This window comes from Paraburkholderia sp. SG-MS1 (assembly GCF_012275575.1).
Taxonomy (GTDB): Bacteria; Pseudomonadota; Gammaproteobacteria; order Burkholderiales; family Burkholderiaceae; genus Paraburkholderia.
In genome coordinates this window covers 50,106-103,658 of sequence record NZ_NPIH01000212.1, presented here as the reverse complement: position 1 = coordinate 103,658, position 53,553 = coordinate 50,106, and the positions used below count along the sequence as shown (strand labels likewise).

Sequence of the window (53,553 nt, the reverse complement as noted above, 5' to 3'; positions counted from 1 at the left end):
CGCCACTCCAGCGCGCTGCTCGGCAATTACTGGAAGCCGCGCGCCGTGCATTTCACTCACCGGGGGCCGCCTGATCTGACGTTTCATCGACGTTTTTTCGGCTGTCCGCTCGAATTCGGCAGCGATTTCAACGGGCTCGTGTGCGCGGCCGCTGAACTCGACTACCCGAATCCGGCCGCCGACCTGGAACTGGTTCGATACGCCGAGAGCCTCGCGACGCCACTGAACGCGGCGGCTGCGGATTCGATCGAGCAGGAAGTGCGCAAGGCCATCTACCTGCTGCTGCCCGTCGCGCAGGCCACGGTTGAGCTGGTGGCTCGGCATTTGCATCTGAGCGTGCGCACCATGCAGCGGCAACTGGGATCGGCCGATACCTGCTTTTCGACGCTCGTCGAGGAAGTTCGGCGGGAACTGGCAATACGCTATATGAGCAACGCGCGTTATCCGATCGGGCGGGTCGCGGCGCTGCTCGGCTACACCCAGCAGGGTTCTTTTACGAACTGGTTCACTTCGCAATTCGGTATGACGCCGCGTGATTGGCGTAGTGCCCAGGCGAAATGAACCGACGCAGCATGGCGTGCCTGAGCGCGCGCGCGATGTCTGCTGGCATGCGGCGCAGACCGGCGAATGCACTGACGTTTACCCATCCGCGTTGCGCGGAAGGGTCCTCCACTCGTCCGCTCCGACCTGGGATCGGAAAAGCTCCTGGCTATCGCACCTCGGCCTGATCGACCATCACGGGCTGGCGCGGTCCGAGGAGACCGCCCCACTCGCTCCATGACCTTTTCGCGGGCGTGCAACACGCCCGCCCGGCTCACGTCTTCAAACGACCTTGCGCAGGAAGCCCTGTGTGCCACCGTTGCGGTTGGGCGCGAAACCGTTGGCAAGCAGGGTCTCTTCCACCGTGTCGTAGAACACGCCGATCTTGCTGATCTCGCGCGCCTCCTGAGCAGTGGCCACCTTGCGGCCAAACTCGCGTGAGATGCGCACCAGCTGCTCGATCTGCTCGACCGTGCTCATCTTCCTCGTGCGCGCCTGGTTCCAGAGGTTGTCCTCGATGCCGCAGCGCACATGCAGGCCCATGGCAATGCCCATCATGTTGACCGGCAGCACGTTGCGCATCGAGCTCTCCACCGTCAGCACCGCGCCATCCGGCGTGGCCCGCACGAAGTTGGCCAGGTTGTAGATGTTCGGTGCATCCATGCCGCCGCCGATCGCCACCCAGTTCATCACTAGCGGGCCCTTGTAGATGCCGCGCCGGATCAGACGCTCGACCGACTCGAAGCTGTTGATGTTGTAGCACTGGAACGCGCTCTGAATGCCCGCCGCGTTCAGGCGACGGATATGTTCTTCCGCCCAGCCCGGCTGCGCCGGTACGGTCATTTCCTTGTACGCGTTGTAGACCTCGGGGTCCGCCATGGAGGTGCCCTTGACGTCGGCATCTTCCCAGTGCTCGACGACGTTCATCTGCGAGGTATTGATCGTCACCGTCACCTGGTCGGGCTTAGGGTCGAGTTCGGCCAGCATGTGACGCGTGTCGTCGCTCAACCATCTGGCTGCGGCGCCTTCGCTCTCGGGTGCGAAGCTGATCGAGCCGCCCACCTGGATGATCATCTCGGGCACGGCATTGCGCACGCCGGCGATCAGCTCGTTGAACTTCGACAGGCGCTTGCTGCCCTTGCCGTCGAGTTCGCGCACGTGCAGGTGCAGCACCGTGGCGCCGGCGTTGTAGCAATCCACCGCCTTCTGGATCTGCTGGTCCATCGTGACGGGGATGTCCTCGGGAAAGTCGGCGGGCACCCACGACGGCGCGTAAGGCGCGGCGGTGATGATCAAAGGTTGCTGGTTTTCGGTGTAGAGGGCACCGTCGAGAAAGTTCATGGCATGGTCTCCAGGCGTGGATTGAGGGGAAGGAAACACTCAGGGAGTGCTAATAAAGTGCTGTCGTCAACGGACCGTCGAGCGACAGAAACCTTCGCACTCTTCCCCTGTAGATGACGGATGTATCGACTCCGCATCGCGCACGTGCAGGCGCGATAGAAGACCGATCAGTTCGGCGAAGATACGGCAATCCGCCGAAACGATTTACGTTTTGGCTGCCATATTTTTATGATTTAACGCCACTACGTGTTAACACCCACTCCGACGTCGAGAGAGCTTTTGAGACCCTATTGAACCGAAGGCCGAATGCCGGGCTGTGCTGCCCGGTTTTCTGAAGCGCCCCTCGGGCGAGGCGTGCGAATTCCCTACGCAGGAATGCGAACGGCCCGGGTCTATCCGCAGATAGACCCGGGCCGTGCGACGAGGAAAATCCGCTACCGCCGTCGGTGATATCGACCTTCCCATTTGGCACTGCCTGGACCACAACGTACCTGACCGCACAATAACCGATGTGCTTTTAACGGAAGAGCATCGCCAATCAGCTCTCTCCGAAACGACATAAGCGCCGTTCGGATCACTCCCACCCGGATTGTCAATTTCAGAGCGGGAGCCCAGTCGGGACAGCGCGCAATTGATCTTCTACATAGATAGATTCAAATACCACCGCGGACGCGACTTAGCTCGACGCCCGGCAATTCATTCCGCCGGTCGGCCGGCAATCAACTACCAGCGCCCTAGCCTATACGCGTTCGCAACTGGAGCGGGAATGTGGTTTTCGGGTGCCTTCATCGACCCAACGTCGCTGCTTCGCGCCACTGCCGTGATCAGAATTGCCGCCCTTCGACGCGTGCTCACGAAGACGCAACGGCGTGCTTGCGTTGCAAAGCGTTTCGCCTATCGACGCCCAGACGGATTAGTTTGAGCCTGATATCAGGCCGGCGCGGCAGATTCAGCTCTCGCGACGCCCATCTTCAGGTCTCAATACCTCCTCCCCGCTTCGGCACCAGCACGGTCCGCTCGAAGTTCATAAACTGCTTGCCGTCAGCCTTCAGGCCGACAGTTTTGACGGTAACGATGCCCTGTGTCGGACGCGATTTCGACTCGCGTTTCGCTAGTACCTCAGACTCGGCATAAATCGTGTCGCCGACAAAGACCGGCGCGGTCAACGCGACCTTGTCCCAGCCGAGATTGCCAATTGCGTGCTGGCTGACATCGCGCACGCTCATGCCTACCACCATCGACAATGTGAGGCAACTGTTGACGAGCGCCTGCCCAAACTCCGACTTCGCCGCATAGGCGTTATCGAAATGCAGCGGGTGCGTATTCATGGTCAACAATGTGAACCAGATATTGTCGGTTTCGGTGATCGTACGGCCTGGACGGTGCTCATAGATGTGCCCCGGCTCGAAATCTTCATAGAAACGGCCCGCGTTCTCGCGAATGCGGACGCTTTTCAGCAGGTTGTCATTCATCGGCATGCTCCGTTAATGGTAGGACAGTCAATCACGCTTGCCGGCAGCGGGCCACTGATGACCGCGGTACATAAGCGGCGCTATGTTCGCCTAGTGCGGCCACACGAAAATCAGGCTTGGCGGGCTCATTTGCAAAACGGATGGGCGGACCGACGTGCGTGTGTCCTTCGGCGTCCTTCAGCACCATGCCGCGGGCGAGCGCATTCTCGTCCTCGAGTGCTTCGGGCAACGTCTTGAGCACCGCATAGCAGACATCCAGTTTTGCGAGGCACGCGTCCCATTGATCCGCTGTCATCGCCGCGAAGGTGTCGGTGAGAAACTCAATCACGGGTTGTTGCTGCGGACCCGGGCCACGCAAGCACAGTTCGCAAAGATCGGGGCGCCCGAGGTAATCAAGCAGCGCTTCGACAAACTTCGGCTCCTGCCCCGCGAGGCAGATGTGCCGATCGTCGGCGGTGCGATAAATACGGTAGAGCGCGCCCCCGCCCGTCGTACGCTGATGTTTCGCCACAGGCTGCACTCCCTGCGCGATAGCCGGTCCGAGAATGTTCAGACAACCGGCGAGCATCGCGTCATGCATGCCGATATCGATAAAATCTCCGTTGCCCGTTTTTTCGCGAGCAAGCAGCGCCATCAACACCCCCGACAGTCCCTGCAAGCCCGCGAGCAGATCCGCGACCGGAACACCCGGCATGGCCGGCTGGTTATCATCGCCCAGGGTCATGCCAAGCACGCCGCTCAACGCTTCGACCGCAATATCGTGAGCAGGACGTCCCGCATAGGGGCCGGTCTGGCCGAATGCGCTGATCGAACAGTAGACAATGCGTGGATTACGCTCCCGCACGCTCTCGTAGTCGATCCCGAGACGTTTCATTACACCGGGACGAAACGACTCGACGAACACATCGGCGGACTCGCACAATGCGAGCAACGACTCCCTGCCTTCTTTGCCCTTCAGATCGAGCACAACGCTTTTTTTGCCCCGATTGAGATTGCGAAAGAACACGGTCGTGTCGCCCGCTTGCGGACCAATATGACGGCCTGGATCGCCGGCGCCTGGCGCCTCCACCTTGATCACCTCGGCCCCGTGATCGGCAAGCGCCAACGTGAGATACGGACCGGGCAGAAACGAAGTCAGGTCGAGTACGCGAATACCTTTCAGCTTCATGTCGAACCAATCTCCTGTCGGCTAGCCTCGCCGAGAATTGCTTCGGTATTCTCGCCAAGCGCTGCACACACGCGTTGGCTGAGCCGCTTTCCATCGATCTTCAACGGATTGGACAGCATCCGGAAGTCCAGCCGCAGCGGATGCGGCACCTGGCTGATCATGCCGTTTCCAACGACAAACGGACTATTGAGCGCCTGGTCGACAGTCAACACCGGTCCGATCGGCAACTTGCCCTGCAGCACCGACAGCCAGTGCGCCGAGCTTTGCGTGCGAAACACGGCATCGAGTCTCGCATTGAGTTCCTCCCGATGTTGATTGCGCGCCGCTACATCGATAAACCGCGGATCGTCCGCAATTTCCGTGGCGTCGATACCTTGCAATAGCGCCTGCCAGAACTTTTCCGTCATACACATGATGAAAATCCAGCCGTCCGCGGTCGGGAAAGTTTGCACTGGTGTCAGCGAGAAATGCGAACTGCGTGGCTGACGGCTAACGGTGTGCGCCTCGTTCAAACTCCAGATTGCCGCATAACCGAGCTGATGCAGAGCGACGTCGAACAGGCAAGTGTCCACGTCGCAACCAACGCCCGAGGACCGCGCGCCGAGCAACGCCGCCAGCAGACCCACCGCACCGGTGATACCTGTCATGTGATCGATGATGGACGGCGCGCCAAGGCGCGAAGGCGGACCTCCCGGCTCGCCGGTAAGGTCCATCAATCCAGACTCGGCCTGCATCAGATAATCGTAGCCAGGCCACGAGGCCCGTTCATTGTCGCGGCCATATGCCGAGATATGCAAACACACGATTGCGGGATTGGTTACACAAAGCGTGGCGTAGTCCAGCCCCATCTTTGAAGGTAGATCACCGCGAAGATTATTGACCAGTGCATCGGCGTTTTCCACCAGCCGGAGCAATGCCTGCCTGCCTTCGTCAGAGCGCAAATCCAGCGCGATGCTCTGCTTGTTTGCGTTCCACGTCTGGAAGTACTGGCTATCGGCTTCGCCTAATTTGTGCGGTCCGGTATAGCGAGCCGGATCGCCGCCAATCGCAACGTTCTCGACCTTGATGACCTGCGCCCCCAGATCCGCAAGAAACATCGACCCGTACGGAGCAGCGCCAAACTGCTCCACTGAAATGATTCGGACTCCATTAAGCGGTTTCATGCGATCGAATTCCTCTTGATCCATTGCTTCGCAATAATGATGCGCTGCATCTCGTTGGTGCCTTCGCCGATGCAGGTGAGCGGCGCATCCCGATACAGCCGTTCGATGTGATATTCCTTCGAATATCCATACGCGCCATGAATGCGCAACGACTCCGTGCTGTTTTCGAGTGCAGCTTCCGAAGCGAAATACTTCGCCATGCCTGCCTGCATGTCGCAGCGTTCGCCGCGATCGAAAGCGTCGGCGGCATCCATGACGAGCAGGCGCGCGGCTCTTGCGCGAGTCGCCATTTCGCCAAGCTTCAGTTGAATCGCCTGATGCTCGCAAATCGGCTTGCCAAAGGTCTTGCGATTTTGCGAGTACTCGGTGGCGAGCGCGAGCGCGCCCTCTGCAATCCCCACGCCACGCGCGGCCACGTTGATCCGCCCCAATTCGAGGCCACCCGTGGCCTGATAGAAACCTTGCCCCTCGACCTCGCCAATCAGATGATCGGCAGGAATCCGGTAGTTGTCGAACACCAGTTCCGCCGAATCGATCGACTTGTACCCGAGTTTCTCCAGCTTTCGGCCCACGGTGAAGCCTGCCAGCTTCGGCGCGATGAAAAGACTCATGCCTTTATGGCGCGGATCCGCGTCGGGATCGGTCTTGACGAGCAACGCAAAGCACGAGCCTTCAATGCCATTCGTGATCCACGTCTTCGTCCCGTTGATCACGTAATGGTCGCCGTCCTTGCGAGCCGTCATGCGGATGCCCTGCAGATCGGTCCCCGCGTCGGGTTCGGTCAGCGCCAGGCCACCGCGCACTTCGCCGCTTGCCAGCTTCGGCAGCCATGTTTCCTTCTGGGCTTCCGTGCCGAACTTTTCGATTGCGAGGGCCAGCATCAGATGCGAATTGACGATGCCTGTGATCGCCATCCAGGTCGCAGAGATTCGCATGATGATCTGCGCATAGGTGGAGGCAGGCAAACCCAGGCCACCGTAACGCTGACTGATCGTTGCGCCGAATAGTCCGAGCTCCGCCATCTGATCGACGATCTTCGCCGGCCATTTGTCCTCGTGGTCGTACTGCATCACGACCGGCTCGACCTCGCGTTTCAACCAGCGGTCAATCGCATCGAGCAATTGCGCTTCCTCCGCGGACTCGATCGCCTGTTTGTTCATCTGTTTGTCCTCCTCCATGAAATGGCCGCATCCATCAATGATTTTCGTCAACATGTACGGACAACTATATTCATTAAATTTCGGAGTGTCAACGTGGCAATCCGGACCCTTACTGCACTTTACACCGCGATTGCTTCTTACTAGGTATAAATCACTAGGTGCCGTTCGTTGACATGTACGTACATCCAATCCTATCGTGCAGCATCGATGACCGGCTCACCGACAGCGGTCGCGAACATAAGAAGGAGACAGGATGAACAGCACCGTTCCAAACGCGGGTGCGCGCCTCGACAGGCTGCCCATTTCCCGCTTTCACTGGCGTACCGTGGGTCTGGTAGCGGGCGGCATGTTTCTCGACGCGTTCGAGATCTACCTGGGCGCAGCCGTGCTCGGTGCGCTGATCAAGAGCGGCTGGTCGGACCTCGCGCATAACGCGCAGTTCGTGTCGTCGACGTTTGCAGGCATGGTGCTGGGTGCGTGGCTCGCTGGCGTGCTCGGTGACCGCTATGGACGGCGCTTTTCGTATCAGGCGAATCTGTTGATCTTCGGCGTCGCGTCGCTGGCAGGTGCCTGCGCGCCGACCATGACGTGGCTGGTAGTCGCCCGCTTCTTCATGGGCATCGGCCTCGGCGCGGAAATCGTGGTCGGCTATGTCACCGTCAGCGAGTTCATCCCACCGGCACAGCGCGGACGCTGGGGCTCGGCGCTCTCCGCACTGACGAATATGGCGCTCTTCATGTCCGCGCTGCTGAGTTATCTGATCATCCCGAACTACGGCTGGCGCTGGATGTTCGTGATTGTCGGCGTCGGCGCGCTGATCGTCTGGTATTTGCGCAAGAAGATGCCGGAGTCGCCGCGCTGGTACGAAGCGAAGGGCCGTTATGCGGACGCCAATCGCGTGTTGGGCGAGATCGAGCGCGAAGTGTCGCTGACCCATGTCCTGCCGCCGATCGCCACCGCGCTGCCGGTGCGGCCTGTCGAGCGGCCCTTCACCGCGCTGTTCTCGCGCGATCTGATCAGGCGAACATTGGTCGCCAGCGTGATTCTGGTAGTGCTGAACACGGTCATTTACGGCTTCATCGCGTGGATTCCGTCGTTCATGGCCAGGAGCGGCATGAGCATCGTCACCTCGCTGGGCTTCGCCACGCTGATGTCGTTTGGCGGCCCAGTGGGCGGATTGATCGGCATGTTCGCCGGAGACCGGCTGGGACGCAAGCTCGGCCTCATCGCGTTCTCGTGCGTCGCGGTCGTGCTCGGCGCGATCTACCCCAACATGACCGCGCCGGCTGCCATCGCGCTGGTCGGCTTCGGCCTCGTCGCAACGATCTACGCAATGGTCGCGTTCGCATGGGCGCTGTACGTGCCGGAACTTTTCCCTACCGACCTGCGCATGCGCGGCTCCGGCTTCTGCAACACGCTGGGGCGTCTCGCGACCGTCGTCACGCCCTATGTCGTCGTGTCGTTGCACGCGAGCTATCAGGTCAAGGGTGTGGTGCTCGCCATGCTGTCGCTGCTGGTCGTGCAGATCATCGTGGTCGCGGTCTTTGGCATCGAGACACGGGGGCGCTCGCTGGAGGCGCTGGCGCCGGTCGAATCCGAGCTCGCCGGCGTGTCGATACAGAGCAATACGTCGGCAAGACATTGAACGGTGGGCGTCGTCGGCCGACATCAGGCGCCGGACTTCGCGGTCCGGCATTAATCCGTTTACCTTCAGCTTATCCATATGCAAACCAGCAAAAAACCTGAACCGCGCTCGTATCTGTTCGTTCCGGGCAATCGTCCCGAACGCTTCTCAAAGGCACTCCTCGCAGGTGCGGATGCGGTCATCATCGACCTCGAGGACGCAGTGCCCCCTGACGAAAAGGAGCGCGCCCGAGATGCCGTGCTCGACGCGCTCAATGAACTGGCTGGTGTGTACGTCCGTATCAACGGTGCCGAGACGAAATGGTTCGCCGACGACATCGCCGCATGCGCGATGCACCAGGCAGTGAAAGGCATCGTCCTGCCGAAGGCCGCCGGCGTGGATACCTTGCGCGCCATCGCCTCCCGCTCGCATGAGGGCCTCACGATCCTCCCGCTACTCGAATCGGCTGAAGGTTTCAACGCGTTGGACACGATCTCAGCGGCGCCGCGAGTCGGGCGATTGATGTTTGGGACCATCGACTTCCAGCTCGACATGGGCATGATGGGAGACGGCGAAGAGTTGGCGTATTTCCGCTCACAGATGACACTCGCGTCGCGGCTTGCCGGCCTGGGCACGCCGGTCGATGGCGTCACCACTGCGCTCGACGACGCCGCACAGATCGAGCATGCAGCGAGGCGCGCAAGGCGGTTTGGTTTCGGCGGGAAGCTTTGCATCCACCCCAAACAGATCGCGCCCATCCACCTCGCCTTTACGCCGACCGACGATGAGCGCGCCTGGGCTAGCCGCGTGTTACAGGCAGCCGAGGCGAGCGCGGGATCGGCCACAGTCGTCGACGGCAAGATGATCGACGCGCCAGTGATTCAACGCGCCCAAGCCATCCTCGCCGCAGCGGGGTCAGCGCAGTGAACGCGTGCCGCGCCGCCATGCACAGTGCGCGCTGCAAGCCTAAAAGCGATGCGTGATACCCAAACGGACCGCCACCTGATGGTTGTTCGCCGAAGGCGTCTGCCCCGTGATCGACGCGACCGCAGGTTGACCCAGTGAATCCGTTCCGCTCGCATGCTGATAGACAACGATCGCGTACACATCCGTGCGCTTGGACAGGAAGTAGTCGGTACCGGTCTGCGCCTGATGGTAGGTCGCGCTAGGCCGGCCGTCGGCACCCGTGCCGTGCGTGTACACGTAGGCCACGCCGGCGAGCCACGACGGCGTGATCTGATAGCGGAAGTTGGCCTCGGCGTTGTCGAACTTCGCCGTGCCCGAGTACCCGAACGGATTGGGGCCGGTCGACGACCCGAGGCCCCGGAACTGCACGTTCGAATAGACCAGCCCGAGCGTCGCGTTGCCGATCACATAGGAGCCTCCCGCACTCGCAATCTGTGTCGTCGATGCAGACGCATAGCCTGCATAGATCGGATTCGACTGCGCCGCGGTCGCGGTGCCGACACTACCGAGATTGTTGCTGGTGTCCGCTGTGCCTGCGCTGGGATTGGTCCCGTAGAACGAGAAATTTGGATTGCGCGCATTGAGATAGCCGGCGCCTAACACGATCGGTCCGGTGTGATATGCCGCACCGAGTGACCAGACCTGGTTAGCCCCGACACTGCCGGCCACGCCGCCGAAGCTATACAGACCGACCACGTGGAAGCCCGCGTAGTCGGCGCTTGTATATTTGATCGAGTTATTGATGCGGTGGGTGTTCAACGTGTTGTCGATATCGTCGGCATGGCCGCCGAGGTAGCCCGCCCAGATAGCGCCCGAGGTCAGTAGTTGTACCGTGTCGACGACAGGATCGTACTGCCGCCCTAGCGTCACCGTACCGTAGCCACTTTGCAGCCCGACATACGCCTGCCTGCCGAATTCCGCGCCCCCTTGCGCGAGCGTGCCGTTGCCGATCCCAAAACCATTCTCCAGAACGAACACCGCTTTGAGTCCACCGCCCAGGTCTTCTACGCCCTTCAGCCCCCAACGGCTGCCACGAATGCCGCCGGTGGCGCCGTCCTGAAACGAGTATTGATTCGAGCCTTTCAAGCCTGCGCCATTGCGCCCGGTCTGCACGTTGCTGGCGAAATTCAACCCGGTATCGATGATGCCGTACAGCGTCACACTACTCTGTGCAAATGCCGGCGTTGAACCGACTATCGTGCCTAACACCGCGGCAGTGGCAGCCAACTTTGTTTTCATCGTCGTTCCTTTGCGATCAGTTCCAATCGGATGGTTAATAATAAGTATGACTAACAGCATGAACTACGCATTGCCCCGAACAGGATCAAGCACGCCGGTTCAACGATAGATAGAACAGCCCGACCCGCGTTAAAGCGGCCTCATAGTCGCAGGACGAACGGATCCTGCACTTCGCTGCCGAGTTCGCACCAGACGCTTTTGGTCTGCAGATACTGCTCGATGGCTTCGGCACCGTTCACACGCCCGAGCCCGCTCGCCTTATAGCCCCCGAACGGCGAATTGAACGCAAGCGCGCGGTACATGTTGATCCACACGGTGCCGGCCTCGAGTCGCTTCGCGAACGAGTGCGCGCGCTGCAAGCTGCAGGTCCACATGCCGGCGGCAAGACCAAAGCGCGTTCCGTTGGCCAGAGCGAGCACCTCTTCATCGTCGTCAAACGGCGTGATGCAAAGCACCGGACCGAATACTTCTTCATTCATGATCCGGTCGCCAGGTTTCGTTTCATGAAAGATGGTCGGCTCGAAGAACAGACCGTCTTCCAAGCCCGCAACCTCTGCGCGTTTGCCGCCACACAGAATTTGCGCGCCGTCTTCGAGCGCCTGCGCGACCATCGTCAGGTCCTTGTCGAGTTGTGCCCGTGTGGCGACGGGACCCATCTGCGTAGCGGGTAACCGGGGGTCGCCTAATTTGATCTGCTTCGCACGCCTGACAATGCGGTCGACGAACTGGTCGTAGATTTTTCGGTGCACATAGGCGCGCGATCCCGCAATGCAGGTTTGACCGGCCGCCGCGAAAATACCAGCGAGTACACCGGCTTCGGCCTGATCGAGTCTTGCATCGTCGAATACGATGTTTGCGCTTTTGCCGCCGAGTTCCAGCGTGCATGCCGCGAGCCGACCGCCGGCCTTCGCTGCGATGCTGCGGCCCGCCTGCTCGCTGCCAGTGAAAACGATCTTCGCCACGCCCGGGTGGCTGACCAGCGCATCGCCGGTTTCGCGTGCGCCGGTCACGACGTTGATCACGCCCGCAGGAATGCCCACCGACTCGGCCAGTGCCGCAAGATCGAACGCAGACGCCGAGGTGATTTCCGATGGCTTGAGCACGACAGTGTTGCCTGCCGCGAGTGCCGGGGCCATGCTCATGATCGAGATCAGCGTGGGCGAATTCCACGGCACGATGACGCCGATCACGCCCAGCGGCTCGCGCAACGTGTAGTTCAATACGCTCGCGCGCTCGAGGGGAATCACCCTGCCCTCGACCTTGTCGGCGAGGCCGCCGAAATAGAACAGCCAGTCCTTGACGATCTTCGCCTGCGCCTGCATTTCCGTCAGGAGCTTGCCATTCTGTTCGGTTTCGTGCATCGCGATAGCTTGTGCATTCTCCGCAATCGCTTCGCCCCACGCGATCAGCAACCGTCCTTTTGCGCTCGGCGACAGTCGTCCCCACGGACCCTTAAGCGCGGCTTGCGCAGCGTTCACCGCGTGGTCCACATCGGTCGCGCCCGACTGCGAGAATGTGCCCCACGGTCTACCAGTGGTCGGGTTGATCGAGACGAACACCTCACCGCTTTGCGAGGCGGTTTCCTTTCCATCAATGTAATTACCGTAGCTGTGCCGTTGACCTGTTGATGCAGTCGTGCTCATACGCCCTCCATGGTTTTTTCGGCGGAATTGTCGTCGCGACGGATATCCGCAATGAGCCCCAGATCTGCGGGACTGGCAAAGCCACCCAGCTTCGCGAGCACACTGAGCGTGCCCGCAATGATGATGTTGAACGAAAGCGCCCAGATCGCGGAGTACAGCGGCACCGTGTATCCGCCGAAATGAAGCGGGTATACCGACGTCTTGAAGTGCAACTGCACGACCATCCACGTGCCGCAAGCGAGCCCGCTCAGCAGCCCGATCAACAGCCCACGAGGATCGAACGCGCGACCGAACAGACCGAATACCACGGTCGGCAGCGTCTGGATGATCCAGACCCCGCCGAGCAGTTGCAGATCGGTTGCATACGACACCGGCAGGCCGAGAATAATGGCGACCGCGCCTACCTTGACGAACACGGCGACGAGCTTCGACACCCGCGTCTCATCCAGCGCGGTCATACGCGGGTTGACGAGCGCGCGATGCACGTTGCGCGTGTAGAGATTGGCTGCGGCGATCGACATGATCGCGGCCGGCACGAGCGCCCCGATGCCGATTGCCGCGAATGCGAGGCCAGCCAGCCACGACGGGAAGAAATGAAGGAACAGCGCCGGAACCGCAAAGTTGTTACCGTAGGCGGAGAAGTACCGCGCGAATTCGGGCATCCCCTTCACGCCGGCCGCGACTGCCATATAGCCGAGTAACGTAATGAAGCCCAGCATCAGCGTATAGATGGGCAACAACGCCATATTGCGCCGCACGGTATTACCCGACTTCGATGACAGCAATGCGGTCGCGGCGTGCGGATACAGCACCGTTGACAAAGCGGAGCCGAGTGCAATCGACACATACACGCCGTAGTCGTTCAGACTCGTCGCGTTGGGAGAGCGCAGCAACAGTTTCGGCGCCGGGATCGCAGCGAAGATGTGCGCGAAGCCGCCCAGTTGTGCCGGGATGATAATCGCGGCGGCAATCACGGTCACGTAAATCAGAATGTCTTTCACGATCGCGATCATGGCCGGTGCGCGCAGGCCCGATTTCCACGTATAGGCGGCGAGAATCGCGAATGCCACGGCAAGCGGCACGTCGCCGCCCGCGCCCGTCGTATCGAACCCCAACGCGCCGATGGCCACTTCGAGTCCCACCAGCTGAAGCGCGATATACGGCATCAGCGCGAGGATTCCGGTGATAGCCACGACCAGCGTGAGCGCGTTGCTTCTGTATCGCGCCTGGACGAAATCGGCGACCGTGATGTAGTTATGGCGCTTCGCGATAGCCCACAGTCGCGGAAATACCATGAAGATGAATGGGAACGTCAGGATGCAGAACGGAATGGCGAACATGCCCATTGCGCCGGCGCCAAACGCGAGCGCAGGAATCGCCACCACCGTGAATGCCGTGAAAAGATCGCCGCCCAGCAGGAACCACGTAATCAGCGTGCCGAATTGACGGCCGCCCAGGCCCCACTCCTCGAGGTGATCAAGATTGCCCTGCTTCCATCGTGAGGCGAGAAAGCCCAACACCGTCACCAGCAGAAACAATGCGCCGAATACTACGGTCGCGGTCACGTTCATGACGCCTCCGTACCGGTTGACCGGGAATGCTCGCCTTTTGCCGGCGTGAGCCGGTAGATCGCGCCCGTCACCAGCGCGCCGACGATCACGAACAGCATCTGCACCCAGTAGAAGAACGGCAATCCCCACAGGGTGGGCTCGACCCGGTTGTAAAACGGCACGCACACCACTAAAGCGAGCGGTATCAGGAAGCCCCAATACCAAAGGCCGCGGCGGCCGTTGCGGCCTGATAGGCGATTCATAGCGTCTCCTTGATTCTTGTGGTTGCATTCGCAGGAGAGTCGCGCCGTAACGGACACGGCCTGCTCCTGTCTCGCCTTTCACTGCATTGCTCACTGCATTGCCTGCTGTCCCGTCGAGCCCTTTGCCGACTAACCGCGTAGCGCCTTCGATTGCGCCAGATAGCCCGACGGATCGACATGCACATCGATCAGACACGGGCCGTTCGTCGCGAACGCTTCCTCAAGCGCGTTCTCATAGGCTTGCGTCGTGACGACGGAAAAAGCGCTCATGCCGAAGCCGCGTGCGATTGCCGGAAAATCGATGCGCGGCCATTCGATCCCATCGCGTTCGAGGCCACGGCTTTGCTGCTTGATCTGAATCAGCGATAACGTCGAGTCGTTGAACACCACGATGCAAAGCTTCACGCCTTCGCGCACCGCCGTCGCCAGTTCGCCGATGCACATCAGCAAGCCGCCGTCGCCGGTGAATGCGATCACCTGGCGCGTCCGGTCCGACACGCCCATCGCGATGCCGGCAGGCAATGCAAATGCCATCGACGCAAGGCCGTTCGAGATCAGCACGTCACGCGGTCGCTTTGCCGGCCAGAAGGCCATCGCGGAGAACATGTGAGCGCCGGCATCCACGGTGACGCGGGCGTCGAGGTGTTGCGCGGCTCGCGCGGCGATCTGCACAACGGCCACCGGCGTCAGACCCGTTTCGCTGCCGGCGTATGCAAGGGCTTCGTGCATGCCGGTCTTCAGTCGGACGAACTCTTCGTTCGACCAGCCGCGCGACGGCGCGACCGACGACAATGCATCGAGCGAACGCGCCAGCGGCAGACGCAGGCGTGCCGCGGGTTCGACGTAGTGAGGAACGTGTTCGACCGGACTCAGGTCGATCACCGGTGCGGTATAAGGCCAGGGGCGACCGATCAATTCCACGGGATCGAGACCGCACAACACGATCAGATCTGCCGACTCGACGCTGCTTCGCTCCAGCGCGCCGCCGGTGAACAGTCCGAGAGCATGATCCGACTCGTCGGCGGTGACGCCTTTTGCTTTGTAGGTAGTGAGCACCGGGCATTGCCAGTGCATCGCGAGCGCGTCGATTCGGGACGCCACGTCTGACGAGCGCGCCTCCAATCCGGCAACGATCACTGGCCGCCGTGCTTTTTCGATCAACGCTATCGCCGTAGCGACGGCCTCGCTTTGTGATGCCGACGGCGCATCGGCGGCAACGGCGGGACTCGCGTCGTTATGCTGCTCAGCAATCGTCCTGCGTGCATTTTCACCGGTCAGTTCGAGATACACCGGTCCGCATGGCTCGGTTCCAGCGATGGCGATCAGGCGCTCCAACTCGACGGCGACCTGCTCGCCGTCGAGCCGGGTATGTGCCTTCACGACAGGCGCCAGCATCGCGCGCTGATCGAACACCTGATGCGAATCGTGCGTGAGCTGCTGCCTGGTCCAGCCATCGGTAATGACCAGCACCGGCACGCGGTCCAGGCTCGCGTGCGCGATGGCATTGGCGACACTGGCCGTGCCCGGTCCCTGGGTCGTGACCACCACGGCTAGACCGCCGTGCGCTTCCGCATCGGCGGCGGCCATCATGCCGGCGGCCGCCTCGGTATGAGCGAGCACGAAACGCACACCGAGCGCCGCGAACGCCTGCATCACATCGAGGCTGCTGCCACCGCCAGGCAGCCCATAAATCTGACGCACGCCGTGGCGTACGCATATCTCTGCCACGACTTGCGCGACCGTGGACTGCGCCAGCGCAATCTTGGGCATGTCGGTCGGAGGTGGGGTATCGGAGCGCGAAACCGGCTCGAGCATGGTGATCATCCTAGTGAGCGAAGCCGGCGACGGTCGGGTCGGCGCCCACTTCCGCGTGCGAAAACATGCGCATTCCGGCGACCGGCACATCGGCAACCAGAACCGAACAGCCTTGAGTAATGAACAACTGCCGATTACCCGGTCCGCCGAACGCGCAGTTCGTGGTCATGGTCCCGTGAACCGAATTGATACGCAGCATCGGCTCGCCGACCGGATTGAACAGCCAGACCGCGCCGAGCCCGACGTGACACACCGCGATCGAGCCGTCGCTCGCGAGTGCGACGCCATCGGGGCCGCCGCCACCCGACATCTGCACGTAAGTGCCGACCTTGGTGACCAGGCCGTCGCGAACCAGCGGTACCCGCCAGATTGCATTCGCCCGCGTCACGGCAAGCATCACCACATGCGCCTTTTCGTTCAGCACCAGTCCGTTCGGGCTGGGCACATTGCTGAGCAGACAGTCGAGCCGGCCGTCGTGACTCAGGCGATAGAGACGGCCGCTCGGATCGTGCAGCCCGGTTTGCCCCTGATCGGTGAAGTACAGATCGCCGTTCGAGGCGAACACCAGATCGTTCAATCCCTTGAATCTCTGCACCAGCGCACGTTCCAGAAACGGCTCGATGTTGCCGGTTTTCGGATCGAACACCATCAATCCGTTCTTGCAATCGGCGATAAACGCGCGGCCATCCTGGTGGAACTTCAGTCCGTTCGGTTCGCCGTCGTATTCGAGCTCGCAGGTCACTTTGGCGTCCGGCGTGATCTTGAACAGACGCCCCCACGGAATATCGACGACCCACAGGTTGCCCTCGCGATCGAATGACGGTCCTTCGAGAAAGGCAGGCGCGTCGGCGCCATGCAGTTGCACGTCGACCCACGTCGAGCGGCGGCCCTTCATGTGAAATTCAGATGGAATGCGGACAAACTCCCTGGCTTCGACGACGGGCGGCGGTGCGTACATGCTGTCTCCTGGGGTAGCGCGATAACGGACAATAATTAAAGCTGTACGTACATGTTATAGACTTCGTTATCGCAAAGTGCATAGGGATAAATACCGAGTTTATTGCTTAATAAAAGACACAAATCGAACGTGCCAGAACGAACATTTTTCTTTATCCTGACTACCTATACGTACATGTTATTCCACATGTGCTTGTGATCACCTTTTCTGGGAAGAGCGATGAAATTGACCCAAGCCCTGAGCATCGACGATCTGCGCAAGATCGCCAGAACGCGCCTGCCCCAAGTGATTTACGACTATCTGGAAGGCGGCGCGGAAGACGAAGGCTGCCTCGCCGCCAACCAGGCCGCGTTCGCGAAGCACCGCCTGCTGCCGCGCTATCTGGTCGATATCTCGCGTCGCGATCAGTCGGTCGAACTCTTCGGGCAAACTTTTGCTTCGCCGTTCGGCATTGCGCCGACCGGCATGATCGCGATGGTGCGGCCGGGCGCGGACCTCATGCTCGCGGAGGCGGCCGCGAAGGCAGACCTGCCGTTCGTGATTTCCGGCGCGAGCACGGCGTCGATCGAACAGGTTGCGCGGGTCGCGCCGAAGTCCTGGTATCAGCATTACCCGTGCAAGGATGCGGGCATGACGAGCGATCTGTTTCGCCGGGTCGCCGATGCGGGCTTGTCGACGCTGGTCGTCACCGTCGACGTGCCGCTTCATTCGAAGCGCGAGCGCAATATCCGCAGCGGCTGGGTCCGGCCCTACAAGCCAACCCTTGCCGTGATGCTCGAATCGGCACGGCATCCGGCGTGGGTGGCCGACTATCTGCGTAACGGCTTGCCGTTCATGGAGAACTACCGCAAGTACGCGCCCGCCGGCCTCAATGCGCGAGCGTTGACGAGCTTTTACGCGGACCAGGTGCCGGCGCCGCACTCGTGGGCGACCCTCGACAACATTCGCCGCCAATGGAGCGGCAAGCTGGTGGTCAAGGGCATCATGCATCCCGACGACGCGAGCCAGGCGCTGTGCCTCGGCGTGGACGGCATCATCGTGTCGAATCATGGCGGCCGGCAACTCGATCGCGCGGTCGCGCCGCTCGACGCGTTGCCGCGCATCGTCGAAGCCGTCGGCGACCGGATGACGGTCATGCTCGACAGCGGCATTCGCCGGGGCGCCGATATCGCGACCGCGCTGTGCCTCGGTGCGCGCTTCACCTTCGTCGGACGCGCCCCCGCCTACGGTGTTGCGGCAGGCGGAACCGAGGGCGCGTTGCGCGCGTTGAGCATTCTGCGCGCGGAACTCGATCTGGTATGCGGGCAAATCGGCTGCCCGTCGGCGCGGGACCTGAGCCCCGCGTTTCTCGACGGTGCCCCGACTCAGGCGAGCACACAGCAGGCCGCACCGTTGCTCCAATACGTTGCCGCCAGCTGACTTCCCAGCGAACCCGGGCGGTCCGGCGTCGCGGCTGACCGCCCTGGGCCGTTTGGGACACATGGTAAAGTTTTGCTCCATACGTTCGGGCGGGGAGATCATCGTTGGGTCAGCGCAATACACCACTGGAAAAGTCAGGCAAAACCCAGACAGGCTCCGGCAAGGCGCGAGCGCCAAAGGCGAGCACCCGGCTTCCGGCCGCCGATCGCACCGAGCCGCTCTATGTGCAGGTCGTCGCGACACTGAAGGCCGAAATTCTCAAAGGGGTCTATCCGGTCGGCACGCAGTTGCCCTCCGAAGATCTACTCGGCCAACGTTTTTCCGTCAGCCGTCACACGATTCGCGAAGCTTTGCGGCGTTTGCGCGACGATGGCCTGATCTCGTCGCGTCGCGGTGCGCCGACCACCGTGGTGCGTCCTGGCAGCAGCGGCGCTTATGTACACGAAATCGAATCGATCAACGATCTTTTCTCCTTCGTCACTGCCCTGCGCTTTCGTATCGACTCGGTCGAGATGCTGAGCGCAGACTCCGCTCTCGCCGCACGACTTGGCTCGGCCGAAGGAGAAAAGTGGCTTCGTATAGACGGCTTCCGCTTTCCGGATTCGAGCGAAGAGCCGGTTTGCTGGATGGAAGTCTATGTTCACGAAAGCTACGCCGGAGTCGCACGACTGCTGGAACACAACAACGGCCCCATCTTCGAACTGATCGAAACGCTGTACGGCGAGCGCATCGTCGAGGTCGAGCAGGAATTGCGCACTGCCCCGATGCCCGCGCCGGTCGCATCGATGCTGCGCGCTGAGCCCGGCGAAACGTCGATCGAAGTGATCCGCACGTTCAGGATCGCGTCGGGCCAAATCGCCGAAGTGTCGATCGCTCACTATCCCGCCGAGAACTTCGCGTTCTCGATGAAACTGCGCCGGACCCGTTAATCTTCCAACGCCCAGTTCTTCCTGCTGGCTGCAGTTCCGGTTACGAGAACCACTGCTCGCTCAGCACGAGCGGCACTTCCTTGTTCGCTTCTGAAAATCCGTCGAGTGGCAGATGGTCGATCCCGACTCGCGCAAGCGGATCGGTAGACGGATCGACAGTTGCGCCGACGCGCAGCATCACGAGCGGCTCTCCTTCGTCGGCGCAGAACGAGTAAAACGAGCCGCGCGGCAGCAGAATGCCCTGATTCTTCGATACGATCCGCGTCTCGCCATTCGGGCCGTGAAACGTCGCGCTGCCCTGCAGGATGTAGAACATGTGGTCTTCGTTCGTATGCGCATGCAGTTCATTTTCGCCGCCGCTCGCGTAGGTTTTCAGCACCACGCTCAACGCGGGGGTCGCGCCGAGCACGATGTTGGTGCGACCTTGATCGGGCAACTGCGCGCGAGCATGAAAGAAACTCGGCTTCGCACGTTTTTCGAATTGCGAGATCGCGTCGAGCCATTCCTTGGTGTTGCGGACTATCGTGGTGGATTGCGGGCTGATGTCGAAAGTGCTCACGGGTTGCTCCTCGGTAAGCTCAGTTGCAAAAAAGGCTGCAAGGCACGTAGCCGCGCGGTGGCGCGAATGCGCCTAGCCGGGTTGCACGCCCAGCGCAACGGTTTCGGTAAAGCCGTACAGCGAAGCCGGATTGCTGGCGAGAATAGAATCGCGCACGGCGGGATCCGGCGCCCATCGGGCTAGCATGCCGAGCAGGCCGGCATCATCCACCTGTTGTCGCGGGCTGATTTCGTCCAGCGATGCAGCGGGAGCATGTGACGGATTCGGATGAGGCCAGTTGCTGGCCCACAGCATTCGCGCCGGGTTCGCGTCGATCAGCGCATGGGCGACCGCGTCGATATCGGTGTAATACGGCGAGTCGTTCGAGCAGAGATAAGGCGCCGACAATTTCACGTACGCGCTGCCTGTCCTCACCAGATCCAGCACCGCCCGAAAGCCCTTCTGCTGCGGGCCGAATTCAGCGCGTGCGCGGGCGAAATGGTCGAATACAACAGGTAGGTCGAGGCCACCGAACACGTCAGCGATCGATGCAATCAGTTCGAGCTGGCTGTACACCTGAACATGCCAGCCACGGCCTGCGAGCTTCGCGGCGGTGTGTCGGACGATGGTTTTGCAGCGAGCCGGATCACTCTCGGCCAGCATCTCGAGATTCAGACGAACACCGCGCACGCCAGCATCGTGCAGGCTGTCGAGTTGCGTATCGGTTGCGTCCTCTTCGATCACGGCCACTGCACGGGCCCGCTCGCGACCGAGCTTGCGCACTGCGTCCAGCGTGGCGGCGTTGTCGCTACCGTAGACACTCGGCTGAACGACGATTATGCGTTGCACCTGCAGCGTATCGAGCATCGCCTGCAACTGCGGCACGCTTGCGAACGGCGGCGTGTATTTACGCATAGCGGAAAACGGGAAGCGCGGATCGTCGGGGAAAACATGGGTATGACAATCACATGCACCTGCTGGCATCGCAAAACCGGTCGCGGTCATTTCGTTCTCTCGTAACCATTCATAGCTTCACAAGCCGATGACTATTGGAGCGCCCGGCCCCTGGTTTCCGGCAACAGCATCGCCATGAGCACCGACGCGCCATACGCGCAACCCGCGAAGATGGCGATCGCACTACCGAGCGACGAGGTCTGGCTCAGATAACCGACCATCGCGGGAAACAGCGCGCCAATGCCGCGGCCGAAGTTGTAGCAGAAGCTCTGTCCCGAAGCGCGTACCGTCGACGGATACAGTTCGGTCAGGTAAGCGCCCATTCCGGCAAATACGCCACACGAGGCCATGCCGAGCGGGAAGCCCAGCACCATCATTTGTCCATCGGTGAGCGGCATCTTCAGATAGACGTACAGGCAGACGGCCGCGACGAACGAGAACACGACGAAACTGCGTCGACGTCCCCATAGGTCGGTCAAATATGCGCCGAGAATGTAGCCGCAGAACGAACCGAGGATCAGCACCAGCAGATAGCCGCCGGTATTCAGCACGGACAGATGCCGTTCGACCTTCAGGAAAGTGGGCAACCAGGTGGACATGGCGTAGTAGCCACCGGTGAGCGCCGTGCATAGCGCCGAGGCTTTGAGCGTCGTGCCGAGCAGCGGCGGCATGAAGATCGCAAGCAGATTGGTGCGCGTGCCGGCGGCTCGCTGCGCCGCTTGTGCCCGAACGAAGATCTCGGGTTCGCTGACGTTACGCCGCACGAACAGCACCATCAGCGCCGGCAAGACGCCGATCCAGAACAACGCGCGCCATGCGTACTGTTCCGGCAGAAACGAAAACGAAATGCTGTACGCGAGCGCCGCCGCACCCCATCCGATCGACCAGCCGCTTTGCACGAAGCCCACGGCCTTGCCGCGATCCTCGGCGCGAACGCTTTCGCCGATCAACACCGCGCCGATCGCCCACTCACCGCCAAAACCAAGCCCCTGCAGGATACGCAGCGCAAGCAGTTGCTCGAAGTTCTGCGCAAAGCCGATCAGAACCGTGCAGACGGAAAACCAGAGAATGGTTCCCTGCAGCATTTTCACGCGCCCGAAGCGGTCGGCGAGCATGCCGGCAGTCCAGCCACCCACCGCGGACGCCAGCAGCGTGGCGGTGCCGATCAGGCCGATCGCGCCACGTTCGACGCCCAACGAATGCGTGAGCGCCGTGATCACGAAGCTGAAGATCATGAAGTCGAACGCGTCGATCGCCCAGCCGCCGAATGACGCGACGAAGGTCTTCCTGCCTCTCGGGTCGAGTCGCGCGATCCATTCGGGCATCCATAGGCTGCCCTCCCTGGCGATTTCCTGCGTCTTCGCGATTTTCATTTTTCCTCCGGCGAGTGGCCTGGCAGAGCTTCGCTGCGACACGCGACGCGTGGCATTTCGAAGGTGACCGAAGCCGCCATGCGTTCAGTGACGTGAATTAATTGTCCACACACAGGGACAAACAGTCTCTAAGTGTGAACCCCAGGGAGTGCTGGAAAACGGGAAAACGTGCCTGAATGCCGGAGAATGTCGAACCTGGCGGCTGGCCGCGGGCGCCGATTCAATTTTTTTGCAGACGCGGTTTCGCCGCATTGGCCTTGATACACTGCGGCGAAAGCGAAGCCCTCATGTGTCAATCTTTTTGGTGAGTAGTCCATGGTCAGACAAGCCGCCCAGGTTCTCGAACTGCTCGAATTCTTTGCCCAGATCAAACGACCTGCGTCGCTAGCCGAGATTTCCGAAACGCTGGATTGGCCGCGCTCCAGCACACACAACCTGCTCACGACACTCAAGTCGCTCGGCTATCTCTACGAGCCCCGCCCGAAAGGCGGCGTGTATCCGTCGCCGCGCTGGTGGGAGCTTGTCGAAGCCATCCGCAGCGGCGAAACGCCTTCGGTCGAGATGGAAAATCTGCTCGAATTTCTCGCGAACGCGACGGGCGAAACGACTGCGCTTGCCGCCCCCAACGCCGGGCAGGTGATGTTCGTCGGCGTGCGCGAATCGGCCAATCCGATTCGATACACCACGCAGATCGGCAATTGCGTGCCGATGCACGCCACTGCCGCCGGACGCGCATTGCTGTCGCAACGCTCGGCTGCCGAACGTCTCGCCCTGCTAAGACGCGCCGACTATATTCGCTACACCCCGCACACGCTGATGAATCCCGATGACATCGAAGCGGAAATCGAGCGATCGATAAAAAAAGGCTGGTTCCTCGGCAACGAGGAATATTCACCGGGATTGATGGGCGTCGCCCTCGCGTTGCCCATGCCTGCGCGCCACTACGCGCTGCTCATTTCAGGCCCCGTCGAACGCCTGAAGTCGCGCACCAACGATATCGCCACGCTGATGATCACGGCCGTGCGCGATTTCCTCGGCGTCGACCTGAAACCGAAATAGCGCTACGCGGTCCATCGCGGCCCGGGCACCTTGCATGACTAATGCGGCACACAATACCTGGATGCCGGTAGGCGGAACGTGGTCCGCTTCATCAGGCGTGGCTGTTCGAGTGTCATGACGTCGCGCCGGTGCATCGTGCAACCGTTGTCCCACATCATCAGATCGCCGGACAGAACTTTGTGCCGATAGACGGCCGACGGGTCGCCGCCTGCCGCAAAGAGCAACGGAAGGATCACGGCATTCTCTGCTTCGGTGAGACCGTCGATTGAAACCAGCGTGGTCGGGTCGGCATAAAGCGCCTTTTTCCCGGTGAGCGGATGGTCCAGCACAACGGGGTGAAACACATCGGGCGTGCGGGACAATTCATCGAATTTGCCCTTCAGTTCAGTCGCATTCATGATGCCCAGGCGCTTCGCGTACCGATAAGTCCCGATGCGCCCGTCGATCTTGCGGCGCACGTCGGGGAGCAACAGTTCATAGGCCCGATACTGATCGGCCCAGTAAATGTCGCCGCCGTCGCGCGGCACTTCCACACCGTAAAGAATCGCGCCGGTGGACGGTGACGGCCGGAAGGTCTGATCCGAATGCCAGTCGACGTCCTCTCCTCCCGCAAAGCCACCGAGGTTGCGACCGTCCGCATATTTCAGCGTGCTGAAATAGATCACCTTGTCGGAATACGGTGACAGAATGTCTTTACGACTGACCGCTTCGCATTCGCCAAGCAGGGAAGAAAATCGCACCAGTTCTTCTTCGAGCAGCGACTGACGGCGAAACACCAGAAGCGGATACTGCCGCCACAGCGCTTCTATCTCATCGATGTCGAGACTGCCGTCCAGAAACTCCTCGACCTTTACGTCGATTTCGAATGCAAGCCCCTCTTTCAAGGGCTTGCCATAGATTAACTGTGTCGACTCCATCGCATGACTCCATCACATTGAATGCGGGAAAAAGCAGAGCAGCCCCTGAAGCGCGCCAGCATTTCGCGAGATTTAACCGATCATCCGGGTGGGCAACCAGAGCGCAATCTGCGGAAACATCATCAACAACGCAAGCAGGATGAACATGATCAGATGAAACGGAATCGTGCCTTGCACGACTTCGGTGATCGATCCCTTCGAGATGCTCTGGATCACGAACAGATTGATGCCGATAGGCGGCGTGATCTGTCCCATTTCAATGAACATCACCACGACGATGCCGAACCAGATCGGGTCGATGCCATATCCGCTCAACACGGGTGCGAGCAGCGGCACGGTAATGACGATCATCCCGAGACTTTCGATCAGCGCGCCGAGCGCCGTATAGAGAATCAGAAGCGCCAGAAAGAACTCCGGCTTCGTCAGATGAAGGCCGACGATAAAAGACGTGATCTCTTCGCCGACGCCGGCATAGCTCATTGCGTACGAGAAAATGAATGCCGAGTAAGTGATGAAAATAATGTTGCCCACAATCAGCGTCGAGCGCTTCAGCGATGCGAAAAAAGTATGCAGCGTGAAGGTCGCAAACAGGCGGCAGATCACCACTGCCGCTATGCAGCCGACTGCGGCAGCCTCGGTCGGGGTCGCGATTCCAGCGTAGATCGCACCCAGCACGCCGCCGATCAGAATGCCGAGAGGCAATACATCGCACAACGCGCGCACGACCCATGCAATACGTTGCGAACCCCTCTCCTGTTGCTCGACCAGATCGGGACGCACCATGGTCCTGATGCCGACATACAGCATGAACATCAACGTCAGCAGAACGCCCGGCGCCACGCCGGCCATGAACAGCTTCGCCACCGACGTCTCGGTGAACGTGCCATATACGATCAACGCGATGCTAGGAGGAAACAGGATGCCGAGCGTGCCGCCGGCAGCGAGCGAACCGGTGGACAGCTTGCGATCGTAATTGCGCGCGCCGAGCTGCGGCAGCGCCACGTTGCCTACGGCGGCGGCGGTTGCGATGCTTGACCCGCTCACCGCCGCAAACAGCGCACAGCCGATGATATTGGTCTGGATCAGACCACCCGGCATGCGCCGGAACAGGCGCGCAAGACCGCCATAGACCCGGAAGCCCAGGCCGCTCGCCTGGATACACTCCGCCATCAGAATGAAAAGCGGTATGGCGGTCAGCGTGTAGCTATCCATGCTGCCCCAGCTCGTCAGTCCAATGCCGCTGAACGCCGCGACGCCGCCCTGCATGAACAGATACACGAGCGCCGGCACGAGAATGGCAAACGGCACCGCCATGCCCGCGCCCAGCAGGCCGAGAAACAATACGAATGTGATTGCGATCTGAAGATGCGCCATCATCCCCTCCTGCCACGCGATGAAATCAACCCGGCAATCCGCTGCCAGTCATGAAAGATCGTGCGCAGCAGCGACACGCACAGGCAAGCCGTGCCGACGCACATCACAGCGCGCGGAATCCACAACGGCGTGAGCAACGTCGTGGCGGCGACGTCGCCCGAACGCCAGGACGTCAACGTGAACAGCGCGAATTGCCAGCACAGCACGGCGATCGCACCGAAACTGACGACGCTGAAGAAGCAGCGCAAGCAGGCCTGCGGCAACCGCCCGAGTCTCGCGTCGAGAAAGTGAACGTGATGAAATGCGCCCTGCGCCTGACAACTGGGCAGACTGACGAACGCGATGACGATCAACGCGTAGCCGCCCAGTTCGTCGGTGACCTGCAACGACCAGCCGAACACACTGCGCACGAATACTTCCGCCGCGATCATCACGATCAATCCGACCACCACGAGTTGCGATACGCATCGGCAGACCCGGTCGAGCCAGCTTTCCAGCGACGGCGCGGAGAGCGTATTGCTGGCGACTTCGGGAATTTCGGCGACCGTAGTCGGTGCAAGGCTGGCTTTCATGTGCTTACCTCCCAATCGCCGCGCGCACCTTCGTCAGCGCCTGTTCCGCGGAGTCGCCGCGCGCTTTGGCCCAGGTGTCCCAGTACGGCGAGATCAGCTGGGTAGCCTGCGCCACCTCTGCCGCGCTCGGCGTCGTGACGACGATGCCTTTGGCCGCGAGTTGACTGGTTAGCGAGTCCTCTTCCACGGCCATTGCGTCGGAAATATGGGTAGTTGCCGCGTCGATATCGCGTTGTACTGCGGCCTGCTGCTGCGCAGTCAACGCGAGCCACGCCTGACGGTTCGCGAGAATCAGCGAGTCGATGAAGCTCACGTTCAGGTTGTAGCGATACTTCAGCATGTCGCGCCAGATGTACCCATAGCCGGAACTGGCGGTGGTCACGCCGTCTATCACGCCGCGGTCGAGCGCCGCTGCAACCTCAGATGTGCCGAGGGTCACGGGAATCCCGCCAAGCCGTTTGATGAACTCCGCCTGCTCCGGCGAGATCACGCGGATCTTCTGCCCCGCGATGTCGGAGAGAGTCGTCAGCTTCTTGCGCGACCAGATCACGTTGAGCGGAAACGTGTAGTGCCCGAGCAGCACGATGCCCTTCTTTTCGTACGCGGCCTTCAGGAACGGTTCCTCGGCAGCCCAGGCGCGATCGAAGGCGGGCCGGTCCTTGATCAGCAGAGGCAGTCGCACCGTGCCGCCTACCGGCACACTGCCGACAAAGAACGCGTCGTCGCCCATCTGCACCACGTTGCCCGCGACGGCCTCGGTGATGTTCGTCGCGCTGATCGCAAGCGTGCCGCCCAGGTTGAGACGGATCGCCAATTCATTGCCGGTGCTGTTGCGAATCTGGTCGAATAGCGCGTTGAGCCCCTTCACGGCCGTGACCGTAGCGGCAGCGTTGTAGGTATAGGCACGCCACGTCGTGGCGGCGTAGGCCTGCAAGGCGATGCACGTCGATACCCCCACAATCGCCCAGCCAAGCCATCGCGCCGCCATGCCAAGCCGCGTTCGATGTTTCATTGCTGTGTCTCCTGTTTTTATTGGGTACATACGGGCTGTGAGCGCAGCCTTCTCTCTAGTCGAGGTCCGGCACCGTGTCGCGCACGAGCCGGGCGAGCGCATCGTCCGACGGATACTCGAGGGGTCGCTCGCGATACAGGTTGGCGACGCCCAGTTGACTCAAGCTGGTGCAGCCGATCTGCGCCATCACCGTGTCGACTTCACGCCGCATGATGTCGATCGCCTTCTTCACACCGGCCCGGCCACCGGCTGCCGCACCATACAGAGTCGGCCGGCCGAACGTCACGGCGCGCGCGCCGAGGCAGATTGCGGTGACGATGTCCGAGCCGCGCCGCACGCCGCTGTCGAGCATCAGTTCGACCCGCTCGCCGACTGCCGCACGGATCGACGGCAACATCTCGACAGGCGACGGTGCGCTATCGAGTTGCCGCCCACCATGATTCGACACGATGATCCCATCGACGCCGGCGTGCATCGCCATCACCGCGTCCTGGGGATGCAGGATGCCTTTCACCACGAGCTTGCCCGGCCACAGGCTGCGGATGCGATCGAGCGAGCGCCAGGTCATCGCCGGTGCTGGCGTCAGCGTGCCGTACAGGTCAGCGACATCGCCGGCGCGCGCACCGGGTGGCGCGTAATTCGCCCAGTTTTTCATCATCGGCATGCCGCCGCTTCGCAGGTAACGGATCACCCAGACCGGATGCCCCATTGCTTCGAACACGATCGCAGGGGTCATCTTGAGCGGCCGCGTAAAACCATTGCGGCGGTTGCGTTCACGGTTCGAATTGACCGGTATGTCGATCGACAGCACCAGGGTTTCCAGCGCCGCGTCGCGGGCGCGGCGCACCAGGTCGTCGTTGATCGTTTCGTTGCGCGTGCCGTAAATCTGGAACCACGTGTTATGCGGGGCGATCTGCGCGGCTTCCTCGATTGAGTCCGTGCTCGCGCTGGACATCAGATACGGAATGTTCGCAGCGGCCGCTTCGGCAGCCAGCATCAGATCGGCGTGCGGCCGAAACAGGCCGGCCAGGCCGGTTGGCGAAATGCCGAACGGGCTGCTATAGGTGCGGCCCAGCAACGTGCAGGATTGATCGCGTGTGGTCACATCGACCAGATAGCGCGGCAGGAGCCGGAAGCGGCGGAACGCATCGCGATTTCTGGCGAGGCAGAACTCGTCGTCCGCGCCGCCCTCGATGAAATCGAAAGCGATTCTCGGCAGCTTTCTTTTGGCCTGTGTCCGCAGGTCATCGAAGTTCACGGCCTTCTCGATGTTCATGCTCGTCCCTGTTGGATAGCGCTCCGATTTATTGTGTGGGCGCCCTAAGCGATCGGCAATCGATCAATGCCGCTGCGTTTTGCAGTGTGAAACTTTGTGCATTGCGGCACTGGCGCGCGCACGGGATCTCGCGCACCGGCAACGGCCAGAAGTGCAAATGATCGGGTTTGGAGGGAACATTCACGGAGACGATGGGGAACCGGACGGGCGAACGCATGCCGGGAAAGCCATTTGAAAAGGCAACCCGGCTGACGCGACGAGGGGCGGATAGCCCACGCGCTCAGGCGTGGCTCGCGTCCGCGCAGAAGACCACCGCCCGAGGCGCTTCGGCCATCAACGCTTCGCAAGCTTGGTCCACGCGCGATTCCGGCAGCGCTTCCGGCCAGCTCATCAGACAGACGGCCGCCATCGGCTTGCCGGGCCGCCCGAAAACCGGCACCGCGACCGCATGAATGCCCGGCACCACGTCGCCCAGGTTCACCCCGAAGCCGTAGGCTTGCGAGCGTCGATACATCTGCTCCAGCGCCTTCAGACGCACGTCGCCGCAGCGTGAGATTTCCTGCTGGATGTTGTTCGCGCGGATCGCAACTGCCTCCGGCTCTGGCAGTGCGAGCAGGATCGACACGCCCCCGGCCGACGTGATCAACGGACGGCGCGTGCCCACCTCCACCGAGACGGCGCGGAGATCCGAATCGCCGGCACGCATCGCGCAGACGTATTCCGAACCACTACGCACCATCAGGAACGCAAGGCCGCCGAAGCGGCGCGCCAGCGCGGCGAGACGTTCGCGGCAGGCGTCGTCGGAGTTGATATGGCCCGGCACCGAAAGGCCAAGCTCCCACAGAAGCGGGCCGGGCAGATAGCGGCGGTCTTCCGCCCTTTGCTGCACCAGCCGCTCACGGATCAGGCAGGCCAGCAGCCGGTGCGCCGAACCCTTGTCGATGCCGCAACGCGCGGCGAGATCGCCCAGTCGCCAGCCGGTGCGATGACGGGCGGCCAGTTCCCGCAGCAGGCTGATCGCGCGTTCGAGACTTTGGGTTCCCGAGCGCAGCGGCGGGTCCTGCGGTGAATACAGCGAGGGATGATTGGCGTCGAACTGCGTTTGAGCCTCGCGTAACGCGCCAGACGAATCGGCGAGCGGCGCGTAGCTGTGGGCCGCCATCGATGTCGAAGCGATCTCGCCGTCGGCTTCACAGGTATCGAGCCTCATTGCTATTCCTCGAACTTTTGGCAATGCCCCTCGCAGTTGCGACTGCACAGGCGTTGCGATGCACCGCTCGCGCGCAGCCGATACTAGCGCGCGGCCCGCGGCATCGCCGCCAGGGAATTCCCGCAAACGGTGCGTATCGCCCTGCGTCTGAACCGCGGCCAAACCGGGGCCGGACAACGGTTCACATTGCAAAACGGCGCTGCGCCGCGCGCTTGTCCGCTGCGTCGGGCCGCTTCAATATCGGAGCGCATATCGACGGAGAACGTAATGGCCATTTCCAGCGTATTCCTGCAGGTTGACCGGGTGGACCCCGCCATCTGTGACCGCGCGGCACGACTGAGTGTCGCCGATGTCCACGAGGCCATGGGACCGAATGCGCGCGCCGGTCTGATGACTTCGCGCATGCGCGCGCTGAACCGGGGCCTGACGATTGCCGGCCCCGCCATCACTGCGATGAGCGCGCCCGGCGACAATCTGATGATGCACCGCGCACTCTATCTCGCGCAGCGCGGCGACGTGCTGGTCGTGGTCACTCATGCAGAGAGCTCGGGTGCGCAATGGGGCGACGTCGCCGCGCATTACGCCGTCGAAAAAGGCCTGGCAGGGGTGATCGTGCAAGGCTGCATACGCGATACCAACACGCTGGAGAGGATGCGCTTTCCGGTCTGGTCGACGCTGATTTCGCCCGCACGTCCCGGCAAATCCGGACATGGCATGGTCAACACGCCGGTCAGTTGCGACGGCGTGCTGGTGCATCCCGGCGACCTGGTGCTCGCGGACGGCGACGGCGTCGTGGTCGTCCCGAAGGGCGATGCGGCCAGAGTGATCGATGCGGCCGTCCAGCGCATGGAGCGCGACGAAACCGCGATTCGCGCGATTGCCGCAGGCGGACATCCGTGGCAATTGAGCGGCGCGGCGGACTCGTACGCGCAACTGGACGTGGCGGAACACGACGCGCCGTATCCGCGTGGCAATGCTTAGGCCGGGCGGCATGAAGTCGTTCATCTCGCACCTGTCCGGGCTAGGCGGGACCGCCGAGCCAGGTTGTCAGCCCCGGGAAGATGCCGATGATCGCCAGCACCGCCGCCATGATGAACACATAAGGCAGCGTGCCGAGCACGATGCGACGCAACGGCACGTCGGGCGCCACGCTCTGCACGACGAAGAGATTCAATCCGACGGGCGGGTGAATCAGCGCCATTTCCATATTGATCACGACCACTACGCCGAACCAGATCAGGTTCCAGTGATAGGCCTGCACGACCGGCACCAGTACCGGCATGGTGACGACGATGATCGCGATCGTCTCCATGAAGCAGCCCAGAAAGATCAGCAGCAGATTGATGCTGATGAACAGCACCCACGGTTGCACATGCGCGCCAGCGACGGTTTGCGTCAACGACGCCGCCACCTGGCTCGTCGTCATCACATAGCCGAACACGATCGCCGCCGAAATCACTGCGAGGATCATCACGCTGCTCTGGGCCGCGTTGATCAATATCTCCTTCAGCTTGTGCCAGTTCAGTTCACGATAGACCACGCCCGCGAGGATCAGACTTGCGACGATGCCGAGCGAAGCCGCTTCTTGCGGCGTCGCCAGCCCGCGATACAGCGAACCGAGAATGATCAGGATCAGCAACGCGAACGGCCCCACGTCCTTCAGCGCGACGATGCGCGCCTTCAGCGGCGCGAGTGGCGCGGTACGGCGCTCGCGCCAGGTACGCCGCCGCAATGCGAGCGCCATCTGGAAAACCGCGAACGACGCCGCCATGATCGCGCCCGGCACCAGCGTCGCGACGAACAGACGGCCGATGGACTGCTCGGCGATCACGCTATAGACGATCAACGGAATGCTCGGCGGCAACAGAATGCCGAGTGTGCCGCCGGCGGCCACGGATCCGCATGCCTGGCCCGAGGGCACGCCATGCCTGCGCATCTCCGACACCGCGAAGCCGCCGATGGCCGCCGCCGTCGCCACGCTCGAACCGGACACCGCCGCCATCACGCCGCACGCGAGCGTGGTCGCAACCGCGAGGCCGCCAGGCACACCGTCGAGAATCGTCGCGAGAGCACCATAGAGACGCGCGCCCATCCCGGATGCCGACACGATGGCGCCCATGAACATGAACATCGGCACCGAGGTCAGCGTGAAAGTGGCGACCGATCCCCAGTACGTGCTCGGAATCAGCGTGAGCGCATCCCAGCCGCCGCCGGTGATAAACAGCGAGCCCAACGCGATGAACAGCAGCGCGAATGCGATCGGCACCCCCAGCGACAGCACCGCAAGCAGGCCGCCAAACATGCCGGCGCCAATAAAAAGCTGATTCACTTGTCTCTCCCCAGCACCAGGTCCTCGACCGGAACCTCGTGCAGCGCTTGAGCGCGTGTGAACACCGTCATGGCAAACCGGACCAGTTGCACGAACGCGAGCAGCAACGCGCCGGCCGCGAGGCATGAATACGGAATCCACAGCGGCAGCGAGAACATGCCCCACGAACGCTCGCCGCTGATGTACGCGTCCCACCAGAACTGTACGGCGAGCACCGCGACGGCGATGGCAACCACGGCGATCACCAGTGTCGAGACGAATGCGAGCACGCGCTTGCCGCCTTCGCCGAGATGATGACTCAGCACGTCGACCTTCAGGTGCCGCGACTGCCACGCGAGCGCCGCCATTCCGACAAAGGTCATATAGGCCATCAGGTAAGTCGTGACCTCGGTCACCCACACGTCGGACAGATGCAGCGCTTCGCGTGCAAGCACGCCATACGAGATCACCGCGACCATCACGAGCACCGCGACGCCGACCGACAGCGCAATGCCCCGGCAAAACGCGTCGAGCAGCGCGGCGAAACGATCGAGTGGCTTGCGCATATCACGCCTCTACTTGTACAGCGCCGTGCTTTCGTCGAGCAGACGGCCGCCGTCAGGCACCTCGGTGCGGAACTTCGGAAAACTCACCTGCTGGAACAGTTTCTGCCACTGGGTCCATTCGTCGAGCGTCATTTTGTGGATCTGCACTCCGTGGCTCGCAAACAGTTGGGCAACGCGCCGGTCATCCGCTTTGGCGCCTTCGAATGCACCTTGTTCGAGGCTCTGGCCGACGTCGGTCATGATCTTCTGCTGCGCGGGCGTCAGGCGGTTCCACGTCTTCATGCTGATGGCGATCGGCTCGATGGTGTAATAGATGCTGTACTGTTCCGGCGAGTTGTAGTACTTCGCCACCTCATACAGCCGGTACGAGCCGAACGTGCCCGACGAGGTCCACAGACCATCGAGCAGACCGAGTTGCATTGCACTATAGGTTTCCGACGACGCCATCGACACCGTGCTCGCGCCCGCGCTTTGCAACGCCGCCTCCATCATCTTGCCGGCGCCCCGCACTTTCTGTCTGGCCAGATCGGCGGGCACATTGATCGGTTTCGACTTGGACGCCATGCCGCCAGAAATCTGGATCCAGCACAAAGTCTTGAAACCGTAAGCCTCCATCTTCGCCTCGAGTTCGCGCCACGGCGCGGATGTACGGAAGCGGTAGACATCGTCGGGTGTTTTCCACAGGCCGGGCAGCAGGATCAGATTCATTTGCGGGATCGCGCCGGCCGCGTAGATATATGGATAGATGGCGAGGTCGACGCTGCCGCTGCGCAGCGCTGTATGCATGTTCAGCGCCTTCACCAGCGACTCGGCGGGAAAGATGTCGATATGTATCTTGCCGCCTGATCGCTGCATCACTTCCTGCGCGAATTTCTTGCCGGCCGACACGACGTAGTCGTTCGGATCGTCCGGCCATTGATGCGCCATTTTCAGCGTGATCGTATCGTCTGCAAAAGCGGCCGGCGCGCCTGCCAGCGAGCACGCGAGCGCCATCAGCAGCGCGGCGATCAGAGAGCAAAGCCGTCTCATGCGGGTCTCCTTCCATCTCACGTTATTGTTTGTCCGGTGCATCCCTGCTGCTCTATCTTTAACCGGTTGGCTTCAGCAACTCCACAATACGTGCGTAGATTGCCGCCACGGGTTCTGAACGGGCATCGGCGGGCAGCGTGTCGATCAGTTCGGCAAGCCGGCGGTTCAGCAGACTGCGTGCATGAAACAGCGCCCGGTCCTGCGAGACCCGCACAGCGTCGACGTGGTCGCTGCGCCACTGCGTGTGCGCATCGATCGCGCCCGACAGCGCCTCGACCGACTCAGCCCGGTTCGCCGCGACCAGCAAAACTGGGGCGACACGTCGCCCATTTGAACGATTGCGCTCGAGCACGCTGCCAATGTCCTGCGCCATCCGCTCGGCCCCCGGCAGGTCGGCCTTGCTGATGACGACGATGTCGGCGGTTTCCAGCACGCCGGCCTTCATCGCCTGCACCTGGTCGCCGGATTGCGGACCCATGGTCAGAACCAGCGTGTCGACCAGCGCTCGCGCGCCATTCTCGACCTGACCGACACCCACCGTTTCGAGCAGGATTTCCGCGAAGCCTTCCGCTTCGACGGTGGCAAGAATATCGGCGAGATTGTCGGACAGACCGTCGCCAGACCAGCCGCTCGGCAGCGAACGGATATACACGTCGGTATCGGCGAGGAGCGCGTCCATCCGCACGCGGTCGCCGAGCAGCGCGCCCGAGGTTTTCGGGCTGCTGGGATCGATTGCAATGATCGCCATCGACTCGCCGCGCGGCGCACGGGCTTTCGCGAGGCGGCCGATCAGCGTGCTCTTGCCCGCGCCGGGCGGCCCGGTAAAGCCGATCCGGCGCGCGCTCGCCGGTGCATGTTGGTCCAGATGCCGCAACGCCTCGGACACGCTGGCGCCTGCGATACGCGACAAATCGCGAGCCAGCGTCCTGCGCGCGGCGACTGACACGCGGTGGTTGGCCCCGTCTGTCGCGTCCCGGTCCGTCGCGGTGTGGTCGGCGGTGCTCAAGTCGGCACCTCGCTGCACCAGCGCGCGGTGTGTTCGCCGAGCAGCGGCGGCAACGCATAGCGCGTGCGCACGCCGTCGATCCGGATGGGGTTGCCGATCACCTTCAACGGCCCCGCTTCCGAGTCGATCGAAACGACCATCTCGCGCGCCTGCACCTGGGCGCTCGCAAGCGCTCCCTCGATCGACTCGAGCCGCGACACCACCACGCCCGACGATGCCAGCCGGTCGAGCCAGTATTGCGTGGTCTCATTCGCGAACATCGTGGATAAAGCATCGATCACCTGCGTACGCTGCAGGCGCCGCTCCGCCATCGTCGCGAAGCCGGGTTGTGTGATCCACTCGGGATGCCCCACCCGTTGCGCGAAAATCCGCCAGAAGTTGTCATGGGTGATGAACAGCATCAGCCAGTCGTCGCGTGTTCTGAACAGTTGCGCGGGCACGATGTACGGGTGAGACGACAACGGATAACGCCGCGTCCTCTCGCTGCCGTTCAACACTGCACCCGCGACGTAATTCAATTGCGACACCATCACGTCGAACATCGCGACATCGACCTGACCGCCGCGTCCTTCGACGATCTTCGCCAGCAGGCCGAGCGCGCCCATGATGCCGGTCGAGTTGTCGACCGCCGAGTAACCGGTTTTGGTCGGAGGACCTTCGGGGTCGCCGGTCAGATTCATCATGCCTGTCAGCGCCTGGATCACATAGTCGTAGGCGGGTAGTTCGGCGTGCGGACTGTCGAGGCCAAAACCGGTCATCGCGACACAGACGAGCTTGTCGTTATGTACACGCAAGCGGTCGTATGTCAGACCGAGCTTGCGGATCGCCGAGGGCCGCAGATTGGTCAGCAGCGCGTGCGAGTCGCGTACCAGTGCGGCAAGCGCCTGCTTGCCTGCGTCGCTCGCCAGATCGAGCACGACACTCTGCTTGTTGCGGTTCAGGCTCGCGAAATAGGCGTTGTGCGGGCCGATCGCATGCGGACTGATGGAGCGGCCAATATCGCCTTCGGCCGGCTCGATCTTGATGACCTCCGCGCCGAGATCGGCAAGCAGCATTCCGCAATACGGGCCCATCAGCATATGGCCGATCTCGATCACGCGGATGCCGTGCAGCGGGCCAGGCGTCGCGGTCGCTGTTTCGCCATGCGCGGCGCTCAAAGGCGCTCTCATGCCAGCACCCTTGCGACGGCATTGATCACGTCGTCGAGCGGCATATCGCTGGTGAAGACGCCGCGGATACCCGCCGCGAGAAACGCCGCGCGGTCGTCCGCTGGAATCGTGCCGCCGACGAACACCGGGATCTCGCCCGCGCCGTGTTCGGCGAGCAGCGCGACGGTGCGCGAGACCAGTTCGTTATGGCTGCCGGACAGAATCGACAGACCGACTGCATCGACGTCTTCGTCGACGGCAATCCGCGCGATGTACTCCGGGCTCTTGCGCAAGCCCGTGTAAATGACGCTCGCGCCGGCATCGCGAAACGCAAGCGCGATGATCTTCGCGCCGATATCGTGGCCGTCAAGCCCTGGCTTCGCCACCAGAATGCGTTTGCCCTTCAGCGCGCCGACAGTTGGAACAGCCAGCCCGGCGCCGGCATCAGGGACCGCGTGAGATGAACTAGTCATAGATGAACCGGCTCCTCGAATTCGCCCCACTGTTCCTTCAGACGCGCCACCATTTCGCCGATCGTTGCATACGCGTGACAGCAGTCGACCAGATACGGCATCAGATTGCCCTCATCGTGCGCGGCGGCACTGCCCAACGCGTCGAGCGACTTGCGTACTTCCGCCTGGTTGCGGGTGTCGCGCACGCGCTGGAAGCGCTCGGCGACCGTCGCGCTCGCTTGCGGATTCAGATGAAACAGCTCGCCCGGCTGCTCGGCCTGATTCTCGCGGCGAAAGCAGTTCTGGCCGACCACCAGTCGTTCATCGCCGTCGGTGTCGCGCTTGCGTTGCAAAGCGCTGCGTGCAATGCGCAATTGCAGCCAGCCGTCTTCAATCGCTTTGACCGCGCCGCCGTACGCATCGATCTCAGCCATCAGTTCGCGGATCCGCGTTTCGGTGCGATCGGTCAGATCCTCGACGAAGTACGAGCCCCCTAACGGATCGACCGTGCGCGCAATCCCGCTTTCATAACCGATGATCTGCTGCGTGCGCAGCGCCAGTTCGGCGGAGAACTCCGTGGGGATCTGGAACGCTTCGTCATACGCGCAGGTGAACACGGACTGCGCGCCGCCCATCACCGCCGCGCAGGTTTCGATCGCGACGCGCACCACGTTGTTGTACGGCTGCGCCGAGGTCAGTGACGAGCCGCCGCACACCACGCCGAAGCGGAACATCTGCGCCTTCTCGTCATCGACGCCATAGCGCTCCTTGATCAAACGCGCCCACACGCGCCGCCCCGCGCGGAATTTCGCCACTTCCTCGAACAGGTCCATGTGGACATAGAAGAAGAAGCTCAAACGCCGCGCGAACTTCGCGACATCGCCGCCACGCGCGACCACGGTGTCGACGTAAGCGAGGCCGTTGGCGAGCGTGTACGCCATTTCTTCGACCGCCGTGCAGCCGGCGTCGCGCATATGTGCGCCGGCAATCGAGATCGGGTTGAAGCGCGGCGATACTTCGTTCGAGTACAGGATCGAATCGGCGATCAGGCGCATCGACGGTCTGACGGGGAAAATCCACGTGCCGCGCGCTACGTACTCTTTCAGGATGTCGTTCTGAATCGTTCCGGTGAGCCGGTCGCGCGGCACCCCATGCTTGTCGGCGCAGGCCACGTACATCGCGTAGATCATCGCCGCCGTGCCGTTGATCGTGAACGAAGTGGAGATCCTGCCAAGGTCGATGCCCTTGAACAGCAGTTCCATCTCGGACAGATTCGACAGCGATACGCCCACCTTGCCGATCTCGGAGCGCGCCATCGGTTCGTCAGGATCGAGTCCGCATTGGGTCGGCAGATCGAGTGCAACCGACAAACCGGTTTGCCCCTGGTCCAGCAGAAACCGGTACCGTTCGTTCGATTCCTCGGCCGTGCCGAAGCCAGAGTACTGACGCATCGTCCACAGACGGCCCCGGTAGCCGTCCGGAAAGATGCCGCGTGTGAACGGAAACTGGCCGGGTTGGCCGACGCCACCGTCATTGCGCGCTGCTGGAGTTTCGTCAGGGCCGACCACCACCGGCACGTGCAGGCCGGACGGTGTACGGTCCGGATGCGGCATGCTGATCGTTTCGTCGAGTTCGGCTGCACTTGCCTTCATGCTCGCTTGCTCCTTGTCGTGCCGAGTGGCGATGCTGCGCTCGCCCGTGGGGTGAAAAGCTATCGCGCTGCGTCCGTCAGGTTTCGGCGCGGCGTCGATCGAGAAACTTTCGCGCCGCTTTCCAGTGCTCGGGCGCGGTCCACGTCGCGACAAAAGCTGCCCGTTCTTCGGCGCCGGTGGCCTCGCGAGCCAGCTTGCGATGTGAGGTACCGAGCCGCTTGATCGCGCGCACGACGTGCGGCGCGCGTTCGATAAACGGCAGCGCGAATTGCGCGACACGCTCGTCAAGCGACTCGCCTTTGTTGCATACGGCGTCGATCAGACCCAGTGCGCAGGCGTCTTGCGCGCTTAATACGTCGGCCGCGGCAAGCAGGCGCATCGCGCGGGCAGAACCGAGCAACGGGAACAGATCGGCGGCGCCGCTAAAGCCAGTCGTGATGGCCAGCGTGGCCTGCACGAAGCCCATGCATGCATGCGAGGCCGCGACCCGGTAGTCGCACGCCATCGCCAGTTCCGCGCCGCCGCCGAGCGCCGTTCCGTTCAATGCCGCGATGACAGGAACTGGCGTGGCGCGGATCGCATCCAGCGTCGCGGCCGCGTGATCAAACAATGCAATGGCGTCCGCTTCGCTACGCAGCGAGTCGAACTCGCGCAGATCGCCGCCCGCCGCAAAGCTGCGCTCGCCTGCGCCCGACAGCACCACGAGATGCAACGCCGCGTCCTGGGCCGCGTCATCGAACGCGCTGCGCAGCGCGTCTAGCGTCGCGCGGTTGAGCGCATTGCGCTTGTCCGGACGATTGATCGTCACATGCAGCACACCGGCGCGCACAACACTCAATACGGACGCAGCAGCGGCCTCGCCATGTTCATTCATGCGTGTATCTCTCCTTTATCAGGCGCCAATGCGATTCAACCCGGCGCCGACTCACGGCTTTGCCTGCTCGATGCTGCGCTTCGCGTCGAGTAGAACCGCCGCGATCCGTTCTATCTCGCCTTCCATCCTGTGACGCGGCCCGGCAATCGCAATCCCCAACACGTCGCGATTGACATCGACGGGCACGGCAACGGCGAACACATCGCTGACACTCTCGCCGCGCGTCACGAAATAGCCGCGTTCGCGCGACTGCGCGATGTCGTCGAATAACGCGTCGGCCGACGTGAGGGTATGGTCGGTGACCGGTGTCATTGCCGAATCCAACAGTTGACGGCGCAATTCGGCAGACTCGACGCGACTCAGCATCGCCTTACCGATCGACGTCGAATGCAAGGGTTTCAGCGCTCCCGCCGCTGCGCTGTAACGGATGGTCTGCGGCCCTTCGAGCACGCTCAGATAAATGATCTCGTTCTGTTGCCGCTTGCCGACAATCACCGTTTCTTGCGTGGCTTCGCGCAGCGCTTCGAGATGTGGTTCGAGTCTTTCCAGATACGGGTCGTGCGCGATGATCTTTGCGGCCATGTCGTACAGGCGCCGGGTTGGAAACAGGTCTTTCCTGCGGCTCGTCAGGTACAGGTAGCCACGCTCCATGAGCACTCGCACGATGCCGTGGCTCGTGCTGACAGGCAGACCGGCAGCCTCGGCGAGTTCGCTGAGCGTCAATGGACGGCCGGCTGCCTCGAAGGCTTCGAAAATTCCTAGCGCGCGATCGGTCGGTTTCATTTTTCGCCAGTTAGAAAAATAATTTGTCATTTCGAAATCAGTCTAGGCGATACGAAGGCGGCATCACAGTCGAGTTTGCTAGTCGGAAACCCTGGGACAGAAGCCGAAACACGCTGTCTCACGGGCTCCCAGGCGAAGGCTGCTTCCCGCTTTCTTGACAGCTTAAAAGGCGACTCCTATATTCGTTACAGATTTTTCGAAACTGTTTTCGAAATAGCGAAAAATAAGTCAAACGATCGCGCTGGCTGCCGATGCGGCACGACGCGCAGAGTCGGCCAGTTGCGCACGGGCTTCCAGGCTCGACGATTCGGAACCCGAATTGTCTGAAGCCTTCGCCGAACCAGGTGCAGCCCATCAGGAGACAGACATGTGGATGAGGGAGCTCGACAAGACTGAGCGGCAGACCATGGGCGGCTGTTTCCTTGGCTGGACGCTGGACGCGCTCGACGTTCAGGTCTACAGCTTCGTGATTCCGACGCTGCTGGTGAGCTGGCACATCACGACAACCCAGGCAGGCATACTCGGCACCGTGACCTTGCTGGCATCGGCGCTCGGCGGCTGGTTGAGCGGCATCGCCGCCGACCGTTTTGGGCGCGTCGCGGTGCTACAAGGCACGATTCTCTGGTATGCGGTCTTCACGTTCGCCAGCGGCTTTACGCAGAATTACGACCAGCTGTTCTTCTGCCGCGCGCTGCAAGGTTTCGGCTTCGGCGGCGAGTGGGCTGCCGGCGCGGTGCTGATCGGCGAGACGGTTCGCGGCGCGTATCGCGGCCGGGCGGTCGGTTTCGTGCAGAGTGGCTGGGCCGTCGGCTGGGGACTGGCCGCGTTACTTTTCGGCCTGTTCTTTTCGTTCCTGCCGGAACATCTCGCGTGGCGCGCGCTGTTCTGGATCGGACTTGCGCCCGCGTTGCTGGTGTTCTGGGTGCGACGCCACGTGCCCGAGTCGGGCGTATTCACCCAGGGCCGCCGCGAGCGGGCCAATATCGGCGTGACGCAGCAACTGCTCGCGATCTTCCACGCCGACTACCTGCCCACCACGATCAAGGTCTCGGCGCTGGCAATGGGATCGATCGGCGGTTCATACACGTTTCTGATCTGGCTTCCCACCTATCTGAAGACCGTTCGCGGACTGTCGGTGATCGGCACGACCGCTTATACGACCGTAATGATCGCGGGCGCATTCGTCGGCTTTATTCTCGGCGCCTATCTCGCCGATGCGATCGGCCGCAAGTGGACCTTCGTCGTCAGCGCGCTCGGCTCGGCAGCGATCCTCGGCGCCTACATGCTGATGCCGATCGGCAATCACGCCATGCTGGTGCTCGGCTTCCCGCTCGGCCTGTGCGCATTCATGATGTTTTCGCCGATGGGCCCCTACATGACCGAACTTTTTCCCACGCGCATTCGTGGTGCGGGTCAGGGCTTCTGCTACAACTTCGGTCGTGGGATCGGCGCACTTTTCCCGGCGCTAGTAGGCAAGCTGACCACCGTCATGGGGCTCGGCAACGCAATCGCGATCTTCGGTATCGCTGCGTACGCGGTGATGCTGCTCGCCGTCGTGCTGCTTCCGGAGACGCTCGGCCGCCCGCTGCCGGAAGACATGGAATACGTCCCGCAAGCAGACGGCAGCGCCGCGAGCAGCTACACCCCGTCCTGATCCATCGGGAGTTCTGTCGATGCCTGATAGTTGTCAGCCGCCCCGTACCACGATCGAAGCGCCCATCACGCGCGCGCCGGCCGGCGCGTGCGATTGCCACATCCATATCATCGGGCCGTTCGAGCGCTATCCGTTGAGCGAGCAGCGCGCTTACACGCCGCAGCTGGCGTCGCTGGGTCAATACGAGCATCTGCAGGCGGTGTTGGGAACCACGCGTGTCGCCATCGTTCAGGCGAGCGTCTATGGCACGGACAACCGCTGCACGCTCGACGCACTCGCACACTTCGGAACCGCCAGCAGTCGCGGCGTGGTCGTGATCGATCCGTCGATCGCCGACGCGGAACTCAGGCGGATGCATGAAGCGGGTGTGCGCGGCGTGCGCGTCAACCTGGTCACGGCGGGCGGCCCACCGGTCGATCATCTGACCGGGCTGGCCGCAAAAATCGCTCCGCTCGGCTGGCATACGCAGCTTTATGTGAACGGCGAACAGTTGCCCGATCTCGCGCCGCTTTTGCGCGGCCTGCCCACCGATGTGGTGATTGATCATATGGGCCAGATACCGGCTGCGCTGGGACTCGATCACCGCGCTATCGGCACGCTGCGCGCGCTGCTGGACGGCGGCCGCACGTGGGTCAAGCTGTGCGGGTACCGCTCGTCGAGTGCGGGCTATCCATTCGACGACGTCGATCCGCTCGCGTCCCTGCTCGTATCGACGGCGCCCGAGCGTTGCGTCTGGGGCACAGATTGGCCACACCCTTCATTCAAAGGCACGATGCCCGACGACGGTGAGTTGCTCGACGCATTGATGCGCTGGGCACCGGATATCCGATCGCAGCAGCGCGTGCTGGTCGACAACCCGGCCGCGCTTTACGGTTTCGATCGCTGACGAACGCTATGCGCGACATCTGAACAGGAGAGCAATATGTTGATGGAACCCCCGAAGCACTCGCCGGTAAAGGACATGGTTTCGGAAGCGGAATGGCAAACCCGTGTCGACCTCGCGGCCTGCTATCGGTTGATGCCGCATTTCGGCTTGAGCGATCTCGTCTACAACCACATCACCGCCCGCGTGCCGGGAGACGAAACGCGGCTGCTGATCAACCCCTATGGCTTCATGTACGAGGAGATCACCGCGTCGAGCTTGCTGACGATCGATATCGACGGAAACGTTCTGCTCAACCCCACTGAGGGAATTTACGGCGTCAACGCTGCGGGTTATGTGATTCACAGCGCGGTACACGCGGCTCGTCATGACGTGAAGTGTGTGATTCACACGCACAGTCGTGGCGGAATGGCAGTGTCTGCGCTCGCCTGCGGACTATTGCCGCTTACGCAGACCGCGATGCGATTTCATCCGGTGGCTTACCACCACTATCAGGGTGTCGCCGTCGATCTCGATGAACGCAGGGCATTGGCCGCCGATCTGGGCCAGGCCGAAGTAATGATCTTGCGCAATCATGGATTGCTGGTCGCGAGTGCTTCGATTGCGCAGGCTTTCAATGCGATCTACTGGCTTGAAAATGCCTGCCGCGCTCAGGTCGATGCAATGGCTTGCAACACGTCACTACAGATGCCGCCGCAGGATGTTATCGACAAAACCGCACATCTGTATAAGCCGGAGACGCGCCGGCCGTATGGGGAAATGGAATGGCCGGCGATGTTGCGCTTTCTTGACCGGCGCGATGCTTCATACAGGAACTAGCCGGAAGAACGACAGATGGTGACTCTGATGCCTAAGGTCGATTTTGGTTGCGGCCCCGCGAGTGATGTACAAATCGGTACTGTATCGAGAAGCGCTCCCATTATGCCGCCGAGTTCAGGTCGATCCCGGATTTATCACGCACTATCATGTCCGGTAATCCGGAGAAGCCCGCCGAAGCGCACCTCCTGTTTCTTTCGCCCACGCATGCGACTCATGCATGCGGTGAATTCGTCATGCAAGCCTGACAAATAATCGTCAGTCCACACGAACTACCCTGCGTGATGCGCTGGTCGATGCCATTCCTTACACGCGGGGCACGCGGGGCCGTCCCCTGCACAAGCCACAAATCGTTCAGGGTGGCCGGGGTTATCCTCGTCGAAGATAAGCGTCGGTCAAGCACATATTCCAGTTCTCCGAAAAGGTGCGCATCGGGTGTCACGCGTTCGGGCTCGATCGCGAAGTTTTCATCGAAGATCACGCGGATGCGTTCAAGGAGCTCGATGTCGGTCACTGTTATCCCCCATTCTTCGTGTCGCCCGATTCATGCTCGGCCCCGCCCGATGCGAACGTAAACCCGGACCGAATTTCCTTTGACACGCTTTTTTGTGGCCTATAGCATGTTCTAAATAGAAGACAGCGTCTTCTATAAGAAGACACATAGGAGAGATCGGCATGTCTGTACGTCCGTTGTCATCGGTACTCAAATCGCTGACGGTGCTCGATGCGGTCGCGAGCGCGGTCCGTCCTGTCGGGCTGTCCGAAGTCGCCCGCGCCGTCGGCGAAGCGCGCGGCGCGACCCTTCAGCGGCTGGTCACGCTCATCGAAGGGGGCCTGGTCGAGCAAACGGAAGCAGGCGCTTACCGCCTCACGTTGCGCATGGTCCGCTATGCGAATGCCGCGATGGAACAGGCGAACCTCGGCGCGCGCGTCGCGGATGTCCTTCAGGATCTGGTATCGGAAAGCAACGAAACCGCTTCGCTCGCGGTACTCGACGGACCCGAAGCAGTCATCGTGCGCCGCGTCGAATCACGCGGCGTGTTGCGCGCCGATCTGCGCGTGGGCGCGCACCTGAACCTGAAGCTCACCGCGATGGGACGCATCCTCGCGACACACGCGACAACCGCGCAACGCGAGCGCTGGATCGAATCCGGCACCGAACTGCCCGACGCCGAGACGATGCAAAAGATTCGCGACGAAGGCTTCGCGGTCTCCGGCGTGACGGGCCCGCGCAGCGTGTCCGCGGTCGCCGCACCGATCTTCGACGAACGCGGCGACTGCGTGGCAACCATCGCGCTGTCCGGCCCCACCGCCGGCTTCGAATTGAAGAGCTGCGCAACGCTGATCGTCGCCGCGGCGGAACGAATCAATGCACGTCTGAAAGGAGATACCCAATGAGCCTCGCGCTCAACACGACAGCCTCGACAGGATTGCAGGACCTTGTCAGGCAAATGCGCTCGCCATCCGAACTCATGCAGCCCGAGCGCCTCGCTTCCATCCAGCCTTCACGTATCAGCGCATCGCGTGCGCTAATCTCGCGCGCGATTCGCGAGCGGTGGCAGATCGTCTGCACGCGCTTCGATATCGACAGTCGCGGAAATGGCGTCGCGCAGTACCGGATCGACATCGGAAGCTGGCGTTTCTCGTTCCCCGTATTCTCGAAAGAGCCGTCGCCGGAAGGCCGCACGGGACGTATCATCGGCCGCTCGTGGGACATGATGGGCGCGCTGATCGAAGGCAATCTGAGCGACGCCGACTTCGCGACCACGCAGATCGAACTGCCGAAACTTTACGAGGGACGCGCGACACCAGGAACGCTGATCTGGTGCCGCTCGAACCGCAGCGGCCGCTTCTTCAATCACGCGCTCAATGCGCTCGCGTCCGGCCACCAGCCCGACGTCGCGGAACTCGCCCAGACCTGCTATCTGATGCGCAATACGGGGCTCGACGGCAATGGCACGTTCGGCACGCGTTCGTTCCTCTCGCTCGAAGCCGATCATCCGCTGCGGGCATCGCTGTCCGCACAGATGCTCTGCGCGTACATGATGCGCGTATTCGCGCAAGACCTGCTCGGCCACCTCGCGCGTGCAGCGTCTTCGAAGAGCGTCGAAATGGCCGGATCGTTGCGGCGTTTTCTCGGCGTTGGCAATGGCTCGGCGCTTGGGCTGATGCTGTTCGTCAACAACCATCCACGCCTGATCGACCGCTGGCTTTGGATTCGCGAAGAAGCGCTCGCGCGCGCGCGGACGCTTTCGCCGAGCGTGGCCCAGATCGAAACACTCGCGACATTGCTCGACAAAGCGATCGCGTTCCGGCGTCAGGACCGTGCGGCTTATGAGGCGGTGGCAAGCAGCGCCGTGGTGGCCGATTCGCTCGACACGATCCGCACAGAGGTGCGCGCGATGCTCGAACGCGTGCGGGGCGGGCAGTTGCAACGTGCGCAGCCTTTCGCGGCGCTGTGCACATCGCTCGAAGGACGTGTGCATCAGGAAGCCATCGAAACGCTCTACTCGCTTCTGATCGAACTCGTACCCGAAGAAGCGGACGCGCTCGCTCAATCGCTCGTGATCGATGAGGAACTGACGTTGCGCCCTGACATGCGCGTCGGCCGTCTGCGTGAGATCGTGCGCAACGACTACGCGTGGGCCTTCGCGATGAACATCGCCGAAGAAGCCGCGTGCTATGTCTGGTACAAGTCCGTGACGGCGGAAGAGCCGCGCCGCGGCCCACGCGAGGAAGTGGGCCACGCGATCAACCTCGCGCTGGACCTGCCGCGTCAGGTCGTGAAACTCGAAGCTGACCTCGCGAAATACGATCCGTCCTTCAGCACGGCTGCATTCCTGCTTGCGAATCCGTGGTATCGCGCGATCGTCACGCGCGTGCAGGCACTGCACGGCACGCACTTTCACTCGCCGCACGCGGACATTATGAGCGAGGGATTCGTGCCCGCGCACATCACGCGATTACTCAACGTCGGCATTCACGGCATCGACAAGACACGCGACTTCCTGAACCGCAATCTGCGTGGCGTGCTCTTTCACGGTGCGCCGACGCCCGAAGACGTTACGAATGGGTGTGCCGATCCGTACTGGTACTACCCAGCCGAACCGACCTTGTGAGTATCGACCTATGCAAACCGATCAAATGACTGTCAGCCTGCGCGAAAGCCGCCTCGTTCTGGAGCGGCTGATGCAGGTAATACGCATAGATGAAGGCCTGGTTCCGATGCTGCGAGACTGCGCACTGTACTCGGCGGCTCTTGGCCTTTCCGGCTTCAAAAATTTGACTTCACATTTAGGATTACTACAAGGGCAACGCATCAAACCGCTTTCGCTAAAAAGGGAAGTTGGTACCAGTGACGCAGCCGCGCATGTCGACTGCGGTGGACAGCATGCGTGGGTCGTTGCTCCGACGCTCGTCGATCTCGCGGTGGATGCACTAACGGCGGCCGACCGCCCTGCCGTGTTCATCGTCGAAGGCGTGACGCAACCGCATGAACTGCATGTGTGCCAGGCGCTTGGCGAAGCACATGAACTCGAAGCCGACGTCTCTGAGCACAACGCTGCATGGCGTGTAGCGTTCCGCCGTGCAACGGATACAAATCGCGAGACCACGCTGGAGCGAATCATCAGCAAAGGGCTGCCGGTGGAACGCACGTTGTGGTGGCAGCTTTTCCATCGCGCCAACGATGCGCTCGCGCCCGATTCCTATGAATCGCGGCGTCATGCAGGTCCGATCATCGTCGACGCGGAGGGCCACGTAATCGGCCGCACCGACGAAGACGAGACCGACCTCTCGCTCCTCTACACAGGCGCAACGCCGCTGGCTGAAACATCGGCCGCTGCGCCTTCGTCATCTCAAGAATCGAAGGAGAACTCATGCTGATCGATGCTCTGCAATGTGGACACTTCAACCGCGAAGTGTTCGAAGACCTGCGCGCCAACGGCTATACGTGTGTCACGCCGACACTCGGTTTCTGGGAAGGCACGCTTGAATCGATGGACTCGCTCGGCCGCTGGCGCGATATGGAGCGCGAGTACGCCGACATCATCGTGATCGCGCACAAGAGCGCCGATATTCGCCGCGCCGACGAGGAAGGCAAGCTCGCCGTGGTGCTCGGCTATCAGAACAGCAACCTGTTCGAAGACCGGCTTGCATATGTCGAGCTATTCGCCGACATGGGCGTGCGCGTCGTGCAGCTCACGTACAACAACCAGAACGAACTCGGCGGCAGTTGCTACGAAACGAACGACAGCGGCCTCGCCCGCTTCGGCCGCGAAGTGGTGCGCGAAATGAATCGCGTGGGCATCGTCGTCGATTGCTCGCATGTGGGCGATCGCACCACGCTCGATGCGATCGAATGGTCGCATAAGCCCGTCGCAATCACGCATGCGAACGCGCGCGCGATCTTCGATCACAAGCGCAACAAGAGTGATGCGGTGCTGCGCGCGCTGGTGGAGAACGGCGGCGTGATCGGCTGCGTCGCGTATCGCAACATCACCCCGCAGGACGCGTGCACGACGGTCGATGCGTGGTGCGAGATGGTCGCGCGCACGGTCGACCTGACCTCGATCGATACCGTAGGCATCGGCACCGACTACAGCCACAACACAGGGCAGCCGGACCTCGACTGGATGCGCAAGGGCCGCTGGACCCGCTCGGTGCAATACGGCGCCGGCTCCGTCGCGAATCCGGGCAAGACGCCGAAACCCGATTGGCTCAAATCCGCGGGCAGCCTGAACACGGTTCATAACGGTTTGCGGCGCGTCGGCTTCAGCCCCGAAGAAGTGCACAAGCTGACCGCAGGCAACTGGCTGCGGCTCTATCAGGCAGTTTTCGACTAGACGTCCATGAAGAAATCCTTCTCGACAAACAATTCAGAGGCAAGCATGAAGAGCGACGACCGTTTTTCGCTGGACCTATCGATGTCCCGGCGCGGTTTTCTGCGCGCGGCAGCAGCAGGCACCGCGCTCGTGGCCGCACCGTATGTGCGCCGCGCGGCGGCCGCGGACGACAACGTGCTCTACGTGAACACGTGGGGAGGCAACTGGGAAGCGGCGGCACGCAAGTTTTTCTTCGATCCGTTCACGAAAGAAACGGGCATACAGATCCGGACCATCTCGCCGATTTCGTTTGCCAAGCTCGCCGCGCAGGTTCGCAACGGCACGTATCAGTTCGACGTGACGACGCTCGGCGTAACGGACGTCGCGCGCGCGAACGCGGCGCAGTTGATCGAACCGGCGAAAGGCAATCTCGACGAACACTCGCTGTGGCCAGGCGCCGTCTACGAAAACGGCCTCGCCACGCATGCGTTCGCGAACCAGATCGCCTATCAGAAGGACGCGTTCCCAGGCGGCTCCATTCAGAACTGGGCGGACTTCTGGGACCTGAAGAAGTATCCGGGCGCGCGCAGCCTCCAGCGCTACCCGACCCGCGCAATCGCATATGCGTTACTGGCCGACGGCGTCGCACCCGAGCATCTGTTCCCGTATGACCTCGACCGCGCATTCCGCGCACTCGATCGCCTCAAGCCCGCGATTCGCGTGTGGTGGACGGAAGGTCCACAGTCGCAGCAATTGCTGCGCGACGGCGAAGTGAAGGCGATCGCGATCTGGAACGACTACGCGCATACGGTGCAGAGCACGTCGAAGACGCCAGTCGAGGTGGTGTGGAATCAGGCCGTGATCGACAAAGGGTGCTGGGTCGTCGCGAAAGGGACGCCGCGCGCGAAGAACGCGTGGCGTCTGATCCAGCACATCGCGAACAACCCGCAAGGTCTCGCGCAGTTCAATGCGGTCGACGGTTCGGGTCCGCTGAATCCGAAAGCGTTCGACTACATGGACGCGCAGACGCGGCAGAACGCGCCGACGCTGCCCGAGCACATGCAGCAGGCGGTCGCGCTCGACGGCGTGAAGCTGCTGCCGCAACTGGATCAGATCGCTACACGCTTCGACCGCTGGATGACGTTGTAAGCACTACCGCCGTGCCTGCGCGGGAGTCGGGCATCCCGCGCAACTTTTAACTTGTGGAGGAATTCCATGGCTGACTCGACGGCCCCAACCATGGCGATCATCGAAGACACGCATCAGCCCGGCAGGCGCGACGACGACGCCGCGCTCCGAGGTCCCAACCCGTTTGTCCTCTATGTGCCCGCGTTGCTGTTTCTGACCGCGTTCTTTCTGGTGCCGCTCGGCTACGTGCTGTACATGAGCGTCACGGAGCCCGCTCTCGGCCTCGGCAACTTCGCCGATCTGCTCGGCTCCGAGCACTTTCGCGCGGTATTGCTGCATACGTTCAGCACGTCCGCGTTCGTTACGCTGTGTGCGCTCGTCTTCGCCTATCCGCTCGCGTACGTGGCGGCCACCGGCACACCGCGAATCGCGCGCGTTCTGCTCACGATTCTCGCGCTCAGCTTCTGGACCAGCTTTCTTGTGAAGACCTATGCATGGATGGTGATACTTGGCGTGAGCGGCCCCCTTTCGGCGATGCTCGAATGGTTCGGCTGGCGGCCCGCGCCGCACATGCTGTTCACGTCCTTCAGCTCCACGCTCGCGATGACGCACGCGCTCGCCCCCTTCATGGCAATGGCGCTCTATGCGGTCATGAAGCGCATCGACATGCGTCTCGTGCGAGCGGCAGAGAGTCTCGGCGCGAAACCGTGGCGGGCGTTCTGCGAGGTGTATTTGCCGCTCAGCGCGCCTGGCGTCGTCAACGGTTGCACGCTCGTCTTTATCACCACGCTCGGGTTCTACGTGATGCCGGCGCTGCTTGGAAGTCCGCATGAACAGATGGTGTCGGGCGTTGTCGGCGATCAGATCGAACAGGTGCTCGACTTCGGCATGGCCTCCGCGATGTCGATCGTGTTGCTGATACTCACGCTCGCCGTGTTCGCCGTTTATCACCGCTTCGTCGGCCTCGACCGTCTCTGGAAGTAACGACCATGAAATTCGCCCGCCTGCTCGCTTGCCTGATCGCGGCTGTGCTCGTCGCACCGCTCTTTGTGGTGGTGCCGATGTCGTTCAGCTCGACCGCATCGCTCGAATTTCCGCCGCCCGGCTGGTCCGCGGCCGGCTACGCGCGCTTTCTCGCGTCGCCCGACTGGATGGGCGCGCTCTGGCACAGCATCCTGATCGCGTCGTGCGCGACGCTGATCGCGCTGGCCCTAGCGATTCCCGCGTCGTTCGCTTTGGTGCGTCACACGTTCTTCGGCCGTGGCGCGTTCAACCTGCTGCTGATGATGCCGATGATCGTGCCGCAGATCGTCATGGCGCTCGGCTATTACGCGTACTTCGGCCGTCTGCGCATGAGTCAGTCCTTCGCGGCGCTGATCATCGCGCATACGTGCCTCGCGCTGCCCGTCGCGACGCTGATCCTGACCGCCGCGATCCGCACCTTCGACCGCAATCTCGAACGCGCGGCGATGAATCTCGGCGCGCGTCCGATGCAAACCTTCTGGCTCGTCACGTTTCCCGTGCTGCGTCCGGCGATGCTGGTCGCCGCGCTGTTCTCGTTCATCCAGTCCTTCGACGAAGCGGTGATCGCCGTATTCCTCGCCGGACCGGACACGGGGACGCTGCCGCGTCAGATGTTCAACAGTTTCCGCATGGAAGCCGACCCGGTCATTTCGGCCGCGTCTTCGTTCCTGCTCGCGATTGTCTGCGCGGCGATTCTGGCGCCGCTCGCCGTGCGGATCGTGCGAGGACGCGCCGCCGAAGTGCCTGCGCGTGCCAATGCAGCGCGCACCTGATCACCCGCCGCCGGTCAGCCGCGCAATCGTCTCGCGCATTTCATCATCTATTCGTTGAGGTTCCCCATGCAAGCCCGTTCACTGACGCTCGACAGTGTCGTCAAGACTTACGATGGCGAACATCGCGCCGTCGATCGTGTGTCGCTCGATATCGAAGCTGGTGAGTTCGTGTCCTTCCTCGGACCTTCGGGCTCCGGCAAGACCACCACGCTGATGATGATCGCCGGTTTCGAGCAGCCCTCTTCCGGCTCGATCCGCATCGCCGGCCGCGCGATCGACCGCGTGCCTGCCTGCGATCGCAACATCGGCATGGTGTTTCAGAACTACGCGCTGTTTCCGCATCTGAGCGTCGCCGACAACGTGGCGTTTCCTCTGCGCATGCGGGGCGTCCCGAAAGCCGAGAGGAAACGCCGCGTTGCTGCCGCGCTGGAGATGGTCGGCTTGGGCGGCTTCGCGTCGCGGCAGCCCGCAGCATTGTCGGGCGGCCAGCAGCAACGCGTGGCGCTGGCGCGCGCTCTCGTGTTCGAACCCGACGTCGTGCTGCTCGACGAACCGCTCGGCGCGCTCGACAAAGCGATGCGCGAACACATGCAGATCGAGCTGAAGCGCATTCACCGCGACCTCGGTGTCACGATGATCTATGTGACGCACGACCAGACCGAAGCGATGACGATGTCCGACCGAATCGCCGTGTTCAACGCGGGGCGTATCGAACAGATCGGCACACCCAGCGAAGTGTATTTCGAGCCGCGCACGCGTTTCGTCGCATCCTTCGTCGGCGACAGCAATCTCTTTGAAGGACGCTCGCTCGGCGATGGCCGCTTCACGCTCGACACCGGCGACTATCGCGCACGCAAGCATTTCGGCACGACAGCGGGCGATCCAATCGACGTGCTGCTGCGCCCCGAAATGATTCACTGCGGCGAAGCGGTCGCGCGCAACGGTTGCGACGTGCAGCTCGAATTGCTGATCGACACGATGGTCAACTATGGCGACAGCGTGCTGCTGAGCGGACGGTGCGACAGCACCTCGTTGCGCGTGCGGGTGCGCGGTCCCGAGGCACGCGATCTCTCGCTGGGAGCGCGCTGCCCGGTCGGCTGGAAGTCTAGCGACCTGCACGTCGTGGCCTGAACCGCACACACGAACATAAACACGAACACATAGAAGAAGGAGTCAGCGGATGAACGCAATGAACGAACCCGCGCACAAGAGCGCGTTGCAACTGAGCGATGAAGCGCACCTGCTGCATCCCTATACGAACCTGAGCCTGCACGAAAGCGTCGGCGCGCATGTGATTACCGGCGGCGACGGCATTCATGTAATCGATGAAGCGGGCAACCGCTATATTGAAGGTCTAGGCGGACTGTTCTGCGCGGGCCTCGGTTTCAGCGAAGAGCGGCTCGTGCAGGCTGCGATCCGGCAGATGCGTGCGATGCCGTTCTATCATTCGTTCGCGCACAAATCGGCCGCGCCGACCATCGAGCTTGCCGGGAAGCTGCTTTCCATCGCACCGGTGCCGATGTCGAAAGTCTTCTTCGCGAACTCGGGCTCCGAAGCGAACGACACGGCCGTCAAGCTGATCTGGTATTACCACAACGCGATCGGCAAACCGCAAAAGAAAAAGATTATCTCGCGTCTGCGCGCGTATCACGGCGTGACGGTCGCCTCGGCGAGCCTTACCGGTCTGCCACTGAATCATCGCGATTTCGATCTGCCGATTCAGGGCATTCTTCACACCGACTGCCCGCACTACTATCGCAACGGCTTGCCTGGCGAAAGCGAAGAAGAGTACGCGACCCGTTGCGCAGACAATCTGGAAGCGCTGATCCTGCGCGAAGGTCCAGAGACCGTTGCCGCGTTCTTCGCGGAACCCGTGATGGTTTCCGGCGGCGTGATCGTGCCGCCCAAAACCTACTTCGAGAAGATTCAGGCGGTATTGCGCAACTACGACATCCTGTTCGTCGCCGATGAAGTCATCTGCGGCTTCGGCCGCACAGGCAATATGTTCGGTTCGCAGACGTTCGGAATCGAGCCCGACATGATCAGCGTCGCGAAGCAACTCTCGGCGGCCTACATGCCGATTTCGGCGTTGATGATCAACGACCGCATTCATCGCGTGCTGGTTGAGCAAAGTGCAAAGCTCGGATCGTTCTCGCACGGCTTCACGTATGGAGGCCATCCGGTTGCGGCCGCCGTCGCTCTGGAAGCGCTGAAGATTTACGAGGAAACCGACATCGTCGGGCACGTGCGCCGCGTATCGCCGCGCTTTGCGGAAGGCATCGCGCGGCTTGCGGTGCATCCGCTGATCGGCGAAACGCGTATTTGCGGACTCGTCGCGGGGATCGAGTTCGTGCGCGACAAGACCAGCCGCGAAAACTTTCCGCCCGAAGCGGGCGTGGCGGCCTTTGCCGGACAACGCGCGCGCGCGCACGGCGTGATCACGCGCGCGTTGGGCGATACGTTGAGTCTATGCCCGGCGATGATCATCGATGAAGCGCAGATCGACGATCTCATCGCCCGGATTGGGCGCGCGCTCGACGATGCTCTCGTGTATGCGCGTGAGCGTGGTCATTTCAACAGCTGAGAGCGGAGGGCTTCGCGACGAAGCGAAGCACAAGGCAGCGTCCATGAAACGCCCCTGCGCCCGCCGGGCGTACACCGGAGATCCGCACAGCGCCGGCCGCAAACGCAGCACGCGGCCTGACGCCTGACGCCTGACGCCTGAACCAACATTGCCTCTTTTGCGGCGCACCGGCGATCCGCAATCTTTGCCCCCCCCTGTTTAGCTATACGAATTGATGAAAGGTAATTGATATGAGAGCGTTCTATTCATCGCGGCAAACGCGTCACATGCCGAGTCGATCGTTCTATCGCGGACAATTCACCGCTGCGCACGAAAACGCGGCACGCACCGAAAGCCTGCTGCTTGCGCTGAAGCGTGCGGACATCAGCGCTACGGAACCTGATGACGCAGGCATCGCGCCGATCGCCGCCGTTCACGATGCAGGCTATATCGCCTTCCTGCGCGAAGCGTGGCAGCGCTGGCAAGCGGACGGCGCGGCGGGCGAAGTGATTCCGAATGTCTTTCCCGTCGCGCGCG

48 protein-coding genes and 3 pseudogenes are annotated in these 53,553 nt (G+C 62.0%); 21 read left to right on the top strand and 30 right to left on the bottom strand.

What is annotated here, in order from left to right; translation table 11 throughout:
- A partial coding sequence (locus tag CIC12_RS17720) for a helix-turn-helix domain-containing protein (RefSeq protein WP_168665420.1) occupies positions 1-561 on the top strand: 561 nt, incomplete at its 5' end.
- Positions 562-822: 261 nt separating this feature from the next.
- On the opposite strand, the gene CIC12_RS17715 is transcribed toward CIC12_RS17720, so the two are convergent.
- The 5 genes from CIC12_RS17715 to CIC12_RS17695 all read right to left on the bottom strand — a co-directional run bounded on the left by CIC12_RS17715 (position 823) and on the right by CIC12_RS17695 (position 6,844).
- Positions 823-1,881 (bottom strand): 3-keto-5-aminohexanoate cleavage protein, encoded by a 1,059-nt coding sequence (locus CIC12_RS17715; protein ID WP_168665418.1) that lies wholly within the window; start codon positions 1,879-1,881, stop codon positions 823-825.
- Positions 1,882-2,852: 971 nt separating this feature from the next.
- Positions 2,853-3,353 carry a MaoC family dehydratase gene (locus CIC12_RS17710; RefSeq protein WP_168665416.1) on the bottom strand — a complete coding sequence of 167 codons (501 nt, stop codon included), beginning with the start codon at positions 3,351-3,353 and terminating at the stop codon, positions 2,853-2,855.
- 31 nt (positions 3,354-3,384) lie between these two features.
- Positions 3,385-4,521: a CaiB/BaiF CoA transferase family protein gene (locus CIC12_RS17705; protein WP_168665414.1), complete on the bottom strand. Its 1,137-nt coding sequence runs from the start codon at positions 4,519-4,521 to the stop codon at positions 3,385-3,387.
- On the bottom strand, positions 4,518-5,684 hold the full coding sequence (locus tag CIC12_RS17700; protein WP_168665412.1) for a CaiB/BaiF CoA transferase family protein: 1,167 nt from the start codon (positions 5,682-5,684) through the stop codon (positions 4,518-4,520). Before CIC12_RS17700 ends, CIC12_RS17705 begins: the two co-directional genes overlap by 4 nt.
- Positions 5,681-6,844 (bottom strand): acyl-CoA dehydrogenase family protein, encoded by a 1,164-nt coding sequence (locus CIC12_RS17695; protein WP_168665410.1) that lies wholly within the window; start codon positions 6,842-6,844, stop codon positions 5,681-5,683. Before CIC12_RS17695 ends, CIC12_RS17700 begins: the two co-directional genes overlap by 4 nt.
- 253 nt (positions 6,845-7,097) lie before the next feature.
- Between CIC12_RS17695 and CIC12_RS17690 the strand changes: the two genes are divergently transcribed.
- Positions 7,098-8,489: an MFS transporter gene (locus tag CIC12_RS17690; protein WP_168665408.1), complete on the top strand. Its 1,392-nt coding sequence runs from the start codon at positions 7,098-7,100 to the stop codon at positions 8,487-8,489.
- A 78-nt stretch (positions 8,490-8,567) separates the two neighbouring features.
- Positions 8,568-9,395: an HpcH/HpaI aldolase/citrate lyase family protein gene (locus CIC12_RS17685; RefSeq protein ID WP_168665406.1), complete on the top strand. Its 828-nt coding sequence runs from the start codon at positions 8,568-8,570 to the stop codon at positions 9,393-9,395.
- A gap of 39 nt (positions 9,396-9,434) precedes the next feature.
- On the opposite strand, the gene CIC12_RS17680 is transcribed toward CIC12_RS17685, so the two are convergent.
- The 6 genes from CIC12_RS17680 to CIC12_RS17655 form a co-directional block, all read right to left on the bottom strand.
- Positions 9,435-10,673, bottom strand: a complete 1,239-nt coding sequence (locus CIC12_RS17680; protein ID WP_168665404.1) for a porin — start codon at positions 10,671-10,673, stop codon at positions 9,435-9,437.
- A gap of 140 nt (positions 10,674-10,813) precedes the next feature.
- A complete protein-coding gene (locus CIC12_RS17675) occupies positions 10,814-12,316 on the bottom strand; it encodes an aldehyde dehydrogenase (protein WP_168665402.1) in 1,503 nt (500 codons plus the stop codon).
- On the bottom strand, positions 12,313-13,887 hold the full coding sequence (gene mctP / locus CIC12_RS17670) for a monocarboxylate uptake permease MctP (RefSeq protein ID WP_168665400.1): 1,575 nt from the start codon (positions 13,885-13,887) through the stop codon (positions 12,313-12,315). The genes CIC12_RS17675 and mctP overlap by 4 nt, the downstream gene beginning before the upstream one ends.
- Complete coding sequence (locus CIC12_RS17665; protein WP_168665398.1) at positions 13,884-14,129, bottom strand: DUF3311 domain-containing protein; 246 nt, start codon at positions 14,127-14,129, stop codon at positions 13,884-13,886. Before CIC12_RS17665 ends, mctP begins: the two co-directional genes overlap by 4 nt.
- 129 nt (positions 14,130-14,258) lie before the next feature.
- Complete coding sequence (locus CIC12_RS17660) at positions 14,259-15,944, bottom strand: thiamine pyrophosphate-binding protein (protein ID WP_168665396.1); 1,686 nt, start codon at positions 15,942-15,944, stop codon at positions 14,259-14,261.
- A gap of 10 nt (positions 15,945-15,954) precedes the next feature.
- A complete protein-coding gene (locus tag CIC12_RS17655; RefSeq protein ID WP_168665394.1) occupies positions 15,955-16,902 on the bottom strand; it encodes an SMP-30/gluconolactonase/LRE family protein in 948 nt (315 codons plus the stop codon).
- A gap of 219 nt (positions 16,903-17,121) precedes the next feature.
- Here CIC12_RS17655 and CIC12_RS17650 point away from each other — a divergent pair, with 219 nt between their 5' ends.
- Both CIC12_RS17650 and CIC12_RS17645 read left to right on the top strand, forming a co-directional pair.
- Positions 17,122-18,321 carry an alpha-hydroxy acid oxidase gene (locus CIC12_RS17650; protein ID WP_168665392.1) on the top strand — a complete coding sequence of 400 codons (1,200 nt, stop codon included), beginning with the start codon at positions 17,122-17,124 and terminating at the stop codon, positions 18,319-18,321.
- A gap of 104 nt (positions 18,322-18,425) precedes the next feature.
- Positions 18,426-19,250 carry a GntR family transcriptional regulator gene (locus tag CIC12_RS17645; RefSeq protein ID WP_168665390.1) on the top strand — a complete coding sequence of 275 codons (825 nt, stop codon included), beginning with the start codon at positions 18,426-18,428 and terminating at the stop codon, positions 19,248-19,250.
- A 40-nt stretch (positions 19,251-19,290) separates the two neighbouring features.
- Here the strand turns inward: CIC12_RS17645 and CIC12_RS17640 are convergent, their stop codons facing one another.
- From CIC12_RS17640 to CIC12_RS17630, 3 genes are all read right to left on the bottom strand, one after another.
- Positions 19,291-19,809: a cupin domain-containing protein gene (locus CIC12_RS17640; protein WP_342030546.1), complete on the bottom strand. Its 519-nt coding sequence runs from the start codon at positions 19,807-19,809 to the stop codon at positions 19,291-19,293.
- A 72-nt stretch (positions 19,810-19,881) separates the two neighbouring features.
- The gene (locus CIC12_RS17635) at positions 19,882-20,793 is read right to left on the bottom strand and encodes an amidohydrolase family protein (protein ID WP_168665388.1); all 912 of its coding nucleotides are present in this window, start codon (positions 20,791-20,793) and stop codon (positions 19,882-19,884) included.
- 41 nt (positions 20,794-20,834) lie between these two features.
- The gene (locus CIC12_RS17630; protein WP_174772086.1) at positions 20,835-22,115 is read right to left on the bottom strand and encodes an MFS transporter; all 1,281 of its coding nucleotides are present in this window, start codon (positions 22,113-22,115) and stop codon (positions 20,835-20,837) included.
- Positions 22,116-22,430: 315 nt separating this feature from the next.
- Here CIC12_RS17630 and CIC12_RS17625 point away from each other — a divergent pair, with 315 nt between their 5' ends.
- Complete coding sequence (locus CIC12_RS17625) at positions 22,431-23,174, top strand: IclR family transcriptional regulator (RefSeq protein ID WP_168665386.1); 744 nt, start codon at positions 22,431-22,433, stop codon at positions 23,172-23,174.
- Positions 23,175-23,212: 38 nt separating this feature from the next.
- Here the strand turns inward: CIC12_RS17625 and CIC12_RS17620 are convergent, their stop codons facing one another.
- From CIC12_RS17620 to CIC12_RS17595, 6 genes are all read right to left on the bottom strand, one after another.
- The gene (locus CIC12_RS17620; protein ID WP_168665384.1) at positions 23,213-24,091 is read right to left on the bottom strand and encodes a TauD/TfdA dioxygenase family protein; all 879 of its coding nucleotides are present in this window, start codon (positions 24,089-24,091) and stop codon (positions 23,213-23,215) included.
- A 72-nt stretch (positions 24,092-24,163) separates the two neighbouring features.
- Positions 24,164-25,468 carry a TRAP transporter large permease gene (locus CIC12_RS17615; RefSeq protein WP_168665381.1) on the bottom strand — a complete coding sequence of 435 codons (1,305 nt, stop codon included), beginning with the start codon at positions 25,466-25,468 and terminating at the stop codon, positions 24,164-24,166.
- Positions 25,465-26,037 (bottom strand): TRAP transporter small permease subunit, encoded by a 573-nt coding sequence (locus tag CIC12_RS17610; protein ID WP_168665379.1) that lies wholly within the window; start codon positions 26,035-26,037, stop codon positions 25,465-25,467. Before CIC12_RS17610 ends, CIC12_RS17615 begins: the two co-directional genes overlap by 4 nt.
- A gap of 4 nt (positions 26,038-26,041) precedes the next feature.
- Positions 26,042-27,049: a TRAP transporter substrate-binding protein DctP gene (gene dctP, locus CIC12_RS17605; RefSeq protein WP_168665377.1), complete on the bottom strand. Its 1,008-nt coding sequence runs from the start codon at positions 27,047-27,049 to the stop codon at positions 26,042-26,044.
- A gap of 55 nt (positions 27,050-27,104) precedes the next feature.
- Positions 27,105-28,325 (bottom strand): alpha-hydroxy acid oxidase, encoded by a 1,221-nt coding sequence (locus tag CIC12_RS17600; RefSeq protein WP_168665375.1) that lies wholly within the window; start codon positions 28,323-28,325, stop codon positions 27,105-27,107.
- 280 nt (positions 28,326-28,605) lie between these two features.
- Complete coding sequence (locus tag CIC12_RS17595) at positions 28,606-29,535, bottom strand: IclR family transcriptional regulator (protein WP_168665373.1); 930 nt, start codon at positions 29,533-29,535, stop codon at positions 28,606-28,608.
- 267 nt (positions 29,536-29,802) lie between these two features.
- Here CIC12_RS17595 and CIC12_RS17590 point away from each other — a divergent pair, with 267 nt between their 5' ends.
- The gene (locus tag CIC12_RS17590; protein ID WP_168665371.1) at positions 29,803-30,516 is read left to right on the top strand and encodes a 4-carboxy-4-hydroxy-2-oxoadipate aldolase/oxaloacetate decarboxylase; all 714 of its coding nucleotides are present in this window, start codon (positions 29,803-29,805) and stop codon (positions 30,514-30,516) included.
- A 40-nt stretch (positions 30,517-30,556) separates the two neighbouring features.
- Here CIC12_RS17590 and CIC12_RS17585 read toward each other — a convergent pair whose 3' ends face one another.
- The 9 genes from CIC12_RS17585 to CIC12_RS17545 form a co-directional block, all read right to left on the bottom strand.
- Positions 30,557-31,864, bottom strand: a complete 1,308-nt coding sequence (locus CIC12_RS17585; protein ID WP_168665369.1) for a TRAP transporter large permease subunit — start codon at positions 31,862-31,864, stop codon at positions 30,557-30,559.
- The gene (locus CIC12_RS17580; protein ID WP_168665367.1) at positions 31,861-32,409 is read right to left on the bottom strand and encodes a TRAP transporter small permease; all 549 of its coding nucleotides are present in this window, start codon (positions 32,407-32,409) and stop codon (positions 31,861-31,863) included. Before CIC12_RS17580 ends, CIC12_RS17585 begins: the two co-directional genes overlap by 4 nt.
- 9 nt (positions 32,410-32,418) lie before the next feature.
- Entirely contained in the window at positions 32,419-33,438 is a 1,020-nt protein-coding gene (dctP, locus tag CIC12_RS17575; protein WP_168665365.1) for a TRAP transporter substrate-binding protein DctP, read from the bottom strand.
- A gap of 58 nt (positions 33,439-33,496) precedes the next feature.
- Positions 33,497-34,444: a GTP-binding protein gene (locus tag CIC12_RS17570; RefSeq protein WP_168665363.1), complete on the bottom strand. Its 948-nt coding sequence runs from the start codon at positions 34,442-34,444 to the stop codon at positions 33,497-33,499.
- On the bottom strand, positions 34,441-35,613 hold the full coding sequence (locus CIC12_RS17565; protein WP_168665361.1) for a CaiB/BaiF CoA transferase family protein: 1,173 nt from the start codon (positions 35,611-35,613) through the stop codon (positions 34,441-34,443). The genes CIC12_RS17570 and CIC12_RS17565 overlap by 4 nt, the downstream gene beginning before the upstream one ends.
- Complete coding sequence (locus CIC12_RS17560) at positions 35,610-36,065, bottom strand: cobalamin B12-binding domain-containing protein (protein ID WP_202984874.1); 456 nt, start codon at positions 36,063-36,065, stop codon at positions 35,610-35,612. The genes CIC12_RS17565 and CIC12_RS17560 overlap by 4 nt, the downstream gene beginning before the upstream one ends.
- Positions 36,062-37,696: an acyl-CoA mutase large subunit family protein gene (locus tag CIC12_RS17555; protein ID WP_168665359.1), complete on the bottom strand. Its 1,635-nt coding sequence runs from the start codon at positions 37,694-37,696 to the stop codon at positions 36,062-36,064. The genes CIC12_RS17560 and CIC12_RS17555 overlap by 4 nt, the downstream gene beginning before the upstream one ends.
- Before the next feature lie 76 nt (positions 37,697-37,772).
- Positions 37,773-38,570 carry an enoyl-CoA hydratase/isomerase family protein gene (locus CIC12_RS17550; RefSeq protein WP_168665357.1) on the bottom strand — a complete coding sequence of 266 codons (798 nt, stop codon included), beginning with the start codon at positions 38,568-38,570 and terminating at the stop codon, positions 37,773-37,775.
- Between the two features lie 51 nt (positions 38,571-38,621).
- Entirely contained in the window at positions 38,622-39,353 is a 732-nt protein-coding gene (locus tag CIC12_RS17545) for an IclR family transcriptional regulator (RefSeq protein WP_168665355.1), read from the bottom strand.
- A gap of 367 nt (positions 39,354-39,720) precedes the next feature.
- Between CIC12_RS17545 and CIC12_RS17540 the strand changes: the two genes are divergently transcribed.
- The 4 genes and pseudogenes from CIC12_RS17540 to CIC12_RS17525 all read left to right on the top strand — a co-directional run.
- Entirely contained in the window at positions 39,721-41,007 is a 1,287-nt protein-coding gene (locus CIC12_RS17540; protein ID WP_168665353.1) for an MFS transporter, read from the top strand.
- Between the two features lie 19 nt (positions 41,008-41,026).
- The gene (locus CIC12_RS17535) at positions 41,027-41,893 is read left to right on the top strand and encodes an amidohydrolase family protein (RefSeq protein ID WP_168665351.1); all 867 of its coding nucleotides are present in this window, start codon (positions 41,027-41,029) and stop codon (positions 41,891-41,893) included.
- A gap of 36 nt (positions 41,894-41,929) precedes the next feature.
- On the top strand, positions 41,930-42,709 hold the full coding sequence (locus CIC12_RS17530) for a class II aldolase/adducin family protein (RefSeq protein ID WP_168665349.1): 780 nt from the start codon (positions 41,930-41,932) through the stop codon (positions 42,707-42,709).
- Between the two features lie 271 nt (positions 42,710-42,980).
- Positions 42,981-43,079 (top strand): annotated as a pseudogene (locus CIC12_RS17525) (IS5/IS1182 family transposase); the annotation flags it as partial.
- 33 nt (positions 43,080-43,112) lie between these two features.
- On the opposite strand, the pseudogene CIC12_RS17520 reads toward CIC12_RS17525, so the two are convergent.
- Positions 43,113-43,220: pseudogene (locus CIC12_RS17520) on the bottom strand (acyl carrier protein); the annotation flags it as partial.
- 161 nt (positions 43,221-43,381) lie between these two features.
- Between CIC12_RS17520 and CIC12_RS17515 the strand changes: the two are divergent.
- The 10 genes and pseudogenes from CIC12_RS17515 to CIC12_RS17470 form a co-directional block, all read left to right on the top strand.
- Positions 43,382-44,104 (top strand): IclR family transcriptional regulator, encoded by a 723-nt coding sequence (locus CIC12_RS17515; protein ID WP_168665347.1) that lies wholly within the window; start codon positions 43,382-43,384, stop codon positions 44,102-44,104.
- A complete protein-coding gene (locus CIC12_RS17510) occupies positions 44,101-45,825 on the top strand; it encodes a hypothetical protein (RefSeq protein ID WP_168665345.1) in 1,725 nt (574 codons plus the stop codon). The genes CIC12_RS17515 and CIC12_RS17510 overlap by 4 nt, the downstream gene beginning before the upstream one ends.
- A 10-nt stretch (positions 45,826-45,835) precedes the next feature.
- A complete protein-coding gene (locus CIC12_RS17505; RefSeq protein ID WP_202984873.1) occupies positions 45,836-46,591 on the top strand; it encodes a hypothetical protein in 756 nt (251 codons plus the stop codon).
- A complete protein-coding gene (locus CIC12_RS17500) occupies positions 46,585-47,550 on the top strand; it encodes a membrane dipeptidase (RefSeq protein WP_168665343.1) in 966 nt (321 codons plus the stop codon). The genes CIC12_RS17505 and CIC12_RS17500 overlap by 7 nt, the downstream gene beginning before the upstream one ends.
- Positions 47,551-47,595: 45 nt before the next feature.
- The gene (locus CIC12_RS17495; protein WP_168665341.1) at positions 47,596-48,678 is read left to right on the top strand and encodes an extracellular solute-binding protein; all 1,083 of its coding nucleotides are present in this window, start codon (positions 47,596-47,598) and stop codon (positions 48,676-48,678) included.
- A 66-nt stretch (positions 48,679-48,744) separates the two neighbouring features.
- Positions 48,745-49,641: an ABC transporter permease gene (locus CIC12_RS17490; protein WP_238812684.1), complete on the top strand. Its 897-nt coding sequence runs from the start codon at positions 48,745-48,747 to the stop codon at positions 49,639-49,641.
- A gap of 5 nt (positions 49,642-49,646) precedes the next feature.
- Entirely contained in the window at positions 49,647-50,453 is an 807-nt protein-coding gene (locus tag CIC12_RS17485) for an ABC transporter permease (RefSeq protein ID WP_168665339.1), read from the top strand.
- Between the two features lie 66 nt (positions 50,454-50,519).
- Positions 50,520-51,584: an ABC transporter ATP-binding protein gene (locus CIC12_RS17480; RefSeq protein WP_168665337.1), complete on the top strand. Its 1,065-nt coding sequence runs from the start codon at positions 50,520-50,522 to the stop codon at positions 51,582-51,584.
- A 58-nt stretch (positions 51,585-51,642) separates the two neighbouring features.
- A complete protein-coding gene (locus CIC12_RS17475) occupies positions 51,643-53,037 on the top strand; it encodes an aspartate aminotransferase family protein (protein ID WP_168665428.1) in 1,395 nt (464 codons plus the stop codon).
- Positions 53,038-53,303: 266 nt separating this feature from the next.
- Positions 53,304-53,553, top strand: a pseudogene (locus CIC12_RS17470) (histone deacetylase family protein); the annotation flags it as partial.

Bases quoted from the DNA above. Each gene is read 5' to 3' on its own strand.
- CIC12_RS17715 (WP_168665418.1), bottom strand. From the start codon at position 1,881: ATGAACTTTCTCGACGGTGCCCTCTACACCGAAAACCAGCAACCTTTG.
- CIC12_RS17710 (WP_168665416.1), bottom strand. From the start codon at position 3,353: ATGAATGACAACCTGCTGAAAAGCGTCCGCATTCGCGAGAACGCGGGC.
- CIC12_RS17705 (WP_168665414.1), bottom strand. From the start codon at position 4,521: ATGAAGCTGAAAGGTATTCGCGTACTCGACCTGACTTCGTTTCTGCCC.
- CIC12_RS17700 (WP_168665412.1), bottom strand. From the start codon at position 5,684: ATGAAACCGCTTAATGGAGTCCGAATCATTTCAGTGGAGCAGTTTGGC.
- CIC12_RS17695 (WP_168665410.1), bottom strand. From the start codon at position 6,844: ATGAACAAACAGGCGATCGAGTCCGCGGAGGAAGCGCAATTGCTCGAT.
- CIC12_RS17690 (WP_168665408.1), top strand. From the start codon at position 7,098: ATGAACAGCACCGTTCCAAACGCGGGTGCGCGCCTCGACAGGCTGCCC.
- CIC12_RS17685 (WP_168665406.1), top strand. From the start codon at position 8,568: ATGCAAACCAGCAAAAAACCTGAACCGCGCTCGTATCTGTTCGTTCCG.
- CIC12_RS17680 (WP_168665404.1), bottom strand. From the start codon at position 10,673: ATGAAAACAAAGTTGGCTGCCACTGCCGCGGTGTTAGGCACGATAGTC.
- CIC12_RS17675 (WP_168665402.1), bottom strand. From the start codon at position 12,316: ATGAGCACGACTGCATCAACAGGTCAACGGCACAGCTACGGTAATTAC.
- mctP (WP_168665400.1), bottom strand. From the start codon at position 13,887: ATGAACGTGACCGCGACCGTAGTATTCGGCGCATTGTTTCTGCTGGTG.
- CIC12_RS17665 (WP_168665398.1), bottom strand. From the start codon at position 14,129: ATGAATCGCCTATCAGGCCGCAACGGCCGCCGCGGCCTTTGGTATTGG.
- CIC12_RS17660 (WP_168665396.1), bottom strand. From the start codon at position 15,944: ATGCTCGAGCCGGTTTCGCGCTCCGATACCCCACCTCCGACCGACATG.
- CIC12_RS17655 (WP_168665394.1), bottom strand. From the start codon at position 16,902: ATGTACGCACCGCCGCCCGTCGTCGAAGCCAGGGAGTTTGTCCGCATT.
- CIC12_RS17650 (WP_168665392.1), top strand. From the start codon at position 17,122: ATGAAATTGACCCAAGCCCTGAGCATCGACGATCTGCGCAAGATCGCC.
- CIC12_RS17635 (WP_168665388.1), bottom strand. From the start codon at position 20,793: ATGACCGCGACCGGTTTTGCGATGCCAGCAGGTGCATGTGATTGTCAT.
- CIC12_RS17630 (WP_174772086.1), bottom strand. From the start codon at position 22,115: ATGAAAATCGCGAAGACGCAGGAAATCGCCAGGGAGGGCAGCCTATGG.
- CIC12_RS17625 (WP_168665386.1), top strand. From the start codon at position 22,431: ATGGTCAGACAAGCCGCCCAGGTTCTCGAACTGCTCGAATTCTTTGCC.
- CIC12_RS17620 (WP_168665384.1), bottom strand. From the start codon at position 24,091: ATGGAGTCGACACAGTTAATCTATGGCAAGCCCTTGAAAGAGGGGCTT.
- CIC12_RS17615 (WP_168665381.1), bottom strand. From the start codon at position 25,468: ATGATGGCGCATCTTCAGATCGCAATCACATTCGTATTGTTTCTCGGC.
- CIC12_RS17610 (WP_168665379.1), bottom strand. From the start codon at position 26,037: ATGAAAGCCAGCCTTGCACCGACTACGGTCGCCGAAATTCCCGAAGTC.
- dctP (WP_168665377.1), bottom strand. From the start codon at position 27,049: ATGAAACATCGAACGCGGCTTGGCATGGCGGCGCGATGGCTTGGCTGG.
- CIC12_RS17600 (WP_168665375.1), bottom strand. From the start codon at position 28,325: ATGAACATCGAGAAGGCCGTGAACTTCGATGACCTGCGGACACAGGCC.
- CIC12_RS17595 (WP_168665373.1), bottom strand. From the start codon at position 29,535: ATGAGGCTCGATACCTGTGAAGCCGACGGCGAGATCGCTTCGACATCG.
- CIC12_RS17590 (WP_168665371.1), top strand. From the start codon at position 29,803: ATGGCCATTTCCAGCGTATTCCTGCAGGTTGACCGGGTGGACCCCGCC.
- CIC12_RS17580 (WP_168665367.1), bottom strand. From the start codon at position 32,409: ATGCGCAAGCCACTCGATCGTTTCGCCGCGCTGCTCGACGCGTTTTGC.
- dctP (WP_168665365.1), bottom strand. From the start codon at position 33,438: ATGAGACGGCTTTGCTCTCTGATCGCCGCGCTGCTGATGGCGCTCGCG.
- CIC12_RS17565 (WP_168665361.1), bottom strand. From the start codon at position 35,613: ATGAGAGCGCCTTTGAGCGCCGCGCATGGCGAAACAGCGACCGCGACG.
- CIC12_RS17560 (WP_202984874.1), bottom strand. From the start codon at position 36,065: ATGACTAGTTCATCTCACGCGGTCCCTGATGCCGGCGCCGGGCTGGCT.
- CIC12_RS17555 (WP_168665359.1), bottom strand. From the start codon at position 37,696: ATGAAGGCAAGTGCAGCCGAACTCGACGAAACGATCAGCATGCCGCAT.
- CIC12_RS17550 (WP_168665357.1), bottom strand. From the start codon at position 38,570: ATGAATGAACATGGCGAGGCCGCTGCTGCGTCCGTATTGAGTGTTGTG.
- CIC12_RS17545 (WP_168665355.1), bottom strand. From the start codon at position 39,353: ATGAAACCGACCGATCGCGCGCTAGGAATTTTCGAAGCCTTCGAGGCA.
- CIC12_RS17540 (WP_168665353.1), top strand. From the start codon at position 39,721: ATGTGGATGAGGGAGCTCGACAAGACTGAGCGGCAGACCATGGGCGGC.
- CIC12_RS17535 (WP_168665351.1), top strand. From the start codon at position 41,027: ATGCCTGATAGTTGTCAGCCGCCCCGTACCACGATCGAAGCGCCCATC.
- CIC12_RS17530 (WP_168665349.1), top strand. From the start codon at position 41,930: ATGTTGATGGAACCCCCGAAGCACTCGCCGGTAAAGGACATGGTTTCG.
- CIC12_RS17515 (WP_168665347.1), top strand. From the start codon at position 43,382: ATGTCTGTACGTCCGTTGTCATCGGTACTCAAATCGCTGACGGTGCTC.
- CIC12_RS17510 (WP_168665345.1), top strand. From the start codon at position 44,101: ATGAGCCTCGCGCTCAACACGACAGCCTCGACAGGATTGCAGGACCTT.
- CIC12_RS17505 (WP_202984873.1), top strand. From the start codon at position 45,836: ATGCAAACCGATCAAATGACTGTCAGCCTGCGCGAAAGCCGCCTCGTT.
- CIC12_RS17500 (WP_168665343.1), top strand. From the start codon at position 46,585: ATGCTGATCGATGCTCTGCAATGTGGACACTTCAACCGCGAAGTGTTC.
- CIC12_RS17495 (WP_168665341.1), top strand. From the start codon at position 47,596: ATGAAGAGCGACGACCGTTTTTCGCTGGACCTATCGATGTCCCGGCGC.
- CIC12_RS17490 (WP_238812684.1), top strand. From the start codon at position 48,745: ATGGCTGACTCGACGGCCCCAACCATGGCGATCATCGAAGACACGCAT.
- CIC12_RS17485 (WP_168665339.1), top strand. From the start codon at position 49,647: ATGAAATTCGCCCGCCTGCTCGCTTGCCTGATCGCGGCTGTGCTCGTC.
- CIC12_RS17480 (WP_168665337.1), top strand. From the start codon at position 50,520: ATGCAAGCCCGTTCACTGACGCTCGACAGTGTCGTCAAGACTTACGAT.
- CIC12_RS17475 (WP_168665428.1), top strand. From the start codon at position 51,643: ATGAACGAACCCGCGCACAAGAGCGCGTTGCAACTGAGCGATGAAGCG.